Here is a 53,250-nt window from a genome sequence, read left to right on the forward strand (position 1 = left end):
TGGGAGCACGCCTTCTACCTCGACTACCTCAACGTCAAGGCCGACTACGTCAAGGCGTTCTGGAACATCGCCAACTGGCGCGACGTCGCCGCCCGTCTCGACCGCGCCCGCACCCAGACCACCGCACTCATCCTCCCCGCCTGAGGATCTCCTGCACGGCGTCGTAGGGCCCGGTTCGCGCACCACGCGAACCGGGCCCTGTCGCACGGTGCGGAGCGGAGTGCGGAGCGCCTTTTGCCGAGCTTTGGTTATCCCGTGACGTGATGCGCTAGGGTCCCTGGCAGCGACGACGCCCAAGGAGATGCTCGGTGACCAGCAGTGCCGCGGTACGGACCATGCCCCTCCCGGACCACCGGCACGCGGTGATGCGGCTCCTTGCCGCAGTGCTGGCGTTCACCCTGGCCGGCGTGGTGGCCGTCGTGCCGGGGGCGCGCGCGGCGACCGCGGACGATCTGATCGCCACCACGGTGAGCGTGAGCCAGTACGAGACGTGGTGGCCGGCCGGTGCGCGGCATCTCGACGTGCGGGTGACCACGCCCGACGGAGAGCTGGTCCATGACGGTGGGCTCCTGGCCGAGGTGAACGGGATCGACTACTCCGGCTCGAGCACCTGGGCTTCCGGCCGTCTCCCGATCCATGCCGAGTTCCCCGCGGCAGGCACCTACCCCGTCACGGTGCGATATTTCCCGGCGGCCGGGTACGCGGGGTCGGAGTGGACCGGCACGGTGGAGGTGTCGGAGGGCACCGTGGCCACGACGACCACCGTCGTCGACGCTCCTGAGCAGCTCCACTACGGCGACCGAGGAGCGGTCGACGTCCAGGTGGACGTTCGGGGTGAACACCTGCCGAGTGGTGTGGTGGAGCTGTGGTCGCTCGACACCGGCGAGTTCGTCGACCAGGAGCGGGTCGGCGCCGGAGGGCGGGTCAGGCTCCATCTGCGTGAGGTCCTGCCAGGCAACGAGTCGTTCGAGGTCGTCTTCGTGCCGTATGGCGGCCTGCAGCGGTCGCGGGCGGAGCTGACGGTCCCGATCCTGAAGGCGGAACGCGACCTGGACGCCTGGGTCGTCGGCGGATCCGTCGACCCGCACGACACCTGGTGGAAGGTGGCCGTCGACGTCCCGGACGTCGACCGCGTCGCAGGGACCTTGGCTCTCTACGCCGGCGACCGCCGCCTCGCGCGCATCCGGCCGGACGAGGAGCACAACCGCACCGAAGTCTTCGTGATCGAGTCGGACGTGCTCCCGCCGGGGAACCACCGGCTCCACGTCCGGCTCACCGGCTCGCCGACCGTCGAGGACACCAGCGCCGACGTCGTGCTGCGCGTCGCCAAGGTCGAGAGCGACATGTGGGCCAGGGAGAAGCGGCAGATGCGCTGGGGGGTCGATCACCGGCTCCTCGTCCGGACGGGCGCCGAGACCTCCTGGTCCGGCAACGACGGCCACTTCGCCACCGGCACCGTGACGGTCTATCGGGGCCGTACCAAGGTGGGCAGCGAGAAGATCCGGCGTGAGGGCGAGACCACGGTGCGCATCGACGGTCACCGGCTGCGCGTGGGCAGGACGACGCTGCGCGTCGTCTACTCGGGCGACAGTCGGTACGCCTCGTCGACGAGCTACGAGACGGTTCGGGTGCGCAAGGCCAAGACGAAGGTCCGGGCCAAGGTGGTCGACAAGACGGTGAACGATCCGCAGCGAGCCAAGGTGAAGGTCCGTGTGAAGTCGCCGTCGGACGTCGACCCGACGGGCAAGATCAAGATCAAGGCCGACGGCAAGACGGTCAAGAAGGTGCGGCTGAAGAAGAGGCACGACGGCTCCCGCACGGTGAAGCTGCCCGGGCTCAGCGACGGCCACCACACGATCAAGGTCGTCTACACGGGGTCGTCGAAGACGAAGCGGGCGGTCAAGAACAATCTGTACGTCTGGTTCCGCTGAGCTGGTTCGCTGAGCACGGGTCAGCCGAAAGCCTGGCGTGGGCAGCAGGCCCGCGCGACACCGCGACGAGAGGCCCCTCCCGGGACGGCTACCCGCCAGGGAGGGGCCTCTCGCCGCAGCTCCCGCGACGGTCAGAGATCGGCGTCGGCCAGGCCCTGCTGCCACTCGATCAGGTCGGTGACCTTGGCCTGCAGGGTCGCGGCGGCCTCGTCGTCGCGGACCAGCGCGCCGGCGAGCGCCGCCGTCGGGCGCAGGATCCGGACGGCCTTCGAGGCGTCACCGGCGTTGGCGGCCTCCTGGGCGTTGTCCAGGCGTCGCTCGAGCTGGTTGACGGCGACACGGTCACGGGCGGTGTCGCTCGGCAGCTCCTCGACGAGCGTGTCGACCTCGGACCACGTGACGCAGTCGCCGCCACCGGAGACCGTGCCCGCGGTCCACTGGATGCCGCGGAGCACGGAGCCGAGGAAGGTCGGGTCGGCCCAGGAATCCTCGACGTGCCCGGCGCCCTGGTGCCAGGAGCGCCCGCCCTCGAAGTTCTGGCACCAGGCGATCGGGTGGTCCTCGCCCATCGTGCCGCCCTGGTAGGTCGACTCGTCGAGGGTCATCAGCACGTGCACGTCGCCGCGCGGGTTGAGGGTGTAGTTGTACCACTCGTCCCAGCGCTCCCACTCGAGCGGGACGCCCTCCATGGAGGGGTGCGCCGGGCTCTCGACCCGCATGGTGGCGGTCTGCTGCTGCGGGTGGCCGGCGAACCGCGCCCCGCCGCCGATCAGCTGCGTGAACCAGCTCGAGGTGTGCATCGTGTCGGTGGCCGCGTGGATGCCGACGACGCCGCCGCCGTCGTGCACGAAGCCCTGCAGCGCGGCGAGCTCGGCGTCGTCGAGCAGCCGCGGCTGGTCGGGGTCGAGGTTGTTGGTGTTGTCCACCGGGGAGACGAACACGATCGAGTCGTACTGCGCCAGGTCCTGCGCCGACGTGAACGGCGTGGAGTCCATCGTGAGGTCGGGCTGGCCGGGGGAGCCGGGGCCCCACCAGCCGCCGGAGCTGTTGGGCGGGTCCCAGACGTCGACGTCGAAGCCGTGCTCCGCACCGAGGTCGATCAGGGCGTGGGTGGTGTCGTCGATGTGGGAGTGGCGGAATCCCAGGGTCTTGCCGACCACGAGGATCTCGTCGAGCTCCTCGCCGGCGGTGGCGCCCGGTGCGGCGGTGGCCGACCCGGCGGCAGCCAGGCCCAGCGTGAGGGTGAGGGTGGCGGTGGCCGTACCGGCGACGGCACAGCGGGTGGCGGAGGTTCGCTTGCTCATGACGCTCCTTTGCGCATGCGGCACATTCGTTGACCGGTTCAACTTAACCCCGGGAGCGGTAGATGTCACCACCTGAGAGCAAAAGTCTGCTGGCCTGCGACAAAAGCCTGCCGGGCGCCTGTCCCGGCTGCGCTCGGTCACGACCCGGGCTACCGTCCCCTGATGCCCCGATCCTCTGACCGCACCCGTGCCCTGGTCCGCGCCGGAGCGTTCGGCCTGGCCGGCTTCCTCCCGGTGCTGGTGCTCGCCTGGCTCGTCCGTGCCGAGGCGCCGGCCGTGCTCGACGCCGACCAGGCCGCCGTCGCCGCGGCCCTCGAGGCCACGCGCGACCTCCCCGCGCTGCAGACCGGCCTGGTCGTCTGGCAGGAGGTCACCCAGCCGCGCTGGGTGGTGCTCGCCGGGGGTCTGCTCTGCCTGTGGGTGTGGCGCCGCCGCGGCCTGGGCGGCCGTGCGCTGTGGGCCTTCGGCACGCTCGTCGCCTCGTGGGGTCTGTCGGTGCTCGCGAAGGAGGCGGTGGGCCGCCTCCGGCCGCAGGTCGACGACGCGATCACCGCGGCGCCGGGCTTCAGCTTCCCGTCGGGCCACGCCATGGCGGCGGCGACCGGCGCGGTGACGCTGACGTTGCTCGTGTGGCCGCTGCTCGGACCGCGGGCGCGCGTCGCCGTCCCGGCGGTCGCCGCTACGCTGGCCCTCGTCACCGCCGCGCACCGCGTGATGCTCGGCGTGCACTTCCCCTCGGACGTGGTCGCCGGAGCGTTGCTGGGTGCGACGTTCGCCGGCGCCTCGTACCTCGGCTACGTGGGCTGGACCAGCACTGCCCGCATCCCCGAGCCGGAGGTCCGATGACCGCGTTCGTCCACCGCTACGAGCTCGACCCGAGCCGACCCGACGGCAGAGCGGTGGCGCGCGACCTCGCCGTCCGGGCCTTCGCGCCGGCTGCCGCCTGGTGGTGCCTCCTGGTGGGTCTCGGCCTCCTCGTCGTCGGACCGCTCGGCGACCTGCCGGCCGGGGACCCCGTGGAGACGTGGTTCGCCGACCGCCGGACCCCGGTGCTCAACACGGTCTCGGAGTGGGTCGGGCACCTCGGGGCGACGCAGGTCGTCATCGGCGTCACCGTGCTCACCGTCGCGGTCCTGTGGTGGCGCACGCGCCAGTGGTGGTTCGCGCTGGTGCCGGCGCTCGCGGTGTCGTTGCAGTCGCTGGTCTTCGTGACCGCGTCCGCCGTCGTCGGGCGGGAGCGTCCGGACGTCCCGCACCTCGACGACGCGCCACCGACGTCGAGCTTCCCGAGCGGGCACACGGGAGCCTCGACCGCGTTGTGGCTCACCCTGGCGCTGCTGGCCCAGCGCATCCGCCATCCCGTGCTGCGCGTCGTGGTGACCGCCCTGTGCGTGCTCGTGCCGCTGCTGGTCGGGATCTCCCGGATGTATCGCGGGATGCACGGGCCGGCCGACGTCGCCCTGGGTCTGGTCAACGGCGCGGTCTGCGTGGTCCTCGCGTGGGGCTACCTGCGACGCTCCGCGCCCGGACGCCCGTAGCGCCGCCGGGTCACGGCGCCGGCTCCTCGTGCTCGGTCGCGGGGACCGGCACGGTGCATCGGGCGAGGAGCGTCCCGCCGTCGTCCAGCAGGACTGCGGTGGCGGTCGCGCCCGAGAGGTCCTGGGGCGCCTCGACGCTCACCGAGGCGATCGGCTCGGGGACGCTCCACCACACGCTGTTGTCGGCGTCGGCGCCCGGCTCGTCGTCCGGCATCGGCCCGCCCTCCGCGGAGTAGAAGCTCCCGTCGGGTGCGCGGACCTCCAGCGCGGCGGACGGGGCGTCGAGCGGAGGGTTCCCGCCGTCGTCGACCCCGAGCGCGGCCGACCAGACGACCGCCACCTCCCACGACCGTTCGACCGGCCGCTCGATCCCGAGCCGGGACTCCCACGTCGCCGACGCGGCGCTGCCGATCGTGGCCGTGGCGACGAACGGACTGGTGCTGGTGCAGGAGGTCATGTCGGACGAAAAGTGTCCCGACCCGCCGCTGCCCTGCACCAGGCTCATGGCCGCCGCCGCGGCACACACGACCAGGGACACGCCGCTCGTGACGATCCGAGGCCAGCGCAGCCACGGCGCGCGGGCGTCGCGGAGGCGGCGCAGCCACGCCACCCAGCGGTGAGGTCGCGGCCGGGTGCTGGTCACGACGACGGTACCGAGCAGCGAGTCCGCGTAGGTGCGGCCCTCCGGGTGCCACGTGGCGCGCAGGTAGCCGAGCAGGAGGAACGCGTCGAGGAAGTGGGCGAGCCAGCGCAGCACGGTGCCGAGCATCCCGATCGGGCGGCCCGAGCCGGCGTCGACCACGCTGATGCCGCACACGCGCTTGCCGGGCGTCATCCCGGTGTAGGCCTGCAGGATGCCGAGGCCGAGGAGCGAGCCGACGGTCCACGAGACGGCGTCGGAGCCGAGCTGTGGCTGCTCACCGCGGTGCAGCAGCGGCAGCGCGGCGTACGTCGGGGCGTCGCTCGTGGCGAGCCACGCGATGGACGCGACGACGGCCGAGTCCAGGAGCACGGCCAGCACGCGCAGGAGCCAGCCGGCCTTCTCGTGGCCGTCCACGAGGGGCTCGGGTCCCAGCGGCGGCCGACGGCGCGGAGGCACCTGCCGTGGCCGACGTCGCGGCCGCGGGGAGCGTGCGTGCGTCGGGACCGTCGTCGTCATGGGAGGAGGCTCCCACAGGCGTGCGCCCAGGTCACGGGCGTGTCCGTGGCGCCGGCGCCCGTTGCCCGTGCGAGCCCACGCCGTCCCTGGGCACGATGACAGCCGCGTCGAACCTGTCGCACGAAACGAGGGGAGCACCTGTGGACCTGGGCATCGAAGGCCGCGTCGCGGTCGTCACCGGAGCGGACTCCGGCATCGGTCTCGCGACCGCCCACGAGCTGCTGCGCGAGGGGGCGCGCGTCGTCCTGACCGACGTCGACACGGACCGGGTCCGCGCGGCCGCGGAGTCGCTGGGCGTGCCGCAGGAGAGATGGGCGGCCGTCGGCGCGGACCTCGCCCGGCCCGACGACGTCGCGGCGCTGGTGCGCGCCACGGAGGAGGCCTTCGGCCCGGCGGGCATCCTGGTGCACTCGGCCGGGATCCACGGGGCGCAGGGCCTGTTCCACGAGATCGACGACGACGGCTGGCTGGAGACGCTGCAGGTCGACCTGCTCGCCGCCGTGCGGACCGTGCGGGCGCTGCTGCCGGGGATGCGCGCGGCCGGGTGGGGCCGCGTCGTGCTGGTCTCGTCCGAGGACGGCGTGCAGCCCTACGTCGACGAGCTGCCGTACAGCGCCTCGAAGGCGGCGATCCTCAACCTCACCAAGGGCCTGTCCAAGACGTACGGCCGCGAGGGCGTCCTGGTGAACGCCGTCTCGCCCGCCTTCGTCGAGACGCCCATGACCGACGAGATGATGGACGCCCGCGCCGCCGAGCTCGGCGTCGACCGGGACGAGGCGGTCCGCAGCTTCCTGGCCGAGGAGCGGCCCTTCATCGAGCGGGACCACCGGGGGAGGCCCGAGGAGGTCGCCGCGGTGGTCGCGCTGCTCTGCTCGTCCCGCGCGAGCTACGTCGTCGGGTCGAACTACCGGGTCGACGGCGGCTCCGTCGCCACGATCTGAGGAGGCCACATGACGAGGGACCACTACGACTACCTGCTGCTCGGCGGCGGCATGGCGTCCGACGCCGCAGCGCGCGGCATCCGCGAGATCGACGCGGAGGGCACCATAGGGATCGTCGGCCGGGAGCCGACCGAGCCCGTCACCCGCCCCGCGCTGTCCAAGAAGCTGTGGACGGACCCTGACTTCTCCTTCGAGCAGGTCTGGACGGGCACCGCCGAGGACACCGGCGCCGAGCTGCTGCTCGGCGAGACGGTCGTGGGACTCGACACCGCGCGGCGCACGGTTCGCACGGCGTCCGGCCAGGAGATCGGCTACGGCAAGGCCCTCGTCGCGACCAGCGGCACGCCCGCCTCGCTCGACGTCGACGACCCTCACGGGTCCGGCCGCGTCATCCCGTTCCGCAGCGTGCGCGACTACGAGACGCTGCGCGGACTGACGGCGCAGGGGAGCCCGCACGTCGCCGTGGTGGGCGGGAGCTACATCGCCACCGAGCTCGCGGCCGGGCTCACCGAGACCGACGCGCGCGTCACGCTCGTCTTCACGCAGGACACGCTGCTCGGGCAGATGCTCCCGGCAGACCTCGCCCAGCGTGTGGAGAGCCTGTTCCGCGAGCACGGCGTCGAGCTCGTCCGCGGCACCGAGGCCACGGGCGGCGAGGTGCGCGGCCCCGACGGGCCGGTGCGCCTGACGCTGTCGTCCGACGACGAGCTCGAGGTCGACGTCGTCGTCGCCGGCCTGGGCATCTCGCTCGAGACCGGGTTCGCCGTCGAGGCAGGCCTGGAGGCGGTCGACGACGGCGGGATCGTCGTCGACGCGCACCTGCGGTCGAGCGACCCCGCGGTGTGGGCGGCGGGCGACGTCGCGCACTACCCGGACCCGGTGCTCGGCACGCGGCGGGTCGAGCACGTGGACCACGCGACGTCGTCGGGCCGGTCCGCCGGCCGGGACATGGCCGGCGCCGACGAGCCCTACACGCACACGCCCTTCTACTACTCGGTGCTGTTCGGCGTCCGGTACGAGGCGGTCGGCATGCTCGACGCGTCGCTGGAGATCGTCGAGGACCGGCAGGGCGGCGCCGAGGATCCGCTGGAGCAGGTGGTCGCGTACTACGTGGAGCGAGAGGCCGACGGCGCGGACACGGCGCGGGTGCACGGCGTGCTGCTCTGGGGCGTCGAGGAGGGCACCGGCGCCACCGACGCGGCGCGCGAGGTGCTGGCGGCCGGACCGGTCGACGTCGGCAAGCTGCCGGGGCGGATCCGGCTGGACTGACCGGCGGCGGGCCGGGGCTTCGTCAGCGACTCAGCCGGTCGAGGACGTGCGCGGCGACGACCAGCGGTGGCTCGTCGTTCACGTCGTCGCTGCCGAGAGATGCGCGCCAGTCCTCCTCCAGCGCGACCACGCGCTGCCGTAGCACCGCGACATCGGGCTCGGCGTCCCGGTCGACGGCGTCGGCGAGCCACGCGGCCCACGTCCGCCACCGCGGGAGGTAGAGCCCCTTGATCAGGCCTGCCCAGTGGCGGCCGGAGTAGTCGTGCAGCCCGCTGGTCTGGTGACCCCACACCGAGACGAGGCTGCGGGCGTCCCGCTCCATGACGTCGGCCTCGGCGACGGTCTCACCCCACCGGCGTGCCTGAGCGATCCACGTCGAGACACGTGACTCCGGCCGGGTCGCGCACAGCGTGTCGAGGTCCGCGAGGTCCTGCTCCAGTCGGAGCGCATGCCTGCGCAGACCCGCGGCGTCATGCGCCGCGTAGCACTCGAGGATCCCTCGGATGTGGGCCCGGGAGCCCTGCGCCAGCACGTGACCCACCAGCTCAACGACGTCTCGCGCGAGGGCGTCGCTTATCGCGCGGTTCCCGATCGCGAGCAGCAGTCGTGCGCTCTCCGAGACCGTCGGCAGGTCACCGAGCACAGCGGGGTCGTTCTCGGCGTCGATGTTCGCGGACATCCGCGACCCGCCCGGCGGGAGTGCCTCGCCGGCGACGCGCTGCGCGGCGAACGGGGCCGCGGCGCTCCATGGCCGCGCGTACACCGGTGACGGGATGGAGCGCGTCCGGCCGGGGCCGTACAGGGTCTGCGCCAGGAGGCGCCATGCGTTTCGGGCAACGTCGGCTGCCGGGCCGGTGACCCCGTACCGCTGGACGGCGAACCGGTCGAGCCAGGTCTCGACGTCGGTCTCGCCCCACGCCGAGTCGGTGGCCAGCTCGTAGTAGACGGTGTTGTTCTCGATCGCCTCGGGCGCGAGCCCGACGCCTTCGAGCCTGTCCGGCCGCGTCCGCCGCAGCTCCTCGACGTCACGCACGAGCCCGTGGAGGTCGCCGAACAGCGCGAAGCGCCCCCCGAAGTTGTGGATCGCCGTCCACAGCCACCGCCGCCCGTGCATCCCAGCGCGCCACATCGGCGCGTGCTCGCCCCACAGGTCGATCAGCAGAAGGTTCTCGTGCGGCACGCCACCCAGGTAGGCCTGCACCCGCTCGGATGTCCAGAAGGCCTGGTGATAGTGGAAGGGCCAGCCCTGGAGCAGCCAGGTGGCGTCGGGGTGCACACCGGCGATCGTGTCCCACGTCGCGGCGCCAGCGGCGGCGAGCGTCTCCACCTCGCCGGTCGGTGGCAGCGACTCGAGGTAGGGGTCGACGGCGAGCACCGGACGGTCCCCGAGGTCACCGAGCAGCTCCTCCTGCGTCTCGAGGAACGTCGTGACGAACCGCCGGAACGCGGCGCCGGTGGGGTCCAGGACGGGAGTCCGCCAGCCCTGCCACTCGATGGCGTCGGCGCCGTCCCCGGCGAGCGAGTCGGGCACATGGCCGCCGGCTACCGGCAGGACGGGCGTCATCCCCAGCTCCCGGGTGCGCGCCAGGATGCGCCGTGCGAGATCGAGCCGTCTCGCGGGCCAGCTCGCGGGCAGGGGGCCGCCGAACGAGTGCATGCCGCCGGCCGCCGTCCACGGCAGGTGGGCAGCGCTGCCGATCCACGTCCAGGCTTCCTCGTCGGTGATGCCGCTGCGTCGCAGCGTCTCGGCCAGGACGACCTCGTGGGCGGTCAGGACGTACGGGTGGTTGATGCCGTGCAGCGCCATCCAGTCGATCTCGCGCTCCCACCGGGGCCAGCCCCAGAACGCCGCGCTGTACGCGTGGGTGACGAGGTTCAGGTAGTAGCGGGTGCCGAACGGTGTCGCGACGTGCGCCGATCTCGATGGCCCGTCGTCCGGGCCGAGCGGGGGATCGAGGCTCGGATGCTCCCAGGTGATGCGGCGGCCACGGGCCTGCAGGTGATGGTGGTAGCCGACGCTGGCGGCGACCGCGTCGGTAGCGCTGATCCTCAGGCGACCTCCCGACGTCGTCCACGTGGCGTCCGCGACCCCTCCGTTCCCGGGGTGCTGCTCGACGAAGCTGACTCGTGAGGCATCGCCTCCCGCGCGGCGGACCACGCCGCGCACGGCGTCCGCCCAGGGCGCCTCCTCGGAGGCTCCGCGCGGTGTCGTGGTGCTCATCACGGCGCACCGTCCGTCCCGTGGATCGCCAGCCAGGCGGGGAAGTCGACGCGCTGGCCCCGCAGGCGGGACTCCTCGGCGGCGAACGCCATGAGGTGAGCGTCGAGCGCCGTGCTGAACGAGAGCTGGCCCTGCCCGACGGTGTCCTCGGTCAGCGCCGTGACGAAGGCGGCCATGAGCCCGGCGTCGCCGCCGGCATGACCGGCGTGGTCGCCCAGGTCGGTCGCGCTGCTGGCCACGGTCAGGGTGTATCGCGTGTGGCCCATCGGGCCCTTCGCCTCGGCGTGCTGCGTGAGGGTGGGCAGGCCGGTCGGCAGGGTCGCGCCGGGGGAGAAGAGGTCCACGGTGATCTCGCCGGACTCCATGTGACCGTTGAGCTGGCCGAGCGGCCCGCTGATCGACACGTTCCGCGTGTTCTCGGCGGTGAACGCGGAAGCGGTGAGAGTAGCCGTGACGCCTCCAGGAAAGAGCATCGTCGTCTGCTGGTGGTCGGCCACGTCGTTGTCGCAGCGATAGACGCAGCGCCCGTAGTCCCCGGTGCGCAGCGCTTCCAGGCGACCGGTAGCAGAGGTGTCGGGGCCGAGGAGGTGCACCGGGTGGCCGTGCTGTTCGGCGAGCGCCTCGACGTAGTAGCGCGGCGCATAGAACGGGCAGCTGTCGGCGACCGGGCAGCCGTCGAGACAGTGTTCCGGAGCGCCGACCGGGGCGTTGCCCCGGTGGAACCAGCCGAGCTCGCCGATGCTGTAGATCGTCTCGGGGGCCGAGCCGACGAGCCACCGGATGAGGTCGAGGTCGTGCGAGGTCTTGGCGAGCACCATCGGGCTGGAAGCGGTGGCGTTGCGCCAGTTGCCACGCACGTAGGAGTGAGCGAAGTGCCAGAAGCCGATGTTCTCGCGGACCTCGACCGTCATGAGAGGTCCGAGGGTCAGGGCGGACGTGATCTGGTGGATCGTCCTCCAGAAGGGCGTGAACCGTAGGACGTGCCCGATCGCCAGGCGTGCCCGGGAGGTGCGGACGTGGCGGGCGAGCCGCTCGAGCTCGGAAAGGCTGGGCGCGGCGGGCTTCTCCAGGAGGAAGGGCAGCCCGGCGTCCGCGACGGCGAGAGCGATGTCGACGTGCTCGTTGTCCGGGGTGGCGATCACCACGCCGTCCAGACCGAGGCCGGTCGCGTCGGCGAGGAGCGGCCGCCAGTCGGCGTACTCCCGGGCGCCGGAGGTCGTGGCCAGGGCGCGGCGCCGTGACGGATCGGGGTCCGCCACGGCGACGAGCGTGGTGCGGTCGGGGTGGTCGACAGCCCATCGTCCGTAGGCGTCGCGGCCACGGCCGCCCGCTCCGATGACGGCGAGGCGCATGGGGCGCGGCGACGCGATCACTTGTCCGCTCCCGTCGTGAGGCCCTCGACGAGGTAACGCTGGGCGACGAAGAACAACAGGATCACCGGGAGGGTCACCAGGATGGATCCCGACAACAGCACCGTCACCGGCACGTTGAAGTCCGCGAGCTGGGAGATGCCGAGCGGTGCCGTCCACAGGCTGCGGTCCTCCACGAGGAACAGCAGGGCGTAGAAGTACTCGTTCCACGCGATCATGAAGACGTAGATGGCGGTGGCGACGACGCCGGGCAGCGCGATCGGCAGGACGACGGAGCGCAGCATGCGCGGCAGGGAGGCCCCGTCGATGATGGCCGCCTCTTCGACGCTCTCCGGGAGCGCCTCGAAGTAGTTGCGCATCATGTAGATCGACACCGGCACCGTGGCGGCGACGTACACCAGGAACAGTCCGAGCAGCGACCCGGTGAGCCCGGCCCGCGCGAGCAGGACGAACAGCGGCACCGAGAGCACGATCCCGGGGAAGAGGTAGACGGCCAGGATGAGCCCGCTGACCGCGCCCCGGCCCCAGAATCGAAGGCGCGCTGCGGCGTAGGCGCCCAGGATGCTGACCACGACCGACAGGGCGACCGTGCTGATCGCGACGACCAGCGAGTTGAGGACGAAGCGGCCCAGTCCGAACCCGCCCTGGTCCGGATCGAGCAACGCCGTCGTGTAGCCCGTCAGGTCGATCTGGTCGAAGGACGGGATCAGGTCCAGGGGAGCTTGGACCACCGCGGAGTAGGGCCGCAGCGAGAGCAGGAACCCGTAGGCCACCGGCGCGAGTGCGAGGAACAGGGCGAGGGCGATGAGGGCGAACCGGCCGGCCTCCGTGGCACGGCGGGGGCGGGTCGCTGAGCGTGTCACTCGACGTCCACCTTTCGTCGGGAGAGCAGGACGTAGGCGCTCAGCAGCACGACCAGGACGACGGACATGAGGAGCCCGTACGAGGCGGCGCTGCCGATGTCGGCTCGTGTCACGAGCTCGGTGTAGACCTTCAGCGCCATGACCTGGGTACCCCCCGCTCCCTCGGTGAGCAGGTAGATCTCGCTGAAGCTCTGGAACGTCCAGATGAACCGCAGCAGGCAGAGGAGCAGGATCACGCCGCGGAGCTGGGGCATGACGATACGTCCGAGGATCTGGCGACCGTTCGCGCCGTCGAGTGCCGCGGCCTCCTCGATGTCGGGCGGCACGGACTGCAACCGCGCAGTGATGAAGAGGAAGGACAGCGGCGCCGAGGTCCAGATCTCGAACAGGACGACGACGAGCAGGGTGAGCGGGACGGAGACGCCCCAGACCTCGGTGCTGGTCGTGTTCAGAAAGCCGACGGACGACTCCCATCCGAGGTGCTCCCGGCCGAAGACGTTCACGATCCCGTACTGCGGGTTGAGCATCGTGCGCCAGATCGTCGCCGCGGCGACGATGGGCAGCACATAAGGCACGAGCAGCAGCGCACGCACGACGCCGCGGCCCCGGAAGGGGCGACGCATCGCCAGCGCGACGGCGAGCCCGGCGCCGACGGAGCCGAACATCGTCAGCGTGGCGTAGAGCAGCGTGGTGCTCAACGCCTGCCAGAAAGCCGGATTACTGAGCGCCCGTCGAAAGTTGTCGAACGACCAGTCGATCGGCTCGGTGAACAGGTACGGGATGTCGACGAGCCGGACCTCGCTGAACGCGAACACGAAGACGAGGGCGAACGGCAGGATCGAGGCGAACAGCACGACGGCGAGCGTCGGCGCGGACATCAGCAGGCCGTTGCGGTTCTCGCGCCGGGGGCGCGCACGACCCGCGAGCCCCCGGCGCGAGGTGTCCGTGGTCATGGTGCTCACAGACCGGCCTGGACCTCGCTCACCGCCTGCTCCATGGCAGCCGTGACCTCCTCGGGGTCGGCACCGGAGTACAGCGGCTCGATCTGGTTCGCGAGGACGCCCTGGCTGGACACGAGGCCCGCTAGCGCAGCGTCGTCGGTCCCCATTCCCCAGAGGTAGACGGCGTTGATGCCTGCGGACATGTCGTCCACGAACTCCTCGCCGTAGAGCTCGACGCTGGTCCGTTCCTGGCCCGGTCCGATGCCGAGCTCTCCCCAGGCGTCGATGAACTCGGTCGGGTTCTCCGGCGTCCCGTTGCGCAGCGGGATCCGGCCTTCCGTCGCGACCCCGAGGGTGTCGACGTACCCCTCGCCGAGCACGTACTCGATGTACTGCTGGGCGGCCTCGGTGTTCGCGCCGGTGGGGACGCCGTAGCTGAGGATCGCGCCGTACTGCGCGGGGTTCGTCTCGTCGAGGACGGTGACGAACTCGGTGTTCTCGGCGAGGAAGGCCGGGTCGTCGGCGCACTCGGCGCACGTCGCGGGGGTCGCCTCGTCGAGTCCCGCGAGCTCGTCGAGGATGTGGGTGGAGAACAGCAGCATGGCCGCATCGCCGTTCATGTAGGCGGCCCGGGCGCTCAGCACGTCGAAGTCGCCCGCGGTCGAGGAGTTCCGCAGCTCGAGGAAGTTCTCGGCCGCTCGGGCGCACTCCGGGGAGTCGATCGTGACGTCGCCATCGGTGGCGAGCTCGCAGCCCGAGCTCTGGAAGATCGACTGGATCCCCTCGGTGGCGGAGGCGGTCCCGGCCTGGGTGCCGAGGGCCATCCCGGTGATGCCGAGCTCCTCCTTGACGGTCGTCGCCGCGGCGGCGAGCTCGTCGACGCTCGTGGGGGCGTCGACGCCGGCCTCCTCGAGCAGGTCTGCGCGGTATGCCACGACGTGGATCCATCCGTCGCTGGGGACAGCGGCCGTGGATCCGTCGACCGTCACGGCCTCGAGAGCGTGCTGGTTGAACGTGTCGGCTCCGAGCGAGTCGACCGCGGCGCTCGAGGCCTCGACGTCGAGCAGGCCCTGGGAGTTCCAGGCGCTGGTCTGCGTCGACGCGTGCAGGATGACGTCGGGCACGTCGCCCGAGGCGGCTCCCGTGGCGAGCGCCTGGTCCTGGTCGGCGCCGGCCATCGGCACGACCTCGACCTCGATGCCGCTCTCCGCCGTGAAGGCCTCGGCGATCTCCTCCTGAGCCGCGAGCCGTTCCGGTGTCGTCTGCGGTGTCCAGAAGGTCACGGTCTGGTCGCCACCGCTCGCCCCCTCGCCGCCGTCACCGTCGCCGCTGCCGGAGCAACCGGCTGCCACGCCGACCGCTGCGACCGCCGCCACCGTGGCCGCCCACCGCGGCCAGAACCTTGATGTCATCCGTCTCACTCCTCGAGGTGCGTCGTCACCACCGGCCCTGTCTCCGGCGGACGGGCTCGCGTATCGTCACGATGGTCGACGGCGCGAGATTGACGCACGATCTCGCCCGCGGGCTGCAAGGAACGATCGCTGATGAACCGAAGATGAACGAATCGGAACGTGCTCGCCGCGCGAGCGGGAAGGCTGTCGTGGACGACGCCCTGGAACGCCGGATCGTCGGCGCACTGCTGGCCCACCCTCGCGCCTCGATCTCGCAGATCGCCCAGGCAGTCTTCACCTCGGAGGCGACGGCGTCACGGCGGGTAGCTGCCCTGACCGCGGCGGGTACCGTGCGCGTCACCGCGAGCCTCGACGCCGAGGCCACCCGGCGGTCCCGGTCCGTCTTCGTCCGGCTCCGGTGCCGCCCCGGACAGGGCAGCCGGACCGCCGAACGGCTGGCCGAGTGGCCCGAGTGCGGGTCGGTCAAGGTGCTCACCGGCAGCGTCGACTGCATCGCCGAGGTCCGCTACACGTCCCCGGCCCATCTGCTGGCGATCACCCGTGACCGCCTCCCAGCGCTGGACGACGTCCTGGCCGTCTGGAGCAACCAGGTCATCCGGCGGTTCTCGACCCCGCACCGCTGGATGCCGCAGCTGCTGCCTGCCGACGCCGTGGAGCGACTTCGTGCCTGCAGGATCGACTGGTGGAACGACCGCGTGCCCGCCACCGCGGCGGTGCTCGACCACCTCGACCACCAGATCGCGGCGCTGCTGACCGAGGACGGGCGTGCGACGTGGCAGCGGCTCGGGCAGCAGTGCGGCGTCTCGCCGATCACCGTGCGTCGCCGGACGGAGGCGATGATGCAGTCCGGGGCGCTCCGCATGCGCACCGTGGTCGAGCCCGAAGCGGTCGACCTCCCCGTCGATGCCTTCATCTCCCTGAACGTCAACCCGACGCACCTCAGCCGCGCCGGTGAGCTCCTGGCGGCTCACCCGTCGGTGCTGATGATCGCTGCCACCACCGGCGACCGGAACCTGTGCGGCGAGGTGGCGCTCGAGTCGGACGCAGGGCTCTACACGTTCATCTCGGAGACGGTCGGGAACCTGCCGGGCCTGCAGCTCGCCGACGTGGCGGTGGCGCTGCGCAGCCTGAAGCGGGCAGGACGTACGGTCACGGAACCGCCCGACGCGACCCGGACCGAGTCGCGGGGTCGTCCGTCCGTTCCCCGGCCCGACGGATCGATCGCGCTCTCCGTCTGATCGCACTCCTGGTTGTCGCTTTCTTGCAGACCCCGGTGCACGTCCGGCACGCCCGGCGACGATGCCGAGTGCCGGCCCGGTCACCGGGCCGCGTCCCTGCACCTGACGATGAGGAGCAACGCTGATGAACCTCGGACCCCGGCCACGTGCCCTGGCCGTCGCGACGACGCTCGCGGGAGCCGTCGCGACGACCCTGGGCCTCGTGGCGCCGACCGCCGCGGCGCCGTCTCCCGCCGCCGAGCGAGCACCCGCGGACCATGTGGTCCTGCTGGCCTTCGACGGCTTCGACGCCGACTACCTCGAGCTCGTCGACGAGCTGCCCACCCCGCACCTGGACCGACTCGTGCGCCGCGGCAGCCTGACGACCAGCAGCGGCGTCATGACCACCATCACCAACCCGTCGTGGTCGTCTGTGGCCACCGGCGCCTGGCCGGAGCGGCACCTCAACACGGCCTACTGGTTCGACCCGGAGACGAACACCGCGCGTGGCCAGCAGCGCGACCTCGCCGTGCCGACCATCGCGCAGACGATCCGTGACCAGGGCGGCACCGTCTTCTCTTCGCAGTGGTACATCCTGCAGAACTACGGCACCGCGTACGGCGACCCGGACGGTCTCTACACGCAGCCCGGCGGCGACTGCTCGCGCCGGGTCGACGACGCCGTCGACGTCCTTCGGGGCGAGCCGGTGAACAGTGGCGGCCAGATGGTGACGGCGAGCGGGACACCGGAGCTCCTCGCCGTGTACTGCGACACCCTGGATGCACTCGGCCACGCCGGCGGTGCGGAGAACCCGGCGATCCCCGAGGCCCTGATGATGCTCGACGAGCAGGTCGGGCGCGTCGTGGACGCCACCAAGGAGGCCGGGATCTACGGTCGCACGACGTTCATCATGACGGGCGACCACGGCATGACCACGTTCGACCAAGGGTTCGGCGACGAGGCTCTCGCCGCGATCGCCGACACGGGCTACGACGCCCAGATCCTGTCGCCGGGCAGCTCGCCGGCTGCCGGCACGGACGTCGCGATCGTCGTCGGTGGCGTCGCGAGCCTGCACCTGGTGGGTGATGCCACCGGTGATGCCGGTGCGGTCGAGGCGATCCGCGCCGCGCTGGAGGAGCTCCCGCAGGTCCGCGCCGTCTACGACGAGACCGACCAGGCAGAGCTGCGGATGAGCCCGAACTACGGTGAGCTCGTCGTCGAGCCGCAGCCCGGCTGGTCGTTCGGGGCGACGCCGTCCCAGCCGGTCGGGCGCCACGGTGCGTCGACGGAGCTTGACGTCGCCTTTGCGCTCGCGGGCGCCGGCGTGCTGCCGAACCGGCCGCCCTCGGACGCCCGGCACGTCGACGTCGCCCCGACGATCGCCGCGCTGCTCGGCATCGACCCGCCGTCGGGTGCGCAGGGACGGGTGTTGACCGAGTCCGTGCGCGTCCCGGAATAGGCGAGACGGAGTAGGCGAGGAACGCTGCGCCGTCGTCCCGGCCTCAGTCGGGCTGACGGCGCAGCGTCCGGGCCTCGGCGACAGCGTCGGCGCGCTTGGCGGCCTTCTTGTCGCTGGCGCTGGTGTCGCGGGGCGGGAGCTGGATGGTCTCCTCGGCGGCGATGCCGCCCTGCAGCTCGCGGCTGCGCTCCATCTCGGCGTCGAGCTCCGCGCCGAAGAGCAGGGCCAGGTTGGTGATCCACAGCCAGAGCAGGAACACGATGACGCTACCGAGGGTGCCGTACGTCGACCCGTAGCTGCCGAAGTTGGCGACGTAGAACCCGAACGCGGCGGAGGCCAGCGCCCAGATGACGATCGCGACGGCCGCACCGACGCTGACCCACCGGAACTTCGGCTGCTTGACGTTCGGCGTCGAGTGGTAGAGCAGCGCGATCACGATGATGACGAGCAGCAGCGCGACGGGCCACTTGGCGATGTTCCAGATCGTCATTGCGACGTCGCTGAGCCCGACGGCGCTGCCGACGGCGGAGGCGACCGGCCCGGACAGCACCAGGCTGGCGATGACCAGGATCACCAGGACGAGGACGACGGCGGTGATCACCAGCATGACGGGGCGCAGCTTCCAGAACGGCCGGCCCTCCTCGACCTCGTACACGCGGTTCATCGCGCGGCTGAAGGCGGTGACGTACCCGGAGGCGGACCACAGGGCCAGCGCGACACCGAGGATCAGGGCGAGGCCCGCACCGGTGGAGTTCGCGGCGTTCTCGACGAGCGGCTGGACGATCGACAGCGTCTCCTCGGGCAGGAAGTCGGAGACGGTGTTCATGACCGAGCTCACTGCCGCCTCGGCGTCAGCGACCAGCCCGAGCACGGAGATGAGGGCCAGGAGAGCCGGCGCGGACGCCAGCACCGCGTAGTAGGTGAGGGCGGCGGCCAGGTCGGTGCACTGGTCGTCGCTGAACTCGCGGAACGCGCCCTTGAGGGCGAGCTTCCAGTGCGGGCCCTTCATGTCGGGCGGGGAGTCGGGCTTGCTGGAGTCGCGGTGCGTCCGTTCCGTGCGCGACTCGTCGGTGTCAGCCATCGGCCCTCCAGGTGTCGTCGGTCCTGCCACCAGGCTCTGCGGCGACGCGGATGCCCGCAACGCGAGGCCGCGGCCGGGTCGGGCCCACGGCGCGCGACGAGACGGCGTCGGTGCCTACGGTGGAGACGAACCTCGACACGACGGAGGCCTCGATGACGCACGACGCCGACGACCGGGCGCACCGCCCGGACCCCGAGCCGGGACGAGACAGCGAGACCGATGTCCAGCCGGGCGACACCCCGCCGGCCGCAGGCCAGGTGAGCGCTCCGCAGGGCCACGACGAGCACGGCCCGCGCCGCGCCACGCCGTGGGTGTGGCTCGTGGCGATCGGGGTGGTGGTCGTGCTCGCGGCGGCCTACTTCGTGGGGTACGGCATCGGTCTCTTCGACTGATCCGTGACGCTGAAAAGGTAGTCACTACTATTGACTACTTTTTCGACGTCATCGATGATGACTACTCAAGCGTAGTCATCGGAGGCGGATACTCATGTCGTACACAGGCCGGGTCACCAGCCCCGAGTCCTTGGGTCGGATCCTCCAGCAGGCAAGGCTGCTCAACGGCTGGAGTCAGCGGGAGCTCGCGGCGCGCATCGGCACCACGCAGCGCTACATCTGGGAGATCGAGAGCGGGAAGCCCTCGATCTACACCGAACGGCTCTTCGCAGTCCTGCGGGAGACGGGGACCGAGCTCTCGGCGACGATCACCGAGCAGAGCACCGATGGTTGAGCTGGTGGTCGAGCTTTACGGAGTCACGATCGGGAGGCTGACGGGCGACGGGAGGACCTTCGACTTCGACGCCGACGCCGACGCGATCGAGGAGTTCGGCCTCGACAGCCTGGTGATGTCGGTGGCGGTCCCGCTCGCGGTGGTGCCCGCGCGGGCACGCCGAGGGCGCCGGCAGAACTTCTTCCGTGAGCTGCTGCCCGAGGGTCGGATGCTGACACGTCTCGCGCAGCAGGCTGGGACCTCGGAGCACGACGTGGTCGCGCTGCTGCGGGCGTACGGACGCGACGTCGCTGGTGCTCTGCAGATCTGGGATCCCGAGATGCCCGGAGAGCCCAGGACGCCGGCGGTGGAACCGCTGACTCCTCGCGGGGTCGCCGACCTTCTGAGCGAGGTGGCCTCGTTCCCCCTGGCGAACAAACCGCGAGGCGGCAAGACGTCGTTGGCTGGAGTCCAGGACAAGGTGGTCCTGGTCCGGACCTCCACAGGATGGGCGCGCGCTGGACGGATACCCGTCGACCCACATCCTCAAGCCCGCTTCGCGGGACCACCCCACGATCATCTACGACGAGGAGTACGGCGCGAGGATCGCTCGTGCCCTCGGCCTGGCAGACGTCGACACCCGCATCACGGAGTTCGACGGCGTGCCCGCCCTCGTCGTCGAACGTTATGACCGCGAGGACGGCGCGGGCGACAGCCCGCCGCAGCGGATCCACCAGGAGGACTTCAACCAGGTGCTCGGCACACAGGGGGACCAGAAGTATCAGCGGTACGGCGGCAAGGCCTCGTTCCTTCGGGTAGCCCGGGAGCTCACCACCCTGGGAGATCGACGGTCCGTCCGTCGTCTGGCACGCATGACGGTGCTCTCGGCGGCGATCGGCAACCTCGACCTGCATGCCAAGAACCTGGCGCTTCTCCATCCCCGTGACGGGTCCGTCCAGCTCGCACCGGCCTACGACGTCGTGCCACAAGCGCACCTGCCGAACGACGGCGAGCTCGCTCTCGCCGTGGATCGCGTCTACCGGCACGCAGCGATCACGCGGGCCCACCTGGTGGCAGAGATCCACTCATGGGGTGTGCGCGACGCCGACCACGTTGTCGACGAGAGCCTGGCGGCGGTGCTCGAGACGGTCTCCGTCGAGACCCCGGACCCGCGGGCGCACCCAGGCCTGGCCGACGACATCGTGCGGTTCGCGACCAATCTTCGCGCCGGACGCGAGGCCGGCCACCACTGATCGTGGTGGTGGCTGCGGCTTCCCTCTTCAAGGTATAGCGCAGAGGGGGTCTTGCGGCAAGGCCCCCTGGGAGGCGCAGAATCTCAGGTCTCCGCCCCGGCACCCCCGGGGCTTCGCGACCGGAGCCGATGCCCGTGACCTCCCGTTCCCCGAGCGCCTTCGACCTGCCCGCCTCCCGCGCCGCCAAGGCCGACGCCACCCTGATCGCCCCCGACGAGCGGCACTTCGCGGCCATCGCCGCCAGCCTCGCGGCGTCGACGGCGGACCTCACCGAGCGGCTCGACGCCGCGCGCCGCACGCCCGCCGGTTCCGGCCAGGCGGCGATGGACCGCGACCAGGAGGTCCACCGCCTCACTGCCCGCCTGCGCACGCTCCAACGGTTCGGCCTCGACCTGTGCCTGGGCCGCATGGTCCCGGCCGACGGCGGTGAGCCCGTCTACGTGGGGCGTCTCGGCCTGACGGACGGCGACGGGGCGCGCCTGCTCGTCGACTGGCGCTCGCCGGCGGCCGAGCCGTTCTTCGGCGCCACCCACGCCGACCCGATGGGGCTGGCGAGCCGCCGCCGCTACCACTGGGCGGACGGCCGGGTCAGCGACTACTGGGACGAGGTCTTCGCCACCGACGGAGCCGTCGGCGACGGCGCGCACGGGCTCGCCCACCACCCGGCGCTCGACGACCAGTCCGCGTTCATCGCGGGCCTCGGCGCCGAGCGTTCGGACCGGATGCGCGACGTCCTGGGCACCATCCAGGCCGACCAGGACGCGATCATCCGCGCAGGCGCGCAGGGCACCCTGGTGGTCGACGGCGGTCCGGGCACCGGCAAGACGGTGGTCGCCCTGCACCGCACCGCCTACCTGCTGTACTCGGACCCGCGGCTCGGTCACCGGCGGGGCGGGGTGCTGTTCGTCGGCCCGCACCGGCCCTACCTGGCGTACGTCTCCGACGTCCTGCCCAGCCTGGGGGAGGAGGGCGTGCAGACGTGCGTCCTGGTCGACCTGGTGCCCGAGGGTGCGGCGGCCGTCCCCGAGCCCGACCCGCTGGTGGCACGGCTGAAGGCGGACGCACGCATGGTGGCCGCGCTCGAACCGGCGGTGCAGCTCTACGAGGACCCTCCGACGGAGGGGCTGCTGGTGGAGACGCCCTCGGCCGACGTCTGGATCAGCGCCGACGACTGGGCGGAGGCGTTCGACGCGGCCGAGCCCGGCACGCCGCACAACGAGGCGCGCGACCAGGTCTGGGAGGCGTTGCTGCGCATCGGCATCGACAAGCTGGCCGACGAGCCGGTCGACGAGCCGGTCGACGAGCGGGTCGACGAGCCGGACCTCGACGGGGCGTCCGACGACGCGGACGGCGAGTTCGACGCCTACGGGCGGACCGCCGTCGACCCCGACGACGCGTCCCGGCGGGCGCTCGCCGCGAACCGGGACCTGGCGCGGGCGTTCGGCCGGGCGTGGCCGCTGCTCGAGCCGACCGACGTCGTCGGCGACCTGTGGGAGGTGCCCGCCTACCTGCGGCGGTGCGCGCCGTGGCTGGCGCCGGACGAGGTCTCGGCGCTGCAGCGCGCGGACGCCCGCGCGTGGACGGTGGCCGACCTGCCCCTGCTGGACGCGGCCCGCCGTCGGATCGGTGACCCGCAGGCGGCGCGCCGTCGACGGCGGCAGGAGGCGGCCGTCGCCGCGGAGCGGGCGCGCCTGGCCGACGTGGTCGACGACCTGATCGCCACCGACGACTCGGAGATGGCCGTGATGTCGATGCTGCGCGGCCAGGACCTGCGCACGGCGCTGGTGGACGACTCGGCGGTCCCGGCGGCCGAGCCGGACGCCCTCGCCGGACCGTTCGCGCACGTCGTCGTCGACGAGGCGCAGGAGCTCACCGACGCGGAGTGGCAGATGCTGCTGGCGCGCTGCCCCTCGCGCAGCCTGACGGTGGTGGGGGACCGGGCGCAGGCCCGGCACGGCTTCACGGAGTCGTGGAAGCAGCGGCTGGAGCGCGTCGGCCTCGACGGCGTGGGCCTCGCCTCGCTGACCATCAACTACCGCACGCCGAGCGAGGTCATGGCCGCGGCCGAGCCGGTGATCCGGGCCGCGATCCCGGACGCCAACGTCCCGACCTCCGTGCGCAGCGCCGGCCCGGTGGTCCACGGCACGACGGCGGAGCTGGAGCGCGTGCTCGACGGCTGGCTCGCCGAGCACGCCGGCACCGCGTGCGTGATCGGCGCGGCGGACCTCGCGCCGCGGGAGCGGGTGCGGGCGCTGACGCCGGAGCTGGCGAAGGGGCTCGAGTTCGACCTGGTGGTGCTGGTGGACCCGCACCGGTTCGGCGACGGGATCGAGGGGGCGGTGGACCGCTACGTCGCGATGACCCGCGCGACGCAGCGGCTCGTGGTGCTCACCGGCGGCTGAGGTCCGGGTACCCCGCCAGCGCCTCGGTCAGCACCCGCCCCTGCGCACCGGCCGGCGGGTCGATGCCGAGCAGCGCGGCCACGGTGGGCGCCACGTCGACGTGCCGGGGGTCCGACGGCGGCCGGCCGGGGGCGATCCCGGCACCGGCCAGCGCGAACGCCACCTCCAGCTCGGTGCTGGCCCCGTGCCGGCCGGCCGGTCGGCGGGGCGTGGAGCCGAACGACCAACCGGGCTGCGGCTCGACCACGAGCTCGCCGTAGCGAGGGCTCATCCGCATCCGGGCCTGGTCGTCCTTGCCGTGGACGGCCCGCACCTGGGGGAGCGCCTCGAGCGCCGCGCGGATCGCCGCCACGGCTCGGGGGTCGTCGGCCGCGCGGCCGACCAGGTGCAGGCTCGCCACCCCGCCGACGACGGCGACGACGTCGGTCCGCCGCCGGGGCGCGTCGCCGGGGCGCACGATCTCCATCCGGTACCCGGCGCGCGCGACCGCGGTACGGGCCGCCCGGCCGAAGCCCCGGTCGAACGTCGTCATCCCGTGGTCGCCCAGCAGCACGAAGGCGGTGCGGGCAGCGATGCCGGCCTCCTCGGTGGCCGCGACGAGCCGCCCCACCTGTGCGTCGATGTCTCGCAGCGCGGCCGGGATGCCCGGGTGCCGGTCGCCGCCCGCGTGGCCGAGGGCGTCGAGGACGTCGCAGTAGACCGCGACGAGCTGCGGCGGCCTGCTCAGGGTGACCGGCGTGCCCCCGCTGAGCACTGGCTCGCCGCGCAGGACCGCGACCGCGTCGTCGACCCGTCGCGCGCTGTCGCCGCCCGGCCGGGTGTACAGACCGTCCCGATCGCCGAACGCGGTGCCGTGGTCCTGCAGCACGGGCCACTGCACGCACAGCACGGTGCCGCCCTGCTCGCGCACGGCCTCCGCCAGGGTGGGCACCGCGACGTCACGCTGCTGCCCACGGGCGACGCGCCCCTCCGGGTCGTACCAGAACGCCGAGTTCAGGTGGCGTTCCGGCCAGGCACCGGTGGCGATCGAGGTCCACGACGGGTTGGTGATGCTCGGCATCACCCCCGTCCCGGTGGTCAGGCTCCCGCGGCGCACGAGGGCGTCCAGGTGCGGCGTCGGCAGGCCGTCGAGCAGCGGGAGGTAGCCGGCGTCGAACCCGTCCAGGGCGAGGAGGACGACGTGGTCGGCCGGCGGTGCGGGCGTGCCGGCAGCGGATTCCATGCCTCCATGGTCGCGCCGGTGGCGCCGATTCGGCACGACGACGGCGGGTCGGGCACTATGTGACCGGTCGTGAAGCAGCCGCGGCCTGAGGATGAGCTCAGAAGGTGACTGTGGACGACGAGATGATTCACGGTGGTGTCCGCATCGACCCCGAGCGTGCCCACTGGACGATGTGGGGCGAGATCGACGGGGCCGTGCAGAAGCGGGTGGAGACGCAGGTGGCCGATCACCTGCGCAGGACGGCCGGGGAACCGCTGACGGTGGACCTCGGCCAGGTGACGTTCATCGACTCGGGCGGGCTGCGCCTGCTGTACACCGCGGTGGAGTCGAAGCCCACGCCACCGGTGCTCGTCGACGCGTCGAGCAGAATTCTCGACCTGCTGCGCATCACGGGTGTCGATAGGCTGTTCGTCCTCGGTGACTGAGGAGGACGACTTCGTGCACCAGACGCTTCCGGTGGCGCGAGCCCCGCAGGGGTTCCGCGAGGTGAGGTCCTGGCCGCTCCTGGCGGTCGAGGAGCTCGCCATGATCCGCGACGACCTGAGCGCCACCCTGCCGGGGTCGCCGGAGTCCTCGCTCGAGGACGTCCCGGAGTCCGTCGTCCTGGTCGCCAGCGAGCTCGCGACGAACGCCCTCAGCTACGCCGGCCGCCCGGCCGTGGTGCGGTTGTCCGAGCGGGACGGCGAGTACCTGCTGGACGTGGTCGACCGGGCACCGGACCGTGTGCCGGGCGCGGTCGAGGGGCCCAGCGGCCGCGGCGGCTTCGGGCTGCTGCTCGCCGCGCGGCTGGCCGCCGAGGTCGGCTGGTACAGCACGGAGACGGCCAAGCACGTCTGGGCGCGGTTCGCCGCGCGTTCCCGGCAGCCGAGCCTGACCTCCTGAGCGCGCGGCTGCGTGCTGGACGGACCCGGCCTAGCGTCGAGGGATGAGCAAGAACGACGGAGCCCGTCGCGAGGCGTCGGGCAGCAAGAGCGCCAAGATCCTCTACCGGCCCTTCGGCCTCGCGAGCTCCATCGTGGGCGGCCTCGTGGCAGGGCAGGTGTTCCGCCAGGTCTACAAGCGGCTGGCGCCCGGCCACCCGGACGACCCGCCGAAGCCGCTCGAGTCCGAGTACGCGATGCGAGAGATCGTCCTCGCGTCGCTCCTGCAGGGCGCGATCTTCGCGCTGGTCAAGGCACTCATCGACCGGGGCGGGGCGCGCATGTTCCAGCGGTGGACGGGGGAGTGGCCGGGGGACTGACGGGCAGGCCGACCGGCGGACCGACCTGCCCGGCGCGGCGCGCCCCGGCGGCGGGATAGGTTGCCGGGATGCGCCAACCCTCCACCTCGCCCGGTGGGCCGATCACCCGGGTGCCGGGGATGCGGTCGCTGCTGACCATGTCCGCGCTCGGGTTCGCCGGCTACGCGCTGCTCCTGCCCGTCGCCCCCCTGTGGGCGGTGCACGGCGGGGCGGGGTCGGGCGGCGCCGGGCTCGTCAACGCCGTGCTCATGCTGGCCACGGTGCTGACCCAGACCACGATGCCGGCGGCGCTGCGCCGCATCGGCTGGCGCCCCACGATGGTCGCGGGCATGCTGCTGCTCGGCCTGCCGTCGGCCCTGTTCGTGCTGACCGACTCCCTGCCGTGGCTGCTCGTCCTCTCGGCCGTGCGGGGGATGGGGTTCGCGGTCCTGACGGTCTGCGGGTCGAGCGCCGTGGCCGCGCTCGTGGACGGCCCCCGCCACGGGCGGGCGATCGGCGTGTACGGGTTGTCCATCGCGATACCGCAGCTCCTGCTGGTGCCGGGTTCGGCCTGGATCGCCGAGTCGCTCGACTTCCCGGTCGTGTTCGCGCTCGGGTCGCTGCCGGTGCTCGGCGTCCCGGCGGCCGCGGTGCTCGGGGGCCGGCTGGAGCGGGTCACGGCCGACGACGGCGGTGACACCGAGCCCGCCGCGCCGGACCGTGCCCGCTGGCGGGTCCTGGCCGGCCTGGTCCTGCCGTCGCTCGTGCTCCTGGCGGTCACGACGCCGGGCGGCGCGCTGCTGACGTTCGCCCCGCAGTTCGCCGGCAGCGCCGCGCTGGCGGCGGTCGGTCTGCTGGGCTTCACGGCGGCGACGGCGCTGTCCCGGTGGGCGGTGGGCGGCCCCGCGGACCGGTACGGCCCGCGCGTCTTCCTGGCCCCGCTGCTGGGCCTGTGCGCGGCCGGGCTCGGCGTGTGCGCCTGGGCGATCGCCGACGGCGGCACGCGCGGCGCCGCCCTGGTGCTGGGCATGACCGTGGTGGGCCTGTCCTACGGCAGCCTGCAGAACCTGACGCTCGTCGAGGCGTTCGCGGCGGTGCCGCACCGGTCCCACCCGACCGCCAGCACCGTGTGGAACATCGGGTTCGACACGGGCACCGGGCTCGGGTCGCTGGTGGTCGGGTTCATCGCGGCGGGCTCGAGCTTCGCCGCCGGGCTGGCGACCACCGCCGTGGTCTGCGTGGTCGCGGCGGGTGCCGTGCTCCTGGCAGGTCGGTCGCCTGCCCGGACGGGACGGACGGCATGAGCGCCGACTGGCTCGCCGTCGTCGGCTCCGTCGCGGTGTGCGCCTTCTGGACGGCGTGGTTCGTGCTGTCGCTGCGCACCGACCGCCGTCGGTTGCGCAACGGGTTCCTGCTCATCGCGTCCGTGTACTCCGCCGGTGGCGTGCTGGCCCAGCTGGCGGCGCTCGTGCCGCACGGGACCACCGTCCTGGACTGGGCCGACCTCGCGGTGGTCACGGTGCTCGGGCTGTTCCTCCTCGCCCTGCCGGTGCTCCTGGTGATCAACGGGCTGACGATGGTGCGTCGTGAGCGGCGGTCCCTCGCGAACCTCCTCTCGCTCGCGGCAGGGCTCGCGATGCTGGTCGTGCCGGCGGTCGTCGTGGCACCGGTCGTGCTGCGGGCGCCGTGGGCGATCGGAATCGCGCTGGCGGTGGGGATGACGACGGCCTGGCTCGGTCTCGTCTTCCTGGGGTTCGTCACGCAGATCCTCCTGTACCGGCGGGCCGCCGCCCGGGTGCCGGCTCACGGCGTGATCGTCCTGGGCAGCAAGGTCGTCGCTGGGCGCGTGCCTCCGCTGCTGGCCGCCCGGCTGCGTGCGGGTGCCGACGCCGCACGTCGGCTCGGCGGGGAGCGGCCCGTGCGGATCGTCCCGTCCGGCGGTCAGGGCGCCGACGAGGACCGGCCCGAGGGGGTGGCGATGGCAGAGTGGCTGGTGGCCGAGGGCATACCGCGCGACGCGATCCTGGTCGAGGACCGCGCCCGGACCACGCGGGAGAACCTGACCCTCGGGTCCGCGCTGCTCGACGGTGCGGGGCTGACCGGTCCGTACCTGGTGGCGACGAACAGTTACCACGCTCCGCGTGCCGCCATGGAGGCGATGGACCTCGGCCTCGACGTCCACGCGATCGGTGCGCCCACGGCGGGGTACTTCTTCCCCAGCGCGTACCTGCGGGAGTTCGTGGCCGTGCTGCGCCGTCGGCCGGCCGTCCATGTCGTGGTGGTGACGGGCATCGTTCTCGTGAGCGGCCTCGCGAGCGTGCTGACCGTCGCCGGGACCTAGCGAGCCCTTCCCTTCATGCCGTCCGGGCGCCGAGCCACGGCTCGAGGACGTCCTCGCGGCCCAGCCAGCGCAGCCCGCCGTCGTCGACCTCCGCGCCCGTGGCGAGCGCCTCGCCGAACGCGTCGAGGATGCGGTCCCGCGTGCTGCGCGCCTCGTCGGGCTCCCCGGCGCCCACGACGAGGATGCGGGTGACGGGTGGCCGGTTCCCGGCGACCTCCTGCCAGGTGCCGAGGTCGGCGACGCACAGCGCTCCGCCGGCGCCGTCCCAGAGGCAGACGGAGTCGGGTCGGTCCGGCACGTGGAAGACGCCGCGGCTGCGGACGGGGCCCGTGCCGAGGTGCTCGATCTGCTCGAGCAGCCGTTCCGGGTGGAAGGGGCGGCGTGACTTCAACAGCAGGCTCCAGCTCCGGTCGGCCGGGTCGCTGCTCGACCGGTGCGGGTTGCGCGCGCCGAGGGGGTGGGCCCTGCCCTCCGCGGCGACGCTGTCGTGCCGGCAGGCGGCGAGCTCGGTGACGTCGAGCTCGTGCAGCCCGTCGATCCGGCGGCTGTCGCGGGCGCGCAGCCGGTCGACCAGGCCGGCGCCGGTCGGGTCGTCGCCCGTGGTCACCACGACGTCGACCTGCTCGAGCTGGGCGGCGAGCGCCTCGCCGAGCGGTCGTTCGTCGTCGGGAGTGAGGGCCAGGTCGCGCTCGTCGACGAGGTCGTCGCCGAGCAGGTCCGCCTCGACCCGGTCCAGGTCCACGACCGCCACGGTGGCGGTGAACCGGAGGTCCTCGAGCACCTCTCCGGCGTCGGTGTGCGCGGCCAGCGCCCGCCCGACCGGCAGCGGCTCCGCGGTGACGGGCAGCGCGAGGACCAAGTCGGTCCAGCGTCCGGTCCAGGCCAGCCGGGCCAGCGTGGGCACGGCGTCCTCACGCACGCTGCAGGACACGCACGCGTGCTCCAGCTCGACCGTGACGTCCTCGATCACGCCGGTCGCGTCGACGACGACGCGGCGGAGCGCTCCGTCGTCGGGCAGCAGGTCGTGGCGGACGACGACGGCGCCCGGTGACGTGAGCGCGAGGCTCGCGGCGGTGGTGTCGCGGAGCACGGGGTCGGTGCTGACGAGCACGCTCAGCGCGGGGTGGTGGCTGGCGGGGTGGTCCGGGCGGGAATGCACAGCGCCTCCTGTGGTTGAGAATCATTATCGCTTCTGCCACACTCTAGCGCCAGATGAGAACTGTTCTCACACGGAAGGAAGTCATGTCCGCCCGCTGCCAGGTGCTCGGCACCGTCCCGGGGTTCGGCCACTCGATCTCGCACTCGCACGTGCGGACCAAGCGGCGGTTCGACCCCAACATCCAGAAGAAGCACTACTGGGTCCCCTCGCTCGGCCGCACCGTCACCCTGCGCGTGAGCGCCAAGGGGATCAAGACGATCGACCGCGACGGGATCGATGCCGTCGTCGCCCGCATCCGGGCCCGAGGAGAGAAGATCTGATGGCCTCCAAGACCGACCTGCGCCCCGTCATCAAGCTGCGGTCCACCGCGGGCACCGGCTTCACCTACGTGACGCGCAAGAACCGCCGCAACAGCCCGGATCGCGTGGTGCTGCGCAAGTACGACCCCGTCGTGCGCCGGCACGTCGAGTTCAAGGAGACCCGCTGATGGCCAAGAAGTCGAAGATCGCCGCGAACCTGCGCCGGCAGCAGGTCGTCGAGCGGTACGCCGAGCGTCGCGCCGAGCTCAAGCGGGTCGTCGCCGCGCCGTCGTCCACCGCCGAGGAGCGGGCCGCCGCCGTCATGGAGCTGCAGCGCCAGCCGCGTGACGCCAGCGCCACCCGGCTGCGCAACCGCGACGCCGCCGACGGCCGCCCGCGCGGCTACGTCGGCAAGTTCGGGCTCTCGCGGATCCGGATGCGCCAGATGGCGCACCGAGGCGAGCTGCCCGGCGTGACCAAGTCGAGCTGGTGAGGAGACCACCATGAAGAAGACCATCCACCCGACCTACGGCCCCGTCGTGTTCCGCGACACCAGCGCCGGGTTCACGTTCCTGACGCGATCCACGCTGGCCGGCCAGACGCCGTCCGGCCCCGGCCGACCCGCTCGCACGATCGAGTGGGAGGACGGCAACACCTACCCCGTGATCGACGTCGACATCTCGAGCGCCAGCCACCCGTTCTGGACCGGCGCCGCGCGCGTCGTGGACACCGCGGGCCGCGTCGAGAAGTTCCGTCGCCGGTACGGTGCCGGTTCGGCGGCCGGTGCTGCTGCGGCCGCCGCCGTCCCGGACGGAGGTGCGCGATGAAGGTGCGCGCCTCCCTGCGGTCCCTCAAGGACAAGCCCGGCGCGAAGGTCGTGCGGCGCCGCGGCAAGACCTACGTCATCAACAGGCAGAACCCGCGCTGGAAGGCGCGTCAAGGCTGAGGAGCACCCATGGCAGTCCCCAAGCGCAAGATGTCCCGCTCGCGCACCCGCAGCCGCCGCGCGCAGTGGAAGGCCGTCGAGCCGGCCCTCGTGCCGGTCGTGGTCGGCGGCGAGAGCGTCCAGGTCCCGCCGCGGCTCGCCCGCGCGGTCCGGGAGGGGCGAGTGGTCGTCCCCCGCTGACGACGACGCGACGCCCGGCCCCGCCGTCGTGCGGGGCCGGGACGGCCGTCGTGCAGCGTGGCCGTCGTGCAGCGAGGCCGGACCAGCCATATCTTGGCCGGGGGGCGCGACCCGACGACCAGGAGGTTCAGTCATGACTGCAGGCGGCATCATCACGGCCATCATCATCGGCGCCATCATCGGCGCGCTCGGACGGCTGGTGGTCCGCGGGCGTCAGAACATCTCGATCATCGTGACGATCCTCGTCGGCATCGTCGCCGCGCTGCTCGGTACGTGGCTCGCCAGCCTCATCGGTGTCCAGGACACCGGCGGGATCGACTGGATCGAGCTGGCCTTCCAGATCGGCCTGGCCGCGATCGGCGTCTCCATCGTGGCCGGTGCGTCCGGACGGAAGGCGTGAGCCGATGACGGTCACGACCACCGACCACCGGGAGATCCGTTCGTGGGTCGAGGGGCGTTCCGGCGTGCCGATGCTCGTCGAAGCGGCAGGGCTCAGCGGCGGCCGCCCCGTTCCCGCCGTCGTGTTCCCGCAGGACGACAGCATGCCGGAGGCCCGTGAGGTCGGCTGGGACGAGTGGTTCGAGGTGTTCGACGCCTCGGGTCTCGCGTTCCGCCACTCGGCCGGTGGGCCGCAGGACTCGCCGCCGGTCTACGAGCTGCTCAACCCCTAGGTCCCCGAGGTTCCAAGACCGGCGCCAGCGCGCTGGCGTCCAGGTCGGCGAGGAGCTCCGCGACATCGGTGCGGACCTCGACGGCGCCGGCGTCGGTCAGTTCCTGCGCGCTGACACCGCCGCTCAGGACACCCAGGCACGGCACGCCGGCGCGCTGCGCAGCCATGACGTCCCACACGGAGTCGCCCAGGAACACGGCCTCCGTGGGTGCGACGCCCGCTGCCCGGAGCGCCACCTGCACGAGCTCGGGCTCCGGCTTGGAGGCCTCGACGTCCTGCGACGACGTCACCGCGTAGAGCGCGTCCTCCACGTCGAGCAGGTCCCGCAGCCGCTCGAGCTGGTCGGGCGACGCCGACGTCGCGAGGACCGGTCGGGCACCGCGGGCCGAGATCTCATGGACCAGCTCGCGGGCGCCGTCGAACACCCGCATGCGGTGGGCCGACTCGGCCTCGTGCCGAGAGTGTGCCTCGTCGACCTCGTCGGCGGCGCCGGGGCGCAGCTCCACGCCGCTGAGCGTGGCGACGCGTGGGATCAGCTGCGACCCGGCCATCCCGAGCGCGCGGTGGATGCGCCAGGCGTCGACGTCGATCCCGACGTCGCGGAACGAGCGGAGCCAGGCGTCGACCTGCAGGTAGTTGGAGTCGACGAGCGTCCCGTCGACGTCCAGCAGCACCGCGCCGGTCATACGGCACCGAGGGTGCGGGGCAAAGGGTGGTGGTCTGGGGTCATCTGTCGATCCTGTGGTCCGTCCTGCGATCCCGCCACCCCGGGCGTCAGCCGGAGGAGGCCGTCCCCACGTGGTGCTCGAGCACCTCGAGGGGGCCCTCGTCCGGCGTCGGCACCTCGAAGGCGTCGAGGTAGCGCAGTGCCGTCTCCCGGGAGACCACCACGTCGTCGGGCCCGGTGCCCGAGCGGTGCGCGAGTCGTTCGAGCACGACCTCGCGCGGTGTGGGCAGGTACACCGTCACGGGGAACACTCCCAGCGGCCGCAGCAGGTCGCGGTACTCGTCACGCATGGCGCGGGACCAGAACGACAGGTCGACGACGACGTCGCGACCGGCGCGGACCAGGTCGAGGCACTCCTGCCGCAGCTCGGCCTGCAGACGGGTGGTGACGTCGTCGGGCAGCGGGTGGTCCCGGCGGCCCTCCCGCCACGCGGCGACGTCGACGGAGAGGCGTGCCCAGCCCTGAGCCTCCAGCGCTCGGGCGCGCGTCGACTTCCCGGACCCCGCAGGGCCGCACATCAGGAACACCCGGCTCATCGGCCGAGACTAGCGCCCTGCCTGTCGGTCATGCCGCCTCCTGCTGGTCCTGGAGCTCCGGGAACTCCTGGTGCTTTCGGGGCTCCTGCTCCCGGAACGCCGCGTGGGTCGGTTCCCGCGCGCCATCGAGCCCGTCGCTGTGGGGCTCGCGGCCGGTGCCGATCGGGTTGCCGAACCTGTCGTGGAACTCCCAGCGGCCACGGTGCCAACGCATCGTGACGCCCTGACCGTCGACCCGGTCGTGATGGTGCCAGCACAGCAGCGCCCCGTTGTCGACGCTGGTGCCTCCGCCGTCCGCCCAGTGGGTGACGGCGTGGTGGACCTCGCAACGACTCGGTGGTTCCTCGCACCCCGGCCAGGTGCAGTGCCGGTCCCGGGTGATCACCGCCCGGCGCAGCTGCCCGGTGACGGTCCGGCGACTTCGTCCGACGTCCAGGACCTGGCTGTCCGGTCCGAACACGATCCGGGACAGCTCGCTGTCGCACGCGAGCCGGCGCAGGAGCGACGCGGGCAGCGGGCCGCGCCCGTCCGCGAACGTCGGCAGGCCGTCGCCGCCGTTGTGGCCGCCGCCTCCCGGACCGTCGCCTCCCGGGCCGTCGCTTCCGTGGCCGTCGCTTCCGGGAAGGTCGTATCCGCGGCGCGCGCTGTCCGTGGCGACGTCCGCCGTGCCGTCTTCGCTGATGCTGTCAGCGCCGACGATCCGGCGCGGGTCGATGCCGGCGGCGTTGCCCAGCACCAGGGCGCCCTGGGAGCCGTTGCCGGTGGCGCCGGGTGGAGCGTCGACCGACGCGGCGAGCGCCGCACGCAGCTCCGTCAGGCCGACGGTGACGTTCAGGTGGGGACGTACTGAGGCTCCGGTACCCACGGCCGCGTTGTCCAGAGCGATCCTGGCGAGGTCGGCGATTCCCTGGGCCCGCCGCTGGGTGGAGGTCCGGGTCTCGGCGGCGGCGGGCGCCCCGACGACGCTGTCGAGCGCCGTCCGCAACACCTGGCCGTGCTCCTCGGTGAGAAACCCGGCCACGTGGTAGCCGTCCCAGGTGGGCGAGACCTCGAAGAACTCCTTCCCGCGGGCGCGGGCATAGCCGCGCTCGTCGGACTCCGGGTCGGCGACGTGCGCGAACCGGCGCACCATGCGGCGGAAGGGTCCGACCGGGTACCGGCCGGCGAGCGCGAGCAGGAACTCCTCGCCGGTGGGTGGCGCTGAGGTGTCCGCAGGCGTACCCGATGCGTCGGCCTCCTCCGCGCCATCGGTCGCCACCGGGGCCGCCAGGGCATCACGGCGGGCCTGCGAGGTCGGGGCGATGTCCACCATCGCTCGCACGTGGTCCGCCCCGACCGCTCCCTCCACGGCCGCGAGGGCGGTGGCCGGCAGGGCGTCGCGGAGGGTCTTTGCCGTGCGCACCTCGCGGCGCGCGGTGGCGAGCGTGACGTCCTGCGTCCGGGACAACCAGTGGGCGAACGACCGGGACCCGTCGATCGCCCACGTCCCGGCGTCGTCGAGCTCCGTGAGCAGTCGGAGGCGCACCGCGCCGAGGCGTTCTTCGATCGTCCGGAGCCTTGCGGTCACCTCTGTCAGGGGACCGACGTCCTCTCCGGCCGAGAGGCCATGGGCCGCGAGGGAGTCGACGGCGGACTCGATCTCGGCGAGCAGGCCGAGCGTGTCGCGTCGAGTCGTCATCGTCCCTCCCGTGGCCGTCTCGGTGGGTTCCTGTTCCCCTGTGGGCACCTCCGATGCTATCGAACATATGTTCGTCTCACCAGGTCAACGGGCATTTCTGCGCATTCTGTGGACAGCCCCGAGTGTCCACAGGTCCGCCGTAGCCTCGGTGCCCGCAGGCGAGCCACGGCGACCTACCTGGTGCCGTCGGCACGACGGCGAGCAACCCAGCGGTGACCGTCGAGGCTCGCCGCCCCGCGGCCTCTGGGGCGCCCAGGAGCGGCGACCCGGACCCCAGGATCAGCGCCGCGTCAGCCGGACCACAGGGATCTGCCGGTCCGTCTTGCGCTCGTAGCCCGCGAACTGCTTCGCGGAGGCCTTGATGCGCTCCCACGCGACGGTGCGCTCGTCGCCCTGGAGCTCGGTGGCGGCGACGGGGATCTTCTCGCCCCCGAGCTCGATGGTGACCTCGTCGGGGTGGGCCGCGACGTTGCGGTACCAGCCGGGGTTCGACGCGTCCCCGCCCGCGGACGCGACCACCAGCCAGCCGTCGCCGTCGGGGAACCAGGCCAGCGGGGTGGAGCGCGGCTCGCCGCTCGTGCGTCCGACGGCGGTCAGCACCAGCAGTCTCATGCCCATCGTGGTCCCGGACGTGCGACGGGCGCGCCAGGCGGCGAGCTTGTTCGCCAGCTTCATGAGGGGGCCGCTGGGCATCCTTGCGCCGTACGTTCCCTGCGGGTGGGTGAAGGACATCGGCTCTCCCGGTCGTCGGTGACGTCGCACCGACGAGGCTACGCGGAACAGGCTGGCGTCACTGCAGCGCGAAGCCGCCGTCCGTGGTGAGCCGCTGACCCACCACCCACGACCCCGCCGGGCTCACCAGCCACCCGATGAGGCGGGCCGGGTCGGTCGGCTCGCCCCATCGCCCGAACGGTGTCGCCGTCCGCAGCTCCTCCAGCTCCGCCAGCGGGCGGTCCGTCGTCCCCGGGTCGAGGTAGCCGGTGTTCACCGGGCCAGGGTTCACGGTGTTGAGGACGATGCCGAGTTCGAGCAGCTCGGCCGCCACCGTGGCAGTCACCCCGGCCAGCGCCGCCTTCGACGTCGCGTAGGCGACCTCCCCACGCATCGGTCCGTCCTCCTGGCCCGACGTCATCCACACGACCTTCGGCGCGGTGGCCGGGTCCGACGGCGCGGTGCGGCCCAGACGTTCGCCGGGACGTACCGTCGTGCCGGGTCCGACGGGACGGAGCTGCTGCGCGAAGCGGCGGGTCAGGAGCAGGGTGGACCGAGTGTTCGTCTGCCAGAACGCGTCCAGGGCGGCGACGGTCATGTCGAGGATCGACCCGTCGCCGCCGCTTCGCGCGTGGTTGCACACCAGGATGTCCACGGAACCGGTGAGCGCCCGGGCGGCGTCGAACAGCTCGTCCACCTGGGCGGGGTCGCGCAGGTCGGCGCTCGCGGACCCTGAGGCGGCGTCGCCCTGCAGTGCCGCCCGGACGCCGGAGTGCACGGCGGCGAGATCGTCGGCACCCCACGGCTGATCTGCATCGTGCGGGGAGTAGTGGTGCGTGAAGACGCTCGCCCCGAGCCCTGCGAGCTCGCGGGCGACGGCGTAGCCGATGCCTTTCCGGCGGGAGACTCCGGTGACGAGCGCCGTGCGGCCGGCGAGGGAGGTGTCGTGGTGCGTCATGCCGGCGACGGTAGCGACGCGAGTCGACCCGGGGCCCGCTGATTTCGGTCGGGCCGCAGGTCGTCACCCACGGTCCGGCGGCCCCACGCCACGGCGTCCGCGCCCCTCACCCGCCGACGAGCGCCTCGCCCAGCGGCGTGCGCACGTGCACGACGCGGGTGCCCTCGCGCCGCGAGTCGACGAGCCGCGCCGCCGCCAGCCGCGACAGGTGGTGCGACGCGGTCGAGACGGCGAGCCCCTCGGCGACGGCGACCTCGCTGGTCGACAGGGGCGCGCGCAGGGCGAGGAGCACCCCGGCCCTGCCGGCACCGAGCAGGCCGGCGAGCGCCTGCGTCGGGTCGGCCGCGGTGTCGGACCAACGCTCCGACACCCCCAGCGCCGGGTAGAACAGGGTCGGCTGGGCCGGCGGCTCCGTCACCACGGCGCAGCGCGGCGCCATGACGGACGGCGTCAGCACGAGTCCGCTGCCCGCGCAGTCGAGCACCTCGTGGTGCAGGCGGAGCCGGACGTGCACGGCGTGCGAGCCCCAGGTCACCGCGTCGTTCAGGGTGTCGACCATCGCCGCGAGGCCGTGCGTCGTCGTCCGGCGGGAGCGCACGCCGATGTCGGCGCGCAGCAACCTCTCGAGCTGCGGCCAGTACGGCGCCAGGACGGCGTCCCAGACCTGCTGCCAAGCGTCGGCGACGGCGGACCGGGTGCGCGGGAGGTCGTCGGCCAGCGCGCGCAGCAGCCGCTGCTCGGTGCCGCTGGTGCGGGCGACGCGCTTGTGGAGGTCCACGCGCATCGGCTCGAGCGCGGTCTCGCGCAACCGCTCGACCTCCTCGACGGGGCCGAGGTCCCAGCCGGGTGTGGATGTCAGGAAGTCCGGCAGGTAGCCGTCCGGCCCGACGAGGAGCCGGAGCAGGTCGAAGGCGCGTGCCGGGACGCGGTGACGCGCCTGGCGCAACCAGCCCCACTGCAGCGGGTGGTACTGCGGTCGGCCCAGCACCCGCACGGCGTGCGCGAGCTCGTGGCCCGGGGAGACGCCGAACCGGATCGCGGAGAGGTCGTCGGGCGTGAGGCGGAACTCCACCATGTTTCGATGCACGTCGAAACTCTAGGCGGGAGCCGGCGCGCGCACGAGGCTGGGTCCACCTCGACCGCACGGGTCGAGGGCACCGAACGGAGGAGTCATGGCCACGGTCGTCAGCGCGGAGGCCATCCGCATCCCGGGCTCGAGGACGTTGCGCTTCGAGGGGCGCGACCACGGGTCGGGGGTCTCGTTCTTCCTCGTGACGAACGAGCCGGGTCAGGGGCCTGGCCTGCACCGCCACCCGTACACCGAGACGTGGTCCGTCCTGGAGGGCGAGGCCAGGATCACCATCGGCGACGAGACTGTCGTCGCCCGGGCGGGTGACACCGCCGTCGTGCAACCTGGCGTCTGGCACAGGTTCACCAGCACCGGCGCCGGCACCCTGCGCATGATCTGCCTCCACGCGTCCGCCACGATGATCCAGGAGTTCCGCTGATGTCCTTCCAGGCCTACCTCGACGCCGTCGAGACCAAGACCGGGCTGACCCCGCGCCAGCTCGTCGACGCCGCTGCCGAGCAAGGGTTCGGCACCGGCAGCAAGGCGACCCCTGTCGCGACGTGGCTCAAGGAGACCTACGGCCTCGGCCACGGGCACGCGATGGCCATGGTCCACGTCATCACGAAGGGTGACCGGATCAGCAGCAAGCACGTAGGCACCGACGGCGCGCACCGGGACTCGGGCGACCGGCTGTGGCTCGAGGGGAAGGATTCCCGGCCCGACGACTGGTGACACGGCGCCGCCTTGCCGACGGGCCACGGCACCACGGCGCCGCCGGGCTGCCTTGCCTCGCCGCCGGGCCTACGGGCCGGGGAACGACCCGCTCCCGAACAGGATCCGGCGTGCCGCGGCGCGCCCGGGCGGCGTGCGCAGCAAAGCCACCCCGGCGGCCGCGGCGGCGGGTGTGCGCACCATCGACAGTCCTCGACGCAGGGTGAGCCGGCCGCGGAACCGGGCCCGCAGCGCGGCGCCGTCGTAGCGGCGCAGCGCGTCCCGCCGGCCGGTGCGCAGGGCCTCGTCGAGCACGTCGACGGCGTGCTCGGACAGCCGCAGGCACGGGTCCAGCCCGCCGGCGGTCAAGGGGGAGACGGCTCCGGCGGCGTCGCCGACGAGGAGGCCGTGCGGGCCGGCGATCCGGCGCAGCAGCCCGCCGACCGGGATCGGCCCGCCACGCCGTTCGACCTGCCCGGGCGACGTGGTGGCGCCCGGCCGCGCTCCGCCGTCGGGCCCCGCGACGTCGCCCGGCCGCGCTCCGCCGTCGGGCCCCGTGCCGCCCGGGAGGCCCGGGACGCCCGCCAGCCCGGGGGCCGACGCCGAGAACTCGCGCAACGCCTGGCGCATCCCGCGGGGAAACCGGTCGGCGTAGCCGGCCACCCCCACGTGGACGTGCTCGCCGTCGTCGAGCACCCACGCGAGATACCCGGGGGCGAGCCGGGGGTCGACGACGCAGTGGAACGCGGGCACGACGGCGCGGCGTGGCACGGGGTAGACCTCCTCCGCGCCGATGAGCAGCTCGGTGTTCCGGTCGAGACCGAGCTCGCGCGCCACGGCCGACCGGGCGCCGTCGGCCCCCACGACGAACCGGGCTCGGAGCCGTGCCGGGCCGTCCGGGCCGTGCAGCACGTGCTCCGCGCCGTCCCGCCCGGCGTACCGGGTGCCGAGCAGGATGCGCACGCCGGCGGCGGCCGCGGCGCGCGCCTGCGTCACGTACAGCGGCGCCATGTCGCCCACGCGGTACTCGTCGTGGGCGCTGTCGAGGACCACCGGACGGTGGTGCGACGGCGGGTAGAGCACCATGCGGCGGATCGGCGGGCCGAGGTGCTCGGGCGGCAGGTCGAAGTCCTCCAGCGTGCGGCGCACGAAGATGCCGGTGGTGCGCACGGTCCCGTCGAGGTGGTGGCGGCGTTCGGCGAGCACGACGTCGTGACCGCGCCGCGCGAGCTCGGTGGCGGTGTGCAGGCCGGCGAGCCCGGCGCCGACGACGAGCAAGTCCGTGGTGGGCAGGCGTCCGGTGAGCACGGCTCAGGCCGCCGGCTCGTCGTCGGACGGAGTGTCGCCGTCGGACGGGGCATCGTCGTCGACCCACTCGAGGAGGTCGCCGGGCTGGCACCCGAGCACGCGGCACATGGCCTCGAGCGTGGAGAAGCGCACGGCCTTGGCGCGACCGTTCTTCAGCACGGCCACGTTGGCGGGCGTGAGCCCGACGCGCTCGGCGAACTCGCCGACGCTCATCTTGCGGCGGGCGAGCTCGACGTCGAGGCGGACGACGATCGGCATCAGATCACCGCGTCCAGGTCGGTGCGCAGGGCGGTCGCCTGCACCAGCAGGGCACGCAGCACCACCATGAGGAGGCCGACGGCGGCACCGACCAGGAGCACCACGAGCAGCAGCGCGGCGATCCCCGAGAGGCCCTCGGCGGCGGCGACCAGCACGCAGGCGACGAGCACGATCACCCAGGCGACGGCGACCGCGGCGAGGATCGTGTTCACCCAGACGAACGAGCGCGCGGAGAAGATCTGGTCGTCGCGGACCATCGCGAGCAGCTTCCAGGCGCACACGAGCACCACCTCGACGCAGGCCAGGACGACGACGGCGAGGGCGAGCAGGGGCCAGCGGAGCGGTTCGAGGTCCGGGCTCTGCTCGGCCATACGGCGGAAGACGGCGGGGAGCACGGCGACCTGCGCGCCGACCAGCGTGAGGAAGACGGCGGCGAGCAGGACGCGCAGGGGGACGACGAGGCGAGATGTCCGGGACATGAAGCGAGGCTCGCGCGACATCTATCGAAAGTCAATAGGAAGAGACCGTTTTTCGATGTCTCCACGAGGGCGACACCGGACCTGTGCGCCGGGCGCGGGGGAGCGGTGCCCAGCGGCTAGTTTTCCCGGATGGAGCGCAGATTCCGGCAGGTGGACGTCTTCGGCCAGGATCCGTGCACGGGCAACCCCGTGGCGGTGGTGCTCGACGTCGAGGGGCTCGACAACGGGCCCGGCTGGGTGGGCCTGCTGCTCGACGGTCCGGGCACTGTTCTCGACCTGCGCCCCGATGCCTCCGCGCACCTGGGCAGGTGGGACATCGGGGTGATCGGCGCCCACGACCCGGGCGCCGAGAAGGCGTTCGAGCTGCGAGCGTTCTTCACCGACGGCGACGAACCACCCGCACCCCGCGGTGGGCAGCCGCGCCCGGTTCACAGCACCGTCGCGAGCTGTTCCAGCGCGGCGAGCGGGTCAGGACCGGCGGGCATGAGCACGTTGGACGTGACCCCCGCCGCCGTCAGGTCGTCGATCCGTGTGCGGACCTGGGCGGGCGTCCCGGCGAGCGCGAGCTGCTGTACCCATGGTGCGGGCAGTCGCTCGGCGAACTCTTGTCGAGTGGCGCAGCCGGCACGCAACGCCGCAAACTCCGCCGCGAACGGCAGCGGACGGAGGTGCGGCGCCCAGTCCGGCTCCCCGATCCACTCGAGGCCTGGCCGCGCCGTGGCGATGGCGACGTCCGGGTCCGGGTCGACAGCAGCGAGGTTGTAGGCGACGACTCGGTGCGCGTCCTGGGCCGCGATCTGCTCGCGCGCCGCGACCACGTACTCGGGCGTGACCGGCTCGGCCAGCACGGTTCCGTCCGCCACCTGCCCCGACGCCGCGAGGGACCGCGGCCCACGGACACCGAGCAGGAGCGGCGGCGAGGTCTCGGGCAGCGACGACGGTTCCAGCCGCACGTCCTCGAGGCGAGCACCCGCGACCGTGCCGTTCAGGGTGTCGCCGCCCAGGAGTGCACGCACCCCTTGCGTGTACTCGCTCAGGAACGTCAGCGGTCGGTCCGGCCAGCAACCGGCCTGCCGCATCCAGCCCGGCATGCCGTGCCCGATGCCGACGGCGACCCTCCCGGGGAAGAGCTGGCCGAGCGTCGCGATCTCCATCGCTGCGAAGGCAACGTTGCGGGACGCCGCAGGCAGGATCCCGATCCCGACACCGATGTTCTCGGTACCGGCCAGGACGGCCCCGGCCTGTGAGAAGCCGCCGCGGAAACCGAGGTCCTCGACGACCCACAGCTCGTCGAACCCGAGGCGCTCGGCCTTCTGGGCATAGCCCAGCACCTGGTGCGCGGGAAGGTCACGCGGGAGGATCACGCCGATGCTCGACTGCGAATTCATCGAGCATGTCTACCAGAGCGCTCGTCGACGAGCGCGATCGACACGTCAGAACTCCTCGTAGACCGCCGGGTCCTGGTCGTTGTTCCGCCCGTCGGGACGGGCGAGCGAGGCGATGGCCTCGACGTCGGCGTCCGTCAGCTCCAGGTCGATCGCGGCGAGGTTCTGCTGCTGCCGCTCCAGCGCCGTCGCCTTGGGCAGCGGCACGACGCCGAGCCGCGCGTGCCAGGCCAGGATCACCTCGGGCACGCTCGCACCGTGGCCCTCGGCGATCCGCACCAGCACCGGGTCCTGCAGCACCTCGCTCGCCCGGCCGAGGGGGCTCCACGCCTCGGTGACGATGCCGCGCGACGCGTCGTCCGCGCGCTGGTCCGCCTGCGGGAAGTACGGGTGCAGCTCGACCTGGTTCACCGCGGGGACCACGCCGGTGGCCTCCACCAGCCGGTCGACGTGCTCGGGCAGGAAGTTCGACACGCCGATGGCGCGGACCAGCCCGCGCTCGCGCGCCTCGATCAACGCCTCCCAGGCCTCGACGTAGCGGCCCTGCGAGGGGTTCGGCCAGTGGATCAGGTACAGGTCGAGGTGGTCGAGCCCCGTGCGGTAGACGCTCTCCTCGATCGCCGCGATCGCCGCGTCGTGCGCATGGTGCCGGCCGGGCAGCTTGGAGGTGACGATCACCTCGTCGCGGGGCACGCCGCTCGAGCGCACCGCAGCACCGACGGCGCCCTCGTTCTCGTAGTTGAACGCGGAGTCGATCAACCGGTAGCCCGTCCGCAGGGCGGCAGCGATCGTCCGGGCGCCGTGCTGCCCCTTGAGGGCGGCGGTGCCGAACCCGATCCGGGGGAGCGTCAGTCCGTCGGTGGTCGTCGTCTCGGGCATCGGGTCCTCCTCGTGAGCGTGCGGTGCGGTCCTCGGTGCGACCGTACGCGCGGACCGGTCCCGTCGCCCGGGAGCCTCAGGAGAGGTCCCGCACCACCAGGGACTGGGCCAGTCGGCCGAACGCCCCCTCGGTGTCGTGCAGGACGGCGGAGGTCAGCCCGGCCCCGTCCGGCCCGAACGTGACGGTCGTGTCCAGGCCCAGCCAGTCGCCGCGCGGCGCCCGGAACAGGTGGGCAGCGAGGTCGAGGTTGGGGAACGCCACCCGGCGCGGGTCGCTCCGGACCGTCATCCCGTTGGCGACGTCGAGGAGCCCGGCGGTGCGCGCGAGCGTGCCGACCTCCTCGCCGTCGAGCAGCGGGACGTCCGTGCGCGCCCACACCCGGCCACGGCCGGGCTCCTCCAGGGCCCGCCGCACCTCGATGGAGGCGACGAACCCGCCGGGCCAGTCCGTCGTCGGGTCCCAGGACGGCGTCTCGTCCGGCCCCGGCATCGCGGCCGGGACGCCGGCCGCCAGCGCCGCCGTGTCGCCGACGCCCGCGAGCCACGCCCGCAGCGTGGCCACCCGGCGGCCGCCGCACGAGGCCTCGGCCTCGACCAGCTCGACCCCGCGCCCGGGCCGCAGCACCTGCACGGCCGTCTCCATCGGGGCCAGCGGGTAGGGGCCCCAGACGTCGAACGACAGGCGCGTCACGGCGAGGTCGTCGCGCCCTCGCGCGACCCGGTCCGTCTCGACGAGGTGGGTGAGCAGGCCGAACGTCGGGGCGACGTGCTGCTCAGCGGTGTTCCAGGCGCCGCCGACGGCGGAGGTCGGGTCGAACGTGGAGGCGCCGGTGCGTCGGAAGTAGGCCATGGCGACATCCTGGCAGGGCTGACGAGCGGTGACCGCCGAGCACCGCGCCCGTCCGCGACGAAGACGTCATCGAGCGCCGGCGACCGCGTCGTGGCGCGGCAGCCGGAGGAAGACGGCGACGAGGGCGGCGGCAGCCAGCGCAAGGAGACCGTTGACGCCGATCGCGACCTGGAGCCCGGGCAGCAGCGTCGCGGCGGCGAACGCGGTGGCGACGGCGGACATGAGGGGCGTCCCCAGGGCGATGCCGACCTGCTGGCTCATGGTGACCAGCCCGGTCGCCAGCCCTTGCTGGTCGGCCGGCACGCCGGCGGTCGACGTGACCGTGAACCCGACGATCGCGACGAGGTTGGCGACGCCGCCCACGAAGGTGACCATGATGAGCGGGACGATCCAGGCACGATTGTCGGAGACGAAGGCGAGCGGGATCGTGGCGGCGCCCTGCACGACGAACCCGAGGACGACGGCAGTCTTCGAGCTCGTCCTGCCGATGATGCGCGGGGCGATCAGGCCGCCCACGACGGTGCCGATGCCGAGGACGCCGAGGACGAGCCCGGCGGTGACGGCGTTGTAGCCGAGGACGTCCTGCAGGTACAGGGTCAGCAAGAACACCAGCGAGGTCTCCGTGGCGAACGCCAGCAGTCCGGCCACGTTGCCCCAGGCGACGTTCCCGCGCCTGAGCAGCGCGGGAGCGACGAGGGGTTCCCGCAGCCGGGACTCCACGGTGAGGAAGGCCGCGAACAGGACGAGCGCGGCGACGATCGACCCCCATGATCCGAGGTGGCTCCAGCCGGCGTGGCCTGCCGTGTCGATCCCGAGCACGAGGGCGACCAGGGCGAGGGTGATGAGGACCGCACCGGGCACGTCGAGCCGTGGCCGCGGGCCGCGGGTCGGCTCGCGGAGGACGAACGGCGCCGTGAGGATCACGGCGAGGGCCACCACGACGTTGAGGAAGAACGCCCAGCGCCACGAGGCGGCACCGGTCAGGACACCGCCGAGCACCGCGCCGGCGGTGAATCCGGCAGCCATGAGCGCACCGTTGAGCCCCAGCGCCCGGGAGCGGGCGGGGCCCTCGGGGAACATCGTCGTCATGAGCGACAGCGCCGCCGGGGTGATCATGGCGGTGGCGATGCCCTGTCCCACGCGCGCGGCGATGAGCAACCCGGGCCCCTGGGCGAGGCCGCCGGCCAGCGAGGAGACACCGAGCAGCACGGTCCCGATCAGGAAGAGCCGCTTGCGGCCGAACAGGTCGGCGAGCCGACCGAAGAACAGCGTGAAGCCGGCGGCGCAGAGGGCGAACGCGGTGACGATCCACTGCAGGGCTGAGGTCGGGAACCCGAGGTCGGCACCGATGTGGGGCAGTGCGACGTTCAGGATCGAGAAGTCCACGGCGAGAGTGAAGTTCGCCGTGAGCAGGACGGCCATCGCGGTCTTCTGCATCCGGTCGAAAGGGCTCCCGGCCCCGGCCGGTCGAGGAGCGACATGCGTGCGGGTGGTGGCCGAGGGTTCGATGGTGCTCATGGGTTCACGCTCGTGCGCGCCGGCGGGGGCAGCCAGGGCCCTGGTCCGTCGATCCTCTCGCTGCCTAGCACCGACAGTGCCAGGCTCGGCCGAGGCAGGAGGAAGACAATGGAGCGCATGGAACCTCACGGCATCGATGTGCGGCCCGCGGACACGGACCGACCCGTGACCGAGCTCGGCGCGTTCCTGCGCTCGCGACGTGATCGGCTCAGTCCCGACGCGGCCGGTGTCAACAGCTACGGCCGTCGGCGGGTGCCGGGGCTCCGCCGGGAGGAGCTGGCGCAGCTCGCCGGGGTGTCCATGACCTACCTGACCAGGCTGGAGCAGGGGCAGTCGCAGAACGCTTCCGACGCCGTGATCGACGCGCTCGCGCGTGCCCTGCGGCTGGAGGCCGACGAGCGGGCCCACCTGTTCGCGCTGGCGCGTCCGGTCACGCCGAGGCGTCGCCCCGTCGCGCCTGAGAGGGCCACTCCGGGCGCGGAACAGCTCCTCCACGCGATGGGCGAGGTGCCCGCGGTGCTGCTGGGCCGGTTCAGCGACATCCTCGCGTGGAACCGTGCGGGGCACCTGCTGCTGGCAGGCCACCTCGACGCCGAGGCGCCCGTCCCGCCCGAGGACCGCCCGAACCAGCTGAGACTTCTCTTCCTCGACCCGCACACGCGCGACCTCTACGTCGACTGGGACGACGAGGCCGCCCTGGCAGTCGCCTCGCTGCGCTACGTGGCGGCGCAGTTCGCCGACGACAGGCGACTGGCGGAGCTCGTCGGGGACCTCAGCGTGAACAGCCCCGAGTTCGCGCACCTCTGGGCCGGGCACGATGTCAGGCTCTGCACGAGCGGTTCCAAGCGGTTCCGCCACCCCGAGGTCGGTGATCTCGAGCTCGACTACGAGGTGCTGCACCTGCCGGAGGGGAACGGGCAACGCCTCCTCACCCACACCGCCGAGCCCGGCAGCACGTCCTCCGCGGCCCTCCGTCTGCTCACCACCACGTCCTGACGACGGGATTCGCCGGCGTGGGCTCAGAGCTGTCGGAGGGCGCCGCCGTCGACGGCCCACTCGGAGCCCGTGACCTGACGGGACCGGGGGGAGAGCAGGTAGGCGATGATGCCGGCGACGTCCTCCGGGGTCCCGATCCGACCCGTGGGCAGGCGCCGCTCCTCACGGACGAACCGGTCGACAGCGGTCTCGGGGTCCGTCCGGAACCGGTCCGCGAGCTGGTCGGCAAACCCGCCGGGCGCATCGAACAGGGCGGTGCGGGTCGGGCCGGGCGAGACGACGTTGGAGCGGATCCCGGCGGGTCCGAGCTCGATCGCCAGGGCCTTCGACAGCGACAGGACGGCAGCCTTCGACGCCGCGTAGGCGGCCATCGTCGCGCCGGGCATCCGGGCCGCCTCGCTGCCCAGGTGCACCATGCTGCCTCCCGCTGCGCGGAGCGCGGGCAGAGCCGCGCGGACCAGGCGTGCCGGGGCGAACAGGTTCACCTCGAACGTCGCCCGCCACAGGTCGTCCTCGACCGCTTCGAACGAGTCGCGGGTATCGAACAGGGCCGCGTTGTTCACCAGCCCGTCCACCCGCCCGTGCCGTGCCAGCACCTCGGCGACGACCCGCTCCGGCATGGAGGCGTCCGACAGGTCTGCGGCGACGAAGCCTGCCGCATCCGGGAGCAACCCGGGACCCGGCGTACGACGTGCGACGGCGATCGGACGTGCTCCCTCCGCGGCCAGCTGGTGAACGGTCGCCAGGCCGATGCCGCGGGTGCCGCCGGTGACGACGACGACGGCGTCGTGCAGGTCAAGGTCCATTTCAGCGCTCCTCCCGGCCGGACCCGGGCGGATCGGCCGTCCGTCCACGGTCGGTGATCGAGATGACGCCAGCCAGCACCCTGCCTTGACCAGCATCCGCAGGGTGACCCTGCTCCCTCGGCGACCGACCGTCGGGCAGAGAGCCTGCCCTCGACGGGAGGCCCTCCGTCGGGGGATGGTTCTCGGGAGTCAGAAACTCCGACCCACGAGGGGAGACGGGATGGACTCCCACGACGGGGTGCGCGGCATCCTGATGGCCGCGGCCCTGGGGCCGGTGCTCGCCGTCCTGCTGACGGCGTGCGCCACGGACCCGCCCGACCCGGCGGCGCCGCAGGGCACGAGCGCGGCCTCCGTGCCGGCGGAGCCTGTCGCCGCGGGCCTGGAGGCGCCGTGGTCGGTCGCGTTCCTCGACGGGACGCCGCTGGTGAGCGAGCGGGACAGCGCCCGGATCCTCGAGGTCGCCGACGACGGCACCACGCGCGAGGTCGGGGTGGTGGAGGGCGTGGACGCGGCCGGCGAGGGCGGGCTCCTCGGGCTGGCGCTGGACGACGAGGACCGCCTGTACGCCTACTCGACCGGGACGGACGGCAACCGGGTCCAGCGCTACGACCTGGCGGGCGGGCCCGGAGCGCTGACCCTGGGGGAGCCGACGACGATCCTGGACGGCCTGCCGTCCGCGAGCGTCCACGACGGCGGACGCCTCGCGTTCGGGCCGGACGGGATGCTGTACGCCACGGTGGGGGACGCGGGGGACCGGGACAGCGCCCAGGACCTGGGCTCGCTCGGCGGCAAGATCCTGCGGATGACGCCCGACGGCGACGTCCCGACCGACAACCCCTTCGCCGGGTCGCTCGTGTACAGCTACGGGCACCGCAACGTCCAGGGCCTGGCCTGGGCCGACGACGGCACGCTGTTCGCCACCGAGTTCGGCCAGGACACCTGGGACGAGCTCAACGTGATCACCCCCGGTGCCAACTACGGCTGGCCCGAGGTGGAAGGGATCGCCGAGCGGGACGATTTCGTCGACCCCGTGCAGCAGTGGTCCCCGGCCGACGCGAGCCCGAGCGGGATGGCGCACGTGGACGGGACGCTGTTCGTCGCCAACCTGCGCGGCCAGGTGCTGCGCACCGTCCCGGTGAGCGACCCGACCACGTCGAGCGAGCACCTCGCGGGTGAACACGGACGGCTGCGCGACGCGGTCGCCGCACCGGACGGGGCTCTGTGGATCGTCACGAACAACACCGACGGCCGCGGTGACCCCGGGCCCGACGACGACCGGATCCTCGCCGTCGACGTCCGGCCCTGAGGCGTCTACGGTCGAGGTATGCCCGAGTCGTCCACGCCGGACCGCGCGCCGGCGCCGAAGCAGTTCCGCTCGAGCCGCCTCAGCCGTGCCGAGGACGCGGTGATGCGCGTCCTCGTCCGCCTCCACGCCGTTCCGCGGACGTCTCTGCTGACCACGCGCGGCCGCAAGAGCGGCCGCCCTCGGACCAACCCGGCGACCGTCGTCGCCCAGGACGGGTCCCGCTGGCTGGTGTCGCCCTACGGTGTCGTGTCCTGGGTGCACAACGTCCGGGCCGACGGCCGGGTGGTGCTCCACCGGCTCCTCGAGCGGCAGACGTACCTGGCGCAGGAGCTTCCCGCGCAGGACGCCGCGCCGATCCTGCGGGAGTACGTGCGGATCGCTCCGGCGACGCGGCCGTACTTCGCGGCCGCCGTCGACGCCCCGGTGGAGGAGTTCGCCGCAGAGGCGGACCGTCACCCCGTCTTCGCGCTCGTCCCCGCCGGGCCGTACGGCGGCTGGGCCGGCAGCGTCAGGTCAGGCCCCGCCCGGCCGCGTACGTCGCCGCGGCCGCCCGCGAGCCCAGGCCGAGCACACCGTAGATGTTCGTGACGTGCCGGTGGACGGTGTGTGCGCTGAGTTGCAGCGCCACGCCGATCTCTGCGTTCGTGAGCCCGCGGGCGAGGAGGCGCAGCACCTCGGCCTGCCGGGCAGTGAGGGGATCGGTGGCCCCGCGCGCGAGGATCGCCCGGGCCCGCTCGACGTCCCGGCCGGCCTCCAGCGGCACCAGCGTCTCCAGCGCCGCGGCGGCGTGCTCCCGGGCGCCGGAGCCGTCCCCGAGCGCGAGCAGCGTCTCGGCGAGCTCGAGGCGGCACTCGGCCTCGTCGAACGGCAGCCGTGCGTCGTGCAGGTGCCGCACGGCCGCCCGCCAGCGGCTCACCGCCTCCTGCGGGCCGAGGAGCCGCGCCTCGGCGGCCGCCGCAGAACCCCGGAGGAAGTCGGTGCCGACCCTCTCGGCCAGCGCGCCGAGACGCGCGGCGGCCTGGCGCGCCTCGTCCACGTGACCTGCGGCGAGACCGGCCGAGACCGCCACCGCCAGCGCGTCGACCTGCTCGAGCTGGTGCTCCGGGAGCCAGTCCAGCAGCTCGCTGACGATCGACCAGGCACCGCTCGCGTCGCCCTCGGCGAGCCTGACCTGCGCGAGACCGGTCAGCGCCCCCGGATGGAGGTGCCCCTGTCGCAGCAGGGCGCCGGCGTCGGCGAGCCGTCCCTGCCGCCGGCGCAGCTCGCCGAGCTGCACCACGGCCTCCAGCCGGCTCCCGCGCCGGGAGTGCTCCGACCGTTGCAGCACGTCCGTCAGGCTCGACTCGGCCTCGGTGACCTCGCCCTGCGCGAGGAGCACGGCGGCGTACTGGGTGCGGCAGACGAGGAACAGCGGCGCGAGGTCGCGCCGGGCGCACATCTCCTCGACCCGGACGCACCACTCGCGGGCGCGGTCCAGGTCGTGCGCCTCCTGGCAGGCGACGATCAGCCAGCAGCAGATCTTGCCCATCCACATCAGGTCGTCGACGTCGCCCGCGGTCGCCGCCACGGAGGCCGCGTCGAGCAGCGCCATCCCCTCCGTCACCTCGCCGAGCCGGACGCGTGCGAGCCCGGCCAGGGCGTGGGCGACGATCGACAGGTCGCCGTCCGCGGTGTCGTGCGCGACCCGCTGCGCCGCCGTCGCGGCGTCGAGAGCCGCGGCGGCGTCGTGGTCGACGGCGAGCGCCAGCTCGGCGCGGCGGACCGCCAGCCACCCCGCCTCGGGGACGTCGGTGCGGCCGTCGAGCAGGTCGGCGGCGCGTTCCAGCCAGCCGCGTCCGACGGCGACGCCCGCCCCGAAGAGGACGGAGTCGTAACCCAGGGCCGCGGCCGTGCGGACCGCACCCCGCAGGTCGCCGCGTGCACGGTAGCCGCGGTAGGCGGCCTCGCGGGCCCCGAGGGCCTGCTCGGCGTCGTCCAGCCACCAGGCGGCCTGCCCTCGTGGTGGCCGGGTTCGTCGCTCTCCGCCGCCAGCGCGGAGAGGCCGACCGCCGCCTCGTGCCAGCGGCCGGTCCTCAACGCGGTCCGTGCGCCGACGGCGTCCATCTCGTCAGACTGCGCCCCGGCGGCGGAGGTGGCAACCCTCAGGCGCTGACTCCGGCACCGGCGGCGAGGGCGTGCACGTCGGCGGTGGTGAGCGCGTTGCCGGCGATCCCCCAGTCGCCGCTGGCCACCTCGTGGATGACGCACCACGTGACGGGGCGCATCGCCTCGCCCTCGACGCTGACCATCGCGTCGGTGACGCGCGTGATGATCTGCGCCTTCTGCTCGGGTGTGAAGACGTCCTTGATGACGTTGACCTGGACGAGCGGCATGGTTCCGGTCCCTTCGGTGGGCCGCCCCGGAGCGGGGCGGGCTGGGACCAGCATCCGGCGGGCGAGGCCCGCCCCGCTTCGACCGTGCGGGCCAACTTCCGCGGTGCGTGGACTGGCCCGATCGGGTCACCGGGTGTCAGTGCACGGCGAGCGCCTCGTCGACGGCACCGAGGAAGTCGTCGAGATCCTTCGGCGTCCTCGACGTGATGAGCGTGCGGTCCTGCGCGGTGCACACGACCACGGACTCGTCGCGCCACTCCTCGGCCCCCGCGTTGCGGATGTCGGTCTGCAGGGACGGGTAGGACGTGAGCGTCTTGCCCTCGACGACGCCGGCCTCCACGAGCGCCCAGGGGCCGTGGCAGATCGCGGCGATCGGGCGCTGCGACTCCGTGAACGACCGCACGATGCGCGACGCCGCATCCTCCAGGCGCAGCGAGTCGGCGTTCAGCGTGCCGCCGGGCACGAGCAGCAGGTCGAAGCCGGCCGGGTCGACGTCGTCGAGGGTGACGTCGACGGGGACGGTGCGGCCGGGATCCTTGTCGCCGACCAGGGTGGCGACGTCGTCGGTGGTCTGGGCGGCGACGGTCACGACCGCTCCCCGCTCGCGCAGGTGCTCGAGCGGGACCACCAGCTCGTCCTGCTCGACGCCGTAGTTGGTCACGATGGCCAGCACGGTGCGTCCGGTCAGGTCGGTGTCTGCCATGTCGGTCTCCTTCCCTGAGGGGTCTGCGTCCGAGCGGCCACGGTAGGCACGGCGTCCGGATGGACGCACCCGGGCGGGCGGTGCCCGGTGGCCCCCTGTGGCCCCCACCACCCCGGCACGGCAGGATGGGGAGCACCCCACGAACGGAGGTCACGATGGAATCGCCCAAGACCAGCAAGAAGCGCGGCGGCCCGCTGAGCCTGTTCAAGCTGGTGATGTTCGCCCTGTTCGTCGCCGCCGTCACCAAGGAGCTGCAGAAGGACCCGGAGGAGCGGGAGTGGCACGGCACCGTCGCCGGGTTCGTGCCCTACGAGTTCCGCATCCCCACGCTCGAGCGCGTCAAGGAACGCGTGTGGGACCCCGACGGCGCGCACATCCTGAGCCCCCACGTCTGGGGCGTCGGCTGGACCGTCAACGTCGGGCGCGTCGTCGCCGTCGTGCGGGAGAAGCTGGCGGACTGACCACCCGGCCCCGCCCGGTTCCGCCACGGCGGCGGCGTGCCTCGTCCTCATCGGCGCGATGGCACGGCGCGTCGTCCGAGACCGGTCGGGAACGTCGGAACCGTCGGGGACGAGGCGCTACCCGTCGATCGCCAGAGCGTCGGAGGTCAGTGCCGGACCGCTGGTGACCGTGACCTCGGCGCGCACCTCGGTGCCGGCGGGAAGGTCCGGGGGCAGGGCGACCTGGAAGTCGAGGTCGCCGGCCTCGGACGCGGTCAGGGTGCCGCCGTCGATGGCCGGAGGCGGCGCGGCGAGCTCGCCGTCAGCGAGGAGGGCGACGCCGGTCACGCTGAGCGGCTCCACCGTCTCGCCCTGGCCGTCGTCGCAGCCGGACAGCAGGTTCTCACCGTGCAGGGTCACGAGGTCGCCCGCCGAGGCCGCGTCCACGGACCAGCGCAGCTCGGGCGCTGCGCAGGCAGCCGAGCCGTCGGCGTCCTCGGCCGCGCACCCGGCCACGGTCAGAGCGGTGGCGGCGGTGAGGGCGAGGAGAGCTCCGCGGTGTGCCATGTCTCGAGCGTAGGGGTGAGGCGACTTCAGCGTGCTGCCGGGCCGGTCGAGTCCCGCACCACCAGGCGGGTCGGGAGCTCGGCCCCCGGGTCCGACGACGTCGCGTCCGCCCCCGTCGCTCCGCCGGCGCCGTCCAGGACCGCCAGCAGCCGGGCGGCCGCCCGGGCGCCGAGCTCCTCGGCGGGGACCGCGACGGTGGTCAGTGCCGGCGTGGTGAGGTCCGCGCCGAAGACGTCGTCGTGACCGACCACGCTCAGCTCGCCCGGGACCGGCACCCCGCTCTCGGTCAGCCGGTCGAGCGCGCCGAACGCGATCAGGTCGTTGTACGCCAGCAGCGCCGAGGCCCCGGACCGCCGGGCGGCGTCCGCGGCGGCGGGCCCGGCGTCGCGCCGGGGGGCGTGGTGACCCAGGTCGCTGAAGCGGGTCCCGAGCCGGGCGCACGTCTCGACGACCGCGCGACGGCGCCGCTCCTCGGACCAGGAGGTCGCCGGCCCGCGGGCGTAGGCCACGTGCCGGTGGCCCCGCTCGTGCAGGTGCTCCACGGCGGCGACGACGCCCTGCGTCCCGGTCCGGACGGTGGGGACGTCTGCCACGTCGCGGTTGATCGCGACCAGCGGGACGCGTCGGGTCCAGGCCGCCAGGGCGGCGCGGTCGAGGCGTGACGCCGCGAGCACGATGCCGTCCACCCGGCCCGCCAAGGCCTCCAGCACCTGCTCCTCGGAACGGGGTTCCTCCTCGACGTCGGCGACCACCTGCACCATGTCGTGCTCGCGCAGGTGCCGCGTGGATCCCCGGACCAGGGCCATGAAGAACGGGTTGGTCAGGTCGGGGACCACGAGCGCCACGGTGCCGGACCGCCCGGAGCGGACCTGGCGGGCGGCGGCGCTGGGCACGTACCCGAGCTCGTCGGCGGCCTGCTGGACGCGTGCTGTCGTCCCGGCCGAGACGCGGCCGGGACGGTGCAGCGCCCGGGAGGCCGTCGAGACCGACACCCCGGCGCGCCGGGCGACGTCGGCGAGCGTGGCCCGCCGGGTCATGCGCCGGCCGCCGCCGGCCAGGGCGTGCACCGCGACTCGGTCCAGGCGGCGTCGACGGGCGGCCGCTCGCCACCGAGGGTCAGGTACAGCCGGTCGACGCGCAGCCCGGCCTTGCGCGCCAGCACGGAGAGCGTGTGCTGGCCGGCGGTGAGCTCGACGTCCATGAGCTCGTGCCACACCCACGCCTGCGCCGTGCCGAAGCTGAACATGTCCCCGCCGCAGAACTGGTCCTCGGGCGGCAGCGGCGTGCCGTCCACCGCGAGGGTCAGCGCGTCGTCGGAGTCGGCGTCGAACTTCACCAGCACCCACACGGCGTACGTGCCGGGCCGGGGGACCTCGACGCGCAGGTGCAGTCCGGGCGCCTGGAGGGCGTCGTCCCAGCGGCGGCCGGGGGCGTCGACGTGCATCGCCAGGCCCGTCCGCCCGTTCGTCTCCGCCTGGGTGTGCGTCCAGCCCACCACCGGCTCGTCGGTGCTCGGCGTGGTCCAGGCGCCGGGCTCCTCGCGCAGCGTGCGCTCCACCTCCAGGGCGAGGACGCCGTCGTCGGCCACCGCGACGCCGCTCGCGAGCCGGGCCAGCACGTCCTGGGTGCCGTCAGGGCTCGCCGCGTACCGGGGCGGGCCGAGCGTCGGTTGCGCCACGACCTCGTTGCGCGTGAACGTGGTGGGCGTCGCCCAGTACTCGCGCGGCACGAACACCGCCTGGTGCGGCGGCACCTCGGCGGGCAGCACGCCGTAGAGGGTCCGCGCGACGTGGTCCAGCGCGGCGAGGTCCACCGACACCGGGTCCGGGTCGTCGCGCACCGGCAGCGGCTGCCCGGCACGGGTGCTCGACGGCGGCGCCAACGTCGTGGC

63 protein-coding genes (1 of these 63 only partly in view) are annotated in these 53,250 nt (G+C 73.2%); 33 read left to right on the top strand and 30 right to left on the bottom strand.

What is annotated here, in order from left to right:
* Both BCL65_RS00005 and BCL65_RS00010 read left to right on the top strand, forming a co-directional pair.
* On the top strand, positions 1–144 hold a 144-nt coding region (locus tag BCL65_RS00005; protein ID WP_219885636.1), incomplete at its 5' end, for a Fe-Mn family superoxide dismutase.
* A gap of 164 nt (positions 145–308) precedes the next feature.
* Positions 309–1,931 carry an Ig-like domain-containing protein gene (locus tag BCL65_RS00010; protein WP_125206574.1) on the top strand — a complete coding sequence of 541 codons (1,623 nt, stop codon included), beginning with the start codon at positions 309–311 and terminating at the stop codon, positions 1,929–1,931.
* 131 nt (positions 1,932–2,062) lie between these two features.
* Here BCL65_RS00010 and BCL65_RS00015 read toward each other — a convergent pair whose 3' ends face one another.
* Complete coding sequence (locus BCL65_RS00015; protein WP_106264053.1) at positions 2,063–3,235, bottom strand: ThuA domain-containing protein; 1,173 nt, start codon at positions 3,233–3,235, stop codon at positions 2,063–2,065.
* Between the two features lie 162 nt (positions 3,236–3,397).
* On the opposite strand from BCL65_RS00015, the gene BCL65_RS00020 reads away from it, so the two are divergent.
* Entirely contained in the window at positions 3,398–4,081 is a 684-nt protein-coding gene (locus BCL65_RS00020) for a phosphatase PAP2 family protein (RefSeq protein WP_106264055.1), read from the top strand.
* The gene (locus tag BCL65_RS00025; protein ID WP_106264057.1) at positions 4,078–4,773 is read left to right on the top strand and encodes a phosphatase PAP2 family protein; all 696 of its coding nucleotides are present in this window, start codon (positions 4,078–4,080) and stop codon (positions 4,771–4,773) included. The genes BCL65_RS00020 and BCL65_RS00025 overlap by 4 nt, the downstream gene beginning before the upstream one ends.
* Before the next feature lie 10 nt (positions 4,774–4,783).
* On the opposite strand, the gene BCL65_RS00030 is transcribed toward BCL65_RS00025, so the two are convergent.
* Positions 4,784–5,932 carry an RDD family protein gene (locus BCL65_RS00030; RefSeq protein ID WP_106264059.1) on the bottom strand — a complete coding sequence of 383 codons (1,149 nt, stop codon included), beginning with the start codon at positions 5,930–5,932 and terminating at the stop codon, positions 4,784–4,786.
* A 140-nt stretch (positions 5,933–6,072) separates the two neighbouring features.
* Here BCL65_RS00030 and BCL65_RS00035 point away from each other — a divergent pair, with 140 nt between their 5' ends.
* Complete coding sequence (locus tag BCL65_RS00035) at positions 6,073–6,873, top strand: SDR family NAD(P)-dependent oxidoreductase (RefSeq protein WP_106264061.1); 801 nt, start codon at positions 6,073–6,075, stop codon at positions 6,871–6,873.
* 9 nt (positions 6,874–6,882) lie between these two features.
* Entirely contained in the window at positions 6,883–8,142 is a 1,260-nt protein-coding gene (locus BCL65_RS00040; protein ID WP_106264063.1) for an NAD(P)/FAD-dependent oxidoreductase, read from the top strand.
* A gap of 22 nt (positions 8,143–8,164) precedes the next feature.
* Here the strand turns inward: BCL65_RS00040 and BCL65_RS00045 are convergent, their stop codons facing one another.
* The 5 genes from BCL65_RS00045 to BCL65_RS00065 are packed head-to-tail and all read right to left on the bottom strand — an operon-like array spanning position 8,165 to position 14,949.
* Complete coding sequence (locus BCL65_RS00045; RefSeq protein ID WP_106264065.1) at positions 8,165–10,363, bottom strand: alpha-N-acetylglucosaminidase; 2,199 nt, start codon at positions 10,361–10,363, stop codon at positions 8,165–8,167.
* Complete coding sequence (locus BCL65_RS00050; protein ID WP_243401139.1) at positions 10,363–11,736, bottom strand: Gfo/Idh/MocA family protein; 1,374 nt, start codon at positions 11,734–11,736, stop codon at positions 10,363–10,365. The genes BCL65_RS00045 and BCL65_RS00050 overlap by 1 nt, the downstream gene beginning before the upstream one ends.
* Complete coding sequence (locus tag BCL65_RS00055) at positions 11,733–12,596, bottom strand: carbohydrate ABC transporter permease (protein ID WP_106264067.1); 864 nt, start codon at positions 12,594–12,596, stop codon at positions 11,733–11,735. The genes BCL65_RS00050 and BCL65_RS00055 overlap by 4 nt, the downstream gene beginning before the upstream one ends.
* Positions 12,593–13,549 carry a carbohydrate ABC transporter permease gene (locus BCL65_RS00060; protein WP_106265079.1) on the bottom strand — a complete coding sequence of 319 codons (957 nt, stop codon included), beginning with the start codon at positions 13,547–13,549 and terminating at the stop codon, positions 12,593–12,595. The genes BCL65_RS00055 and BCL65_RS00060 overlap by 4 nt, the downstream gene beginning before the upstream one ends.
* A gap of 5 nt (positions 13,550–13,554) precedes the next feature.
* Positions 13,555–14,949 (bottom strand): ABC transporter substrate-binding protein, encoded by a 1,395-nt coding sequence (locus BCL65_RS00065; RefSeq protein WP_106264069.1) that lies wholly within the window; start codon positions 14,947–14,949, stop codon positions 13,555–13,557.
* Between the two features lie 143 nt (positions 14,950–15,092).
* Between BCL65_RS00065 and BCL65_RS17720 the strand changes: the two genes are divergently transcribed.
* Both BCL65_RS17720 and BCL65_RS00085 read left to right on the top strand, forming a co-directional pair.
* A complete protein-coding gene (locus BCL65_RS17720) occupies positions 15,093–16,187 on the top strand; it encodes an Lrp/AsnC family transcriptional regulator (RefSeq protein ID WP_165800061.1) in 1,095 nt (364 codons plus the stop codon).
* Positions 16,188–16,311: 124 nt separating this feature from the next.
* Positions 16,312–17,625 (top strand): alkaline phosphatase family protein, encoded by a 1,314-nt coding sequence (locus tag BCL65_RS00085; RefSeq protein ID WP_106264073.1) that lies wholly within the window; start codon positions 16,312–16,314, stop codon positions 17,623–17,625.
* A gap of 43 nt (positions 17,626–17,668) precedes the next feature.
* Here BCL65_RS00085 and BCL65_RS00090 read toward each other — a convergent pair whose 3' ends face one another.
* Complete coding sequence (locus BCL65_RS00090; protein ID WP_106264075.1) at positions 17,669–18,706, bottom strand: YihY/virulence factor BrkB family protein; 1,038 nt, start codon at positions 18,704–18,706, stop codon at positions 17,669–17,671.
* Between the two features lie 152 nt (positions 18,707–18,858).
* On the opposite strand from BCL65_RS00090, the gene BCL65_RS00095 reads away from it, so the two are divergent.
* The 5 genes from BCL65_RS00095 to helR all read left to right on the top strand — a co-directional run bounded on the left by BCL65_RS00095 (position 18,859) and on the right by helR (position 23,066).
* Positions 18,859–19,098 carry a DUF6480 family protein gene (locus BCL65_RS00095; protein ID WP_181340684.1) on the top strand — a complete coding sequence of 80 codons (240 nt, stop codon included), beginning with the start codon at positions 18,859–18,861 and terminating at the stop codon, positions 19,096–19,098.
* Between the two features lie 94 nt (positions 19,099–19,192).
* Positions 19,193–19,432 (top strand): helix-turn-helix domain-containing protein, encoded by a 240-nt coding sequence (locus tag BCL65_RS00100; protein WP_106264080.1) that lies wholly within the window; start codon positions 19,193–19,195, stop codon positions 19,430–19,432.
* The gene (locus BCL65_RS18200) at positions 19,425–20,102 is read left to right on the top strand and encodes a HipA N-terminal domain-containing protein (protein WP_243401140.1); all 678 of its coding nucleotides are present in this window, start codon (positions 19,425–19,427) and stop codon (positions 20,100–20,102) included. The genes BCL65_RS00100 and BCL65_RS18200 overlap by 8 nt, the downstream gene beginning before the upstream one ends.
* Positions 19,990–20,664, top strand: a complete 675-nt coding sequence (locus BCL65_RS18205) for a type II toxin-antitoxin system HipA family toxin (RefSeq protein ID WP_243401150.1) — start codon at positions 19,990–19,992, stop codon at positions 20,662–20,664. Before BCL65_RS18200 ends, BCL65_RS18205 begins: the two co-directional genes overlap by 113 nt.
* 128 nt (positions 20,665–20,792) lie before the next feature.
* Positions 20,793–23,066, top strand: a complete 2,274-nt coding sequence (helR, locus tag BCL65_RS00110; RefSeq protein WP_106264082.1) for an RNA polymerase recycling motor ATPase HelR — start codon at positions 20,793–20,795, stop codon at positions 23,064–23,066.
* Here helR and BCL65_RS00115 read toward each other — a convergent pair.
* Positions 23,053–24,288 (bottom strand): alkaline phosphatase family protein, encoded by a 1,236-nt coding sequence (locus BCL65_RS00115; protein WP_106264084.1) that lies wholly within the window; start codon positions 24,286–24,288, stop codon positions 23,053–23,055. The genes helR and BCL65_RS00115 overlap by 14 nt on opposite strands.
* A gap of 104 nt (positions 24,289–24,392) precedes the next feature.
* Between BCL65_RS00115 and BCL65_RS00120 the strand changes: the two genes are divergently transcribed.
* From BCL65_RS00120 to BCL65_RS00140, 5 genes are all read left to right on the top strand, one after another.
* A complete protein-coding gene (locus BCL65_RS00120) occupies positions 24,393–24,713 on the top strand; it encodes an STAS domain-containing protein (RefSeq protein WP_243401141.1) in 321 nt (106 codons plus the stop codon).
* Positions 24,706–25,170 (top strand): ATP-binding protein, encoded by a 465-nt coding sequence (locus BCL65_RS00125; RefSeq protein ID WP_207767759.1) that lies wholly within the window; start codon positions 24,706–24,708, stop codon positions 25,168–25,170. The genes BCL65_RS00120 and BCL65_RS00125 overlap by 8 nt, the downstream gene beginning before the upstream one ends.
* A 43-nt stretch (positions 25,171–25,213) precedes the next feature.
* A complete protein-coding gene (locus BCL65_RS00130; protein ID WP_106264086.1) occupies positions 25,214–25,528 on the top strand; it encodes a DUF4235 domain-containing protein in 315 nt (104 codons plus the stop codon).
* A 68-nt stretch (positions 25,529–25,596) separates the two neighbouring features.
* Positions 25,597–26,811: an MFS transporter gene (locus BCL65_RS00135; RefSeq protein WP_106264088.1), complete on the top strand. Its 1,215-nt coding sequence runs from the start codon at positions 25,597–25,599 to the stop codon at positions 26,809–26,811.
* On the top strand, positions 26,808–27,848 hold the full coding sequence (locus BCL65_RS00140; protein WP_106264090.1) for a YdcF family protein: 1,041 nt from the start codon (positions 26,808–26,810) through the stop codon (positions 27,846–27,848). Before BCL65_RS00135 ends, BCL65_RS00140 begins: the two co-directional genes overlap by 4 nt.
* Positions 27,849–27,861: 13 nt before the next feature.
* Here the strand turns inward: BCL65_RS00140 and BCL65_RS00145 are convergent, their stop codons facing one another.
* Complete coding sequence (locus BCL65_RS00145) at positions 27,862–29,007, bottom strand: GTP-binding protein (protein WP_243401142.1); 1,146 nt, start codon at positions 29,005–29,007, stop codon at positions 27,862–27,864.
* An 83-nt stretch (positions 29,008–29,090) separates the two neighbouring features.
* On the opposite strand from BCL65_RS00145, the gene rpmB reads away from it, so the two are divergent.
* The 8 genes from rpmB (at position 29,091) to BCL65_RS00185 (ending at position 31,103) form a co-directional block, all read left to right on the top strand.
* The gene (rpmB, locus tag BCL65_RS00150; RefSeq protein ID WP_106264092.1) at positions 29,091–29,327 is read left to right on the top strand and encodes a 50S ribosomal protein L28; all 237 of its coding nucleotides are present in this window, start codon (positions 29,091–29,093) and stop codon (positions 29,325–29,327) included.
* Positions 29,327–29,494 (top strand): 50S ribosomal protein L33, encoded by a 168-nt coding sequence (rpmG, locus tag BCL65_RS00155; protein WP_106264094.1) that lies wholly within the window; start codon positions 29,327–29,329, stop codon positions 29,492–29,494. Before rpmB ends, rpmG begins: the two co-directional genes overlap by 1 nt.
* Positions 29,494–29,799 (top strand): 30S ribosomal protein S14, encoded by a 306-nt coding sequence (gene rpsN / locus BCL65_RS00160; RefSeq protein WP_106264096.1) that lies wholly within the window; start codon positions 29,494–29,496, stop codon positions 29,797–29,799. The genes rpmG and rpsN overlap by 1 nt, the downstream gene beginning before the upstream one ends.
* Before the next feature lie 10 nt (positions 29,800–29,809).
* Positions 29,810–30,133 (top strand): type B 50S ribosomal protein L31, encoded by a 324-nt coding sequence (locus tag BCL65_RS00165; RefSeq protein WP_106264098.1) that lies wholly within the window; start codon positions 29,810–29,812, stop codon positions 30,131–30,133.
* A complete protein-coding gene (gene ykgO / locus BCL65_RS00170) occupies positions 30,130–30,252 on the top strand; it encodes a type B 50S ribosomal protein L36 (RefSeq protein WP_106264100.1) in 123 nt (40 codons plus the stop codon). The genes BCL65_RS00165 and ykgO overlap by 4 nt, the downstream gene beginning before the upstream one ends.
* Before the next feature lie 9 nt (positions 30,253–30,261).
* Positions 30,262–30,432 (top strand): 50S ribosomal protein L32, encoded by a 171-nt coding sequence (gene rpmF, locus BCL65_RS00175; RefSeq protein ID WP_106264102.1) that lies wholly within the window; start codon positions 30,262–30,264, stop codon positions 30,430–30,432.
* A gap of 133 nt (positions 30,433–30,565) precedes the next feature.
* Complete coding sequence (locus BCL65_RS00180) at positions 30,566–30,832, top strand: GlsB/YeaQ/YmgE family stress response membrane protein (RefSeq protein WP_106264104.1); 267 nt, start codon at positions 30,566–30,568, stop codon at positions 30,830–30,832.
* 4 nt (positions 30,833–30,836) lie between these two features.
* Positions 30,837–31,103 carry a hypothetical protein gene (locus BCL65_RS00185; RefSeq protein WP_106264106.1) on the top strand — a complete coding sequence of 89 codons (267 nt, stop codon included), beginning with the start codon at positions 30,837–30,839 and terminating at the stop codon, positions 31,101–31,103.
* Here the strand turns inward: BCL65_RS00185 and BCL65_RS00190 are convergent.
* The 6 genes from BCL65_RS00190 to BCL65_RS00215 all read right to left on the bottom strand — a co-directional run bounded on the left by BCL65_RS00190 (position 31,093) and on the right by BCL65_RS00215 (position 36,799).
* A complete protein-coding gene (locus BCL65_RS00190) occupies positions 31,093–31,788 on the bottom strand; it encodes an HAD family hydrolase (protein WP_106264108.1) in 696 nt (231 codons plus the stop codon). The genes BCL65_RS00185 and BCL65_RS00190 overlap by 11 nt on opposite strands.
* Before the next feature lie 88 nt (positions 31,789–31,876).
* Positions 31,877–32,365 carry an AAA family ATPase gene (locus BCL65_RS00195; RefSeq protein ID WP_243401143.1) on the bottom strand — a complete coding sequence of 163 codons (489 nt, stop codon included), beginning with the start codon at positions 32,363–32,365 and terminating at the stop codon, positions 31,877–31,879.
* Positions 32,366–32,393: 28 nt separating this feature from the next.
* Positions 32,394–34,043, bottom strand: coding sequence for an HNH endonuclease signature motif containing protein (locus tag BCL65_RS18210; RefSeq protein WP_106264110.1), 1,650 nt, complete (start codon positions 34,041–34,043; stop codon positions 32,394–32,396).
* Positions 34,044–34,322: 279 nt separating this feature from the next.
* A complete protein-coding gene (locus tag BCL65_RS00205) occupies positions 34,323–34,736 on the bottom strand; it encodes a nitroreductase/quinone reductase family protein (protein ID WP_243401144.1) in 414 nt (137 codons plus the stop codon).
* 97 nt (positions 34,737–34,833) lie between these two features.
* Positions 34,834–35,712, bottom strand: coding sequence for an SDR family oxidoreductase (locus BCL65_RS00210; RefSeq protein ID WP_106264114.1), 879 nt, complete (start codon positions 35,710–35,712; stop codon positions 34,834–34,836).
* A 106-nt stretch (positions 35,713–35,818) separates the two neighbouring features.
* Positions 35,819–36,799: an ArsR/SmtB family transcription factor gene (locus BCL65_RS00215; protein ID WP_106264116.1), complete on the bottom strand. Its 981-nt coding sequence runs from the start codon at positions 36,797–36,799 to the stop codon at positions 35,819–35,821.
* A gap of 85 nt (positions 36,800–36,884) precedes the next feature.
* Between BCL65_RS00215 and BCL65_RS00220 the strand changes: the two genes are divergently transcribed.
* Positions 36,885–37,220: a cupin domain-containing protein gene (locus BCL65_RS00220; RefSeq protein WP_106264118.1), complete on the top strand. Its 336-nt coding sequence runs from the start codon at positions 36,885–36,887 to the stop codon at positions 37,218–37,220.
* Positions 37,220–37,513 (top strand): DUF4287 domain-containing protein, encoded by a 294-nt coding sequence (locus tag BCL65_RS00225; RefSeq protein WP_106264120.1) that lies wholly within the window; start codon positions 37,220–37,222, stop codon positions 37,511–37,513. Before BCL65_RS00220 ends, BCL65_RS00225 begins: the two co-directional genes overlap by 1 nt.
* 69 nt (positions 37,514–37,582) lie before the next feature.
* Here BCL65_RS00225 and BCL65_RS00230 read toward each other — a convergent pair whose 3' ends face one another.
* The 7 genes from BCL65_RS00230 to BCL65_RS00260 form a co-directional block, all read right to left on the bottom strand.
* Positions 37,583–38,800, bottom strand: coding sequence for an NAD(P)/FAD-dependent oxidoreductase (locus BCL65_RS00230; RefSeq protein WP_243401145.1), 1,218 nt, complete (start codon positions 38,798–38,800; stop codon positions 37,583–37,585).
* Between the two features lie 3 nt (positions 38,801–38,803).
* Positions 38,804–39,058 carry a helix-turn-helix domain-containing protein gene (locus tag BCL65_RS00235; protein ID WP_106264122.1) on the bottom strand — a complete coding sequence of 85 codons (255 nt, stop codon included), beginning with the start codon at positions 39,056–39,058 and terminating at the stop codon, positions 38,804–38,806.
* Complete coding sequence (locus BCL65_RS00240) at positions 39,058–39,537, bottom strand: DUF2975 domain-containing protein (RefSeq protein WP_106265092.1); 480 nt, start codon at positions 39,535–39,537, stop codon at positions 39,058–39,060. Before BCL65_RS00240 ends, BCL65_RS00235 begins: the two co-directional genes overlap by 1 nt.
* Before the next feature lie 428 nt (positions 39,538–39,965).
* On the bottom strand, positions 39,966–40,925 hold the full coding sequence (locus BCL65_RS00245) for an LLM class flavin-dependent oxidoreductase (RefSeq protein WP_106264124.1): 960 nt from the start codon (positions 40,923–40,925) through the stop codon (positions 39,966–39,968).
* A gap of 45 nt (positions 40,926–40,970) precedes the next feature.
* On the bottom strand, positions 40,971–41,801 hold the full coding sequence (locus tag BCL65_RS00250; RefSeq protein WP_106264126.1) for an aldo/keto reductase: 831 nt from the start codon (positions 41,799–41,801) through the stop codon (positions 40,971–40,973).
* A gap of 76 nt (positions 41,802–41,877) precedes the next feature.
* Entirely contained in the window at positions 41,878–42,651 is a 774-nt protein-coding gene (locus BCL65_RS00255) for a thioesterase family protein (protein WP_106264128.1), read from the bottom strand.
* A 66-nt stretch (positions 42,652–42,717) separates the two neighbouring features.
* Positions 42,718–44,169: an MFS transporter gene (locus BCL65_RS00260; RefSeq protein ID WP_106264130.1), complete on the bottom strand. Its 1,452-nt coding sequence runs from the start codon at positions 44,167–44,169 to the stop codon at positions 42,718–42,720.
* A gap of 117 nt (positions 44,170–44,286) precedes the next feature.
* Between BCL65_RS00260 and BCL65_RS00265 the strand changes: the two genes are divergently transcribed.
* Entirely contained in the window at positions 44,287–45,165 is an 879-nt protein-coding gene (locus BCL65_RS00265; protein ID WP_106265094.1) for a helix-turn-helix transcriptional regulator, read from the top strand.
* 23 nt (positions 45,166–45,188) lie between these two features.
* On the opposite strand, the gene BCL65_RS00270 is transcribed toward BCL65_RS00265, so the two are convergent.
* Positions 45,189–45,971, bottom strand: a complete 783-nt coding sequence (locus tag BCL65_RS00270; protein ID WP_106264132.1) for an SDR family NAD(P)-dependent oxidoreductase — start codon at positions 45,969–45,971, stop codon at positions 45,189–45,191.
* Between the two features lie 220 nt (positions 45,972–46,191).
* Between BCL65_RS00270 and BCL65_RS00275 the strand changes: the two genes are divergently transcribed.
* On the top strand, positions 46,192–47,277 hold the full coding sequence (locus BCL65_RS00275; RefSeq protein ID WP_106264134.1) for a PQQ-dependent sugar dehydrogenase: 1,086 nt from the start codon (positions 46,192–46,194) through the stop codon (positions 47,275–47,277).
* 18 nt (positions 47,278–47,295) lie between these two features.
* Positions 47,296–47,865, top strand: a complete 570-nt coding sequence (locus BCL65_RS00280; protein ID WP_207767760.1) for a nitroreductase family deazaflavin-dependent oxidoreductase — start codon at positions 47,296–47,298, stop codon at positions 47,863–47,865.
* On the opposite strand, the gene BCL65_RS00285 is transcribed toward BCL65_RS00280, so the two are convergent.
* Positions 47,786–48,868, bottom strand: coding sequence for a LuxR family transcriptional regulator (locus BCL65_RS00285; protein ID WP_106264136.1), 1,083 nt, complete (start codon positions 48,866–48,868; stop codon positions 47,786–47,788). The genes BCL65_RS00280 and BCL65_RS00285 overlap by 80 nt on opposite strands.
* A gap of 48 nt (positions 48,869–48,916) precedes the next feature.
* On the opposite strand from BCL65_RS00285, the gene BCL65_RS17865 reads away from it, so the two are divergent.
* On the top strand, positions 48,917–49,429 hold the full coding sequence (locus tag BCL65_RS17865) for a hypothetical protein (protein ID WP_106264138.1): 513 nt from the start codon (positions 48,917–48,919) through the stop codon (positions 49,427–49,429).
* Here BCL65_RS17865 and BCL65_RS00295 read toward each other — a convergent pair.
* Both BCL65_RS00295 and BCL65_RS00300 read right to left on the bottom strand, forming a co-directional pair.
* Positions 49,419–49,649: a tautomerase family protein gene (locus tag BCL65_RS00295; RefSeq protein WP_106264140.1), complete on the bottom strand. Its 231-nt coding sequence runs from the start codon at positions 49,647–49,649 to the stop codon at positions 49,419–49,421. The two genes, BCL65_RS17865 and BCL65_RS00295, sit on opposite strands and share 11 nt — an antisense overlap.
* Before the next feature lie 136 nt (positions 49,650–49,785).
* Complete coding sequence (locus BCL65_RS00300) at positions 49,786–50,352, bottom strand: type 1 glutamine amidotransferase domain-containing protein (RefSeq protein WP_106264142.1); 567 nt, start codon at positions 50,350–50,352, stop codon at positions 49,786–49,788.
* A gap of 155 nt (positions 50,353–50,507) precedes the next feature.
* Between BCL65_RS00300 and BCL65_RS00305 the strand changes: the two genes are divergently transcribed.
* Positions 50,508–50,813 (top strand): DUF5808 domain-containing protein, encoded by a 306-nt coding sequence (locus tag BCL65_RS00305; protein ID WP_106264144.1) that lies wholly within the window; start codon positions 50,508–50,510, stop codon positions 50,811–50,813.
* Between the two features lie 117 nt (positions 50,814–50,930).
* Here BCL65_RS00305 and BCL65_RS00310 read toward each other — a convergent pair whose 3' ends face one another.
* The 3 genes in view from BCL65_RS00310 to BCL65_RS00320 are tightly spaced (at most 26 nt apart) and all read right to left on the bottom strand, a layout consistent with a single transcriptional unit that may run on beyond the window.
* A complete protein-coding gene (locus BCL65_RS00310; RefSeq protein WP_106264145.1) occupies positions 50,931–51,359 on the bottom strand; it encodes a hypothetical protein in 429 nt (142 codons plus the stop codon).
* A 26-nt stretch (positions 51,360–51,385) separates the two neighbouring features.
* Positions 51,386–52,426, bottom strand: coding sequence for a LacI family DNA-binding transcriptional regulator (locus tag BCL65_RS00315; protein WP_243401146.1), 1,041 nt, complete (start codon positions 52,424–52,426; stop codon positions 51,386–51,388).
* Positions 52,393–53,250, bottom strand: partial view of a glycosyl hydrolase 115 family protein gene (locus BCL65_RS00320; RefSeq protein ID WP_106264147.1) — the 3' end only. Its footprint extends 2,832 nt past the window's final position; 858 of the gene's 3,690 nt are visible here — the last part of the coding sequence; its start codon lies beyond the right edge, outside the window; the stop codon is at positions 52,393–52,395. Before BCL65_RS00320 ends, BCL65_RS00315 begins: the two co-directional genes overlap by 34 nt.

The sequence above is a fragment of the Isoptericola halotolerans genome (genome assembly GCF_003003075.1).
GTDB classification, from domain to species: domain Bacteria; phylum Actinomycetota; class Actinomycetes; order Actinomycetales; family Cellulomonadaceae; genus Isoptericola; species Isoptericola halotolerans_A.

Bases quoted from the DNA above. Each gene is read 5' to 3' on its own strand.
- BCL65_RS00015 (WP_106264053.1), bottom strand. From the start codon at position 3,235: ATGAGCAAGCGAACCTCCGCCACCCGCTGTGCCGTCGCCGGTACGGCC.
- BCL65_RS00020 (WP_106264055.1), top strand. From the start codon at position 3,398: ATGCCCCGATCCTCTGACCGCACCCGTGCCCTGGTCCGCGCCGGAGCG.
- BCL65_RS00025 (WP_106264057.1), top strand. From the start codon at position 4,078: ATGACCGCGTTCGTCCACCGCTACGAGCTCGACCCGAGCCGACCCGAC.
- BCL65_RS00030 (WP_106264059.1), bottom strand. From the start codon at position 5,932: ATGACGACGACGGTCCCGACGCACGCACGCTCCCCGCGGCCGCGACGT.
- BCL65_RS00040 (WP_106264063.1), top strand. From the start codon at position 6,883: ATGACGAGGGACCACTACGACTACCTGCTGCTCGGCGGCGGCATGGCG.
- BCL65_RS00045 (WP_106264065.1), bottom strand. From the start codon at position 10,363: ATGAGCACCACGACACCGCGCGGAGCCTCCGAGGAGGCGCCCTGGGCG.
- BCL65_RS00060 (WP_106265079.1), bottom strand. From the start codon at position 13,549: ATGACCACGGACACCTCGCGCCGGGGGCTCGCGGGTCGTGCGCGCCCC.
- BCL65_RS00065 (WP_106264069.1), bottom strand. From the start codon at position 14,949: ATGACATCAAGGTTCTGGCCGCGGTGGGCGGCCACGGTGGCGGCGGTC.
- BCL65_RS17720 (WP_165800061.1), top strand. From the start codon at position 15,093: ATGAACGAATCGGAACGTGCTCGCCGCGCGAGCGGGAAGGCTGTCGTG.
- BCL65_RS00085 (WP_106264073.1), top strand. From the start codon at position 16,312: ATGAACCTCGGACCCCGGCCACGTGCCCTGGCCGTCGCGACGACGCTC.
- BCL65_RS00090 (WP_106264075.1), bottom strand. From the start codon at position 18,706: ATGGCTGACACCGACGAGTCGCGCACGGAACGGACGCACCGCGACTCC.
- BCL65_RS00095 (WP_181340684.1), top strand. From the start codon at position 18,859: ATGACGCACGACGCCGACGACCGGGCGCACCGCCCGGACCCCGAGCCG.
- BCL65_RS00100 (WP_106264080.1), top strand. From the start codon at position 19,193: ATGTCGTACACAGGCCGGGTCACCAGCCCCGAGTCCTTGGGTCGGATC.
- BCL65_RS18200 (WP_243401140.1), top strand. From the start codon at position 19,425: ATGGTTGAGCTGGTGGTCGAGCTTTACGGAGTCACGATCGGGAGGCTG.
- helR (WP_106264082.1), top strand. From the start codon at position 20,793: ATGCCCGTGACCTCCCGTTCCCCGAGCGCCTTCGACCTGCCCGCCTCC.
- BCL65_RS00115 (WP_106264084.1), bottom strand. From the start codon at position 24,288: ATGGAATCCGCTGCCGGCACGCCCGCACCGCCGGCCGACCACGTCGTC.
- BCL65_RS00130 (WP_106264086.1), top strand. From the start codon at position 25,214: ATGAGCAAGAACGACGGAGCCCGTCGCGAGGCGTCGGGCAGCAAGAGC.
- BCL65_RS00135 (WP_106264088.1), top strand. From the start codon at position 25,597: ATGCGCCAACCCTCCACCTCGCCCGGTGGGCCGATCACCCGGGTGCCG.
- BCL65_RS00140 (WP_106264090.1), top strand. From the start codon at position 26,808: ATGAGCGCCGACTGGCTCGCCGTCGTCGGCTCCGTCGCGGTGTGCGCC.
- rpmB (WP_106264092.1), top strand. From the start codon at position 29,091: ATGTCCGCCCGCTGCCAGGTGCTCGGCACCGTCCCGGGGTTCGGCCAC.
- rpmG (WP_106264094.1), top strand. From the start codon at position 29,327: ATGGCCTCCAAGACCGACCTGCGCCCCGTCATCAAGCTGCGGTCCACC.
- rpsN (WP_106264096.1), top strand. From the start codon at position 29,494: ATGGCCAAGAAGTCGAAGATCGCCGCGAACCTGCGCCGGCAGCAGGTC.
- BCL65_RS00165 (WP_106264098.1), top strand. From the start codon at position 29,810: ATGAAGAAGACCATCCACCCGACCTACGGCCCCGTCGTGTTCCGCGAC.
- ykgO (WP_106264100.1), top strand. From the start codon at position 30,130: ATGAAGGTGCGCGCCTCCCTGCGGTCCCTCAAGGACAAGCCCGGCGCG.
- rpmF (WP_106264102.1), top strand. From the start codon at position 30,262: ATGGCAGTCCCCAAGCGCAAGATGTCCCGCTCGCGCACCCGCAGCCGC.
- BCL65_RS00180 (WP_106264104.1), top strand. From the start codon at position 30,566: ATGACTGCAGGCGGCATCATCACGGCCATCATCATCGGCGCCATCATC.
- BCL65_RS00185 (WP_106264106.1), top strand. From the start codon at position 30,837: ATGACGGTCACGACCACCGACCACCGGGAGATCCGTTCGTGGGTCGAG.
- BCL65_RS00190 (WP_106264108.1), bottom strand. From the start codon at position 31,788: ATGACCGGCGCGGTGCTGCTGGACGTCGACGGGACGCTCGTCGACTCC.
- BCL65_RS00195 (WP_243401143.1), bottom strand. From the start codon at position 32,365: ATGAGCCGGGTGTTCCTGATGTGCGGCCCTGCGGGGTCCGGGAAGTCG.
- BCL65_RS18210 (WP_106264110.1), bottom strand. From the start codon at position 34,043: ATGACGACTCGACGCGACACGCTCGGCCTGCTCGCCGAGATCGAGTCC.
- BCL65_RS00205 (WP_243401144.1), bottom strand. From the start codon at position 34,736: ATGCCCAGCGGCCCCCTCATGAAGCTGGCGAACAAGCTCGCCGCCTGG.
- BCL65_RS00210 (WP_106264114.1), bottom strand. From the start codon at position 35,712: ATGACGCACCACGACACCTCCCTCGCCGGCCGCACGGCGCTCGTCACC.
- BCL65_RS00220 (WP_106264118.1), top strand. From the start codon at position 36,885: ATGGCCACGGTCGTCAGCGCGGAGGCCATCCGCATCCCGGGCTCGAGG.
- BCL65_RS00225 (WP_106264120.1), top strand. From the start codon at position 37,220: ATGTCCTTCCAGGCCTACCTCGACGCCGTCGAGACCAAGACCGGGCTG.
- BCL65_RS00235 (WP_106264122.1), bottom strand. From the start codon at position 39,058: ATGCCGATCGTCGTCCGCCTCGACGTCGAGCTCGCCCGCCGCAAGATG.
- BCL65_RS00240 (WP_106265092.1), bottom strand. From the start codon at position 39,537: ATGTCCCGGACATCTCGCCTCGTCGTCCCCCTGCGCGTCCTGCTCGCC.
- BCL65_RS00245 (WP_106264124.1), bottom strand. From the start codon at position 40,925: ATGAATTCGCAGTCGAGCATCGGCGTGATCCTCCCGCGTGACCTTCCC.
- BCL65_RS00250 (WP_106264126.1), bottom strand. From the start codon at position 41,801: ATGCCCGAGACGACGACCACCGACGGACTGACGCTCCCCCGGATCGGG.
- BCL65_RS00255 (WP_106264128.1), bottom strand. From the start codon at position 42,651: ATGGCCTACTTCCGACGCACCGGCGCCTCCACGTTCGACCCGACCTCC.
- BCL65_RS00260 (WP_106264130.1), bottom strand. From the start codon at position 44,169: ATGAGCACCATCGAACCCTCGGCCACCACCCGCACGCATGTCGCTCCT.
- BCL65_RS00265 (WP_106265094.1), top strand. From the start codon at position 44,287: ATGGAACCTCACGGCATCGATGTGCGGCCCGCGGACACGGACCGACCC.
- BCL65_RS00270 (WP_106264132.1), bottom strand. From the start codon at position 45,971: ATGGACCTTGACCTGCACGACGCCGTCGTCGTCGTCACCGGCGGCACC.
- BCL65_RS00275 (WP_106264134.1), top strand. From the start codon at position 46,192: ATGGACTCCCACGACGGGGTGCGCGGCATCCTGATGGCCGCGGCCCTG.
- BCL65_RS00280 (WP_207767760.1), top strand. From the start codon at position 47,296: ATGCCCGAGTCGTCCACGCCGGACCGCGCGCCGGCGCCGAAGCAGTTC.
- BCL65_RS00285 (WP_106264136.1), bottom strand. From the start codon at position 48,868: ATGGCGCTGCTCGACGCGGCCTCCGTGGCGGCGACCGCGGGCGACGTC.
- BCL65_RS00295 (WP_106264140.1), bottom strand. From the start codon at position 49,649: ATGCCGCTCGTCCAGGTCAACGTCATCAAGGACGTCTTCACACCCGAG.
- BCL65_RS00300 (WP_106264142.1), bottom strand. From the start codon at position 50,352: ATGGCAGACACCGACCTGACCGGACGCACCGTGCTGGCCATCGTGACC.
- BCL65_RS00305 (WP_106264144.1), top strand. From the start codon at position 50,508: ATGGAATCGCCCAAGACCAGCAAGAAGCGCGGCGGCCCGCTGAGCCTG.
- BCL65_RS00310 (WP_106264145.1), bottom strand. From the start codon at position 51,359: ATGGCACACCGCGGAGCTCTCCTCGCCCTCACCGCCGCCACCGCTCTG.